Origin of the sequence: Methylobacterium guangdongense (assembly GCF_038442355.1) — a bacterium.
GTDB lineage: Bacteria > Pseudomonadota > Alphaproteobacteria > Rhizobiales > Beijerinckiaceae > Methylobacterium > Methylobacterium guangdongense.
The window spans coordinates 1-49150 of the sequence record NZ_JBBXMX010000028.1; the positions used below are offsets into that span (position 1 = coordinate 1).

Annotated in this window: 37 protein-coding genes and 1 pseudogene; 15 read left to right on the forward strand and 23 right to left on the reverse strand. The window is 70.1% G+C overall.

The annotated features are described in order from the left end of the window. Positions 1-351 precede the first annotated feature (351 nt). Entirely contained in the window at positions 352-2376 is a 2025-nt protein-coding gene (locus AAHG09_RS28390) for a M23 family metallopeptidase (RefSeq protein ID WP_342111100.1), read from the forward strand. 10 nt (positions 2377-2386) lie between these two features. On the opposite strand, the gene gluQRS is transcribed toward AAHG09_RS28390, so the two are convergent. The 3 genes from gluQRS to AAHG09_RS28405 are packed head-to-tail and all read right to left on the reverse strand — an operon-like array spanning position 2387 to position 5606. Then, on the reverse strand, positions 2387-3250 hold the full coding sequence (gene gluQRS / locus AAHG09_RS28395) for a tRNA glutamyl-Q(34) synthetase GluQRS (RefSeq protein ID WP_342111102.1): 864 nt from the start codon (positions 3248-3250) through the stop codon (positions 2387-2389). Continuing rightward, the gene (locus AAHG09_RS28400) at positions 3247-3528 is read right to left on the reverse strand and encodes a hypothetical protein (RefSeq protein WP_342111104.1); all 282 of its coding nucleotides are present in this window, start codon (positions 3526-3528) and stop codon (positions 3247-3249) included. The genes gluQRS and AAHG09_RS28400 overlap by 4 nt, the downstream gene beginning before the upstream one ends. A gap of 41 nt (positions 3529-3569) precedes the next feature. Continuing rightward, the gene (locus AAHG09_RS28405) at positions 3570-5606 is read right to left on the reverse strand and encodes an ATP-binding protein (protein ID WP_342111106.1); all 2037 of its coding nucleotides are present in this window, start codon (positions 5604-5606) and stop codon (positions 3570-3572) included. A 178-nt stretch (positions 5607-5784) separates the two neighbouring features. On the opposite strand from AAHG09_RS28405, the gene AAHG09_RS28410 reads away from it, so the two are divergent. Together AAHG09_RS28410 and AAHG09_RS28415 are read left to right on the forward strand one after the other, a co-directional pair. Then, entirely contained in the window at positions 5785-7428 is a 1644-nt protein-coding gene (locus AAHG09_RS28410; RefSeq protein WP_342111107.1) for a GMC family oxidoreductase, read from the forward strand. Positions 7429-8463: 1035 nt separating this feature from the next. Continuing rightward, the gene (locus tag AAHG09_RS28415) at positions 8464-9402 is read left to right on the forward strand and encodes a LysR family transcriptional regulator (protein ID WP_342111109.1); all 939 of its coding nucleotides are present in this window, start codon (positions 8464-8466) and stop codon (positions 9400-9402) included. Between the two features lie 158 nt (positions 9403-9560). On the opposite strand, the gene AAHG09_RS28420 is transcribed toward AAHG09_RS28415, so the two are convergent. Then, positions 9561-11051, reverse strand: a complete 1491-nt coding sequence (locus AAHG09_RS28420; RefSeq protein WP_342111111.1) for a DUF2252 domain-containing protein — start codon at positions 11049-11051, stop codon at positions 9561-9563. Between the two features lie 228 nt (positions 11052-11279). On the opposite strand from AAHG09_RS28420, the gene AAHG09_RS28425 reads away from it, so the two are divergent. From AAHG09_RS28425 to AAHG09_RS28450, 6 genes are all read left to right on the forward strand, one after another. After that, positions 11280-12932, forward strand: a complete 1653-nt coding sequence (locus AAHG09_RS28425) for an acetolactate synthase large subunit (protein ID WP_342111113.1) — start codon at positions 11280-11282, stop codon at positions 12930-12932. A 43-nt stretch (positions 12933-12975) separates the two neighbouring features. Further along, the gene (locus AAHG09_RS28430) at positions 12976-14151 is read left to right on the forward strand and encodes an iron-containing alcohol dehydrogenase (protein ID WP_342111115.1); all 1176 of its coding nucleotides are present in this window, start codon (positions 12976-12978) and stop codon (positions 14149-14151) included. Positions 14152-14403: 252 nt separating this feature from the next. Continuing rightward, positions 14404-15234, forward strand: coding sequence for a poly(R)-hydroxyalkanoic acid synthase subunit PhaE (locus AAHG09_RS28435; protein ID WP_342111117.1), 831 nt, complete (start codon positions 14404-14406; stop codon positions 15232-15234). Continuing rightward, the gene (gene phaC / locus AAHG09_RS28440) at positions 15227-16357 is read left to right on the forward strand and encodes a class III poly(R)-hydroxyalkanoic acid synthase subunit PhaC (RefSeq protein WP_342111119.1); all 1131 of its coding nucleotides are present in this window, start codon (positions 15227-15229) and stop codon (positions 16355-16357) included. Before AAHG09_RS28435 ends, phaC begins: the two co-directional genes overlap by 8 nt. Before the next feature lie 384 nt (positions 16358-16741). Next, a complete protein-coding gene (locus AAHG09_RS28445) occupies positions 16742-18754 on the forward strand; it encodes an acyl CoA:acetate/3-ketoacid CoA transferase (RefSeq protein WP_342111121.1) in 2013 nt (670 codons plus the stop codon). Next, complete coding sequence (locus AAHG09_RS28450; protein ID WP_342111123.1) at positions 18747-20219, forward strand: NAD-dependent succinate-semialdehyde dehydrogenase; 1473 nt, start codon at positions 18747-18749, stop codon at positions 20217-20219. Before AAHG09_RS28445 ends, AAHG09_RS28450 begins: the two co-directional genes overlap by 8 nt. A 100-nt stretch (positions 20220-20319) precedes the next feature. Here AAHG09_RS28450 and AAHG09_RS28455 read toward each other — a convergent pair whose 3' ends face one another. From AAHG09_RS28455 to pedF, 9 genes are all read right to left on the reverse strand, one after another. Next, on the reverse strand, positions 20320-20604 hold the full coding sequence (locus AAHG09_RS28455; RefSeq protein WP_342111125.1) for a hypothetical protein: 285 nt from the start codon (positions 20602-20604) through the stop codon (positions 20320-20322). Between the two features lie 58 nt (positions 20605-20662). Beyond that, entirely contained in the window at positions 20663-21604 is a 942-nt protein-coding gene (locus AAHG09_RS28460) for an HlyD family secretion protein (protein ID WP_342111127.1), read from the reverse strand. Beyond that, on the reverse strand, positions 21601-21810 hold the full coding sequence (locus AAHG09_RS28465) for a DUF1656 domain-containing protein (RefSeq protein WP_342111129.1): 210 nt from the start codon (positions 21808-21810) through the stop codon (positions 21601-21603). The genes AAHG09_RS28460 and AAHG09_RS28465 overlap by 4 nt, the downstream gene beginning before the upstream one ends. Beyond that, the gene (locus AAHG09_RS28470) at positions 21807-23840 is read right to left on the reverse strand and encodes an FUSC family protein (protein ID WP_342111130.1); all 2034 of its coding nucleotides are present in this window, start codon (positions 23838-23840) and stop codon (positions 21807-21809) included. The genes AAHG09_RS28465 and AAHG09_RS28470 overlap by 4 nt, the downstream gene beginning before the upstream one ends. Further along, entirely contained in the window at positions 23837-24328 is a 492-nt protein-coding gene (locus AAHG09_RS28475; protein WP_342111134.1) for a MarR family winged helix-turn-helix transcriptional regulator, read from the reverse strand. Before AAHG09_RS28475 ends, AAHG09_RS28470 begins: the two co-directional genes overlap by 4 nt. Positions 24329-24888: 560 nt before the next feature. Next, positions 24889-25548: a response regulator transcription factor gene (locus tag AAHG09_RS28480; RefSeq protein WP_342111137.1), complete on the reverse strand. Its 660-nt coding sequence runs from the start codon at positions 25546-25548 to the stop codon at positions 24889-24891. Between the two features lie 155 nt (positions 25549-25703). Then, positions 25704-27473 (reverse strand): PQQ-dependent methanol/ethanol family dehydrogenase, encoded by a 1770-nt coding sequence (locus AAHG09_RS28485; RefSeq protein ID WP_342111139.1) that lies wholly within the window; start codon positions 27471-27473, stop codon positions 25704-25706. A 437-nt stretch (positions 27474-27910) separates the two neighbouring features. Then, the gene (locus tag AAHG09_RS28490) at positions 27911-28771 is read right to left on the reverse strand and encodes a substrate-binding periplasmic protein (RefSeq protein ID WP_342111142.1); all 861 of its coding nucleotides are present in this window, start codon (positions 28769-28771) and stop codon (positions 27911-27913) included. Continuing rightward, the gene (pedF, locus tag AAHG09_RS28495; RefSeq protein ID WP_342111145.1) at positions 28761-29189 is read right to left on the reverse strand and encodes a cytochrome c-550 PedF; all 429 of its coding nucleotides are present in this window, start codon (positions 29187-29189) and stop codon (positions 28761-28763) included. The genes AAHG09_RS28490 and pedF overlap by 11 nt, the downstream gene beginning before the upstream one ends. Before the next feature lie 512 nt (positions 29190-29701). On the opposite strand from pedF, the gene AAHG09_RS28500 reads away from it, so the two are divergent. From AAHG09_RS28500 to AAHG09_RS28515, 4 genes are all read left to right on the forward strand, one after another. Then, entirely contained in the window at positions 29702-30886 is a 1185-nt protein-coding gene (locus tag AAHG09_RS28500) for an ABC transporter substrate-binding protein (RefSeq protein WP_342111148.1), read from the forward strand. Then, positions 30883-31893, forward strand: a complete 1011-nt coding sequence (locus tag AAHG09_RS28505; RefSeq protein WP_342111150.1) for a YVTN family beta-propeller repeat protein — start codon at positions 30883-30885, stop codon at positions 31891-31893. Before AAHG09_RS28500 ends, AAHG09_RS28505 begins: the two co-directional genes overlap by 4 nt. A gap of 137 nt (positions 31894-32030) precedes the next feature. After that, positions 32031-34244, forward strand: a complete 2214-nt coding sequence (locus AAHG09_RS28510; protein WP_342111152.1) for a 4Fe-4S binding protein — start codon at positions 32031-32033, stop codon at positions 34242-34244. Next, positions 34241-35236, forward strand: coding sequence for an FAD:protein FMN transferase (locus tag AAHG09_RS28515; protein ID WP_342111156.1), 996 nt, complete (start codon positions 34241-34243; stop codon positions 35234-35236). Before AAHG09_RS28510 ends, AAHG09_RS28515 begins: the two co-directional genes overlap by 4 nt. A 38-nt stretch (positions 35237-35274) precedes the next feature. Here AAHG09_RS28515 and AAHG09_RS28520 read toward each other — a convergent pair whose 3' ends face one another. After that, the gene (locus AAHG09_RS28520; RefSeq protein ID WP_342111159.1) at positions 35275-36741 is read right to left on the reverse strand and encodes a methyl-accepting chemotaxis protein; all 1467 of its coding nucleotides are present in this window, start codon (positions 36739-36741) and stop codon (positions 35275-35277) included. Further along, positions 36738-37052 carry a hypothetical protein gene (locus AAHG09_RS28525; RefSeq protein WP_342111163.1) on the reverse strand — a complete coding sequence of 105 codons (315 nt, stop codon included), beginning with the start codon at positions 37050-37052 and terminating at the stop codon, positions 36738-36740. The genes AAHG09_RS28520 and AAHG09_RS28525 overlap by 4 nt, the downstream gene beginning before the upstream one ends. A gap of 608 nt (positions 37053-37660) precedes the next feature. Between AAHG09_RS28525 and AAHG09_RS28530 the strand changes: the two genes are divergently transcribed. Next, positions 37661-38791, forward strand: a complete 1131-nt coding sequence (locus AAHG09_RS28530; RefSeq protein ID WP_342111166.1) for a serine hydrolase domain-containing protein — start codon at positions 37661-37663, stop codon at positions 38789-38791. Between the two features lie 218 nt (positions 38792-39009). Here the strand turns inward: AAHG09_RS28530 and AAHG09_RS28535 are convergent, their stop codons facing one another. The 6 genes from AAHG09_RS28535 to rpoN form a co-directional block, all read right to left on the reverse strand. Then, positions 39010-40161: a M20 family metallopeptidase gene (locus AAHG09_RS28535; protein WP_342111169.1), complete on the reverse strand. Its 1152-nt coding sequence runs from the start codon at positions 40159-40161 to the stop codon at positions 39010-39012. Positions 40162-40216: 55 nt separating this feature from the next. Further along, positions 40217-42043 (reverse strand): glutamine--fructose-6-phosphate transaminase (isomerizing), encoded by a 1827-nt coding sequence (gene glmS, locus AAHG09_RS28540; RefSeq protein ID WP_342111171.1) that lies wholly within the window; start codon positions 42041-42043, stop codon positions 40217-40219. A gap of 161 nt (positions 42044-42204) precedes the next feature. Continuing rightward, positions 42205-43125 carry a ketopantoate/pantoate/pantothenate transporter PanS gene (gene panS / locus AAHG09_RS28545; RefSeq protein ID WP_342111173.1) on the reverse strand — a complete coding sequence of 307 codons (921 nt, stop codon included), beginning with the start codon at positions 43123-43125 and terminating at the stop codon, positions 42205-42207. A 119-nt stretch (positions 43126-43244) separates the two neighbouring features. Further along, positions 43245-44306, reverse strand: a complete 1062-nt coding sequence (locus AAHG09_RS28550; RefSeq protein ID WP_342111176.1) for a DMT family transporter — start codon at positions 44304-44306, stop codon at positions 43245-43247. Positions 44307-44443: 137 nt separating this feature from the next. Further along, complete coding sequence (gene glmU / locus AAHG09_RS28555) at positions 44444-45820, reverse strand: bifunctional UDP-N-acetylglucosamine diphosphorylase/glucosamine-1-phosphate N-acetyltransferase GlmU (RefSeq protein ID WP_342111178.1); 1377 nt, start codon at positions 45818-45820, stop codon at positions 44444-44446. 73 nt (positions 45821-45893) lie between these two features. Continuing rightward, positions 45894-47465 (reverse strand): RNA polymerase factor sigma-54, encoded by a 1572-nt coding sequence (rpoN, locus tag AAHG09_RS28560; RefSeq protein WP_342111181.1) that lies wholly within the window; start codon positions 47463-47465, stop codon positions 45894-45896. Positions 47466-48072: 607 nt separating this feature from the next. Here rpoN and AAHG09_RS32005 point away from each other — a divergent pair. Then, a pseudogene (locus AAHG09_RS32005) lies at positions 48073-48240 on the forward strand (DUF6894 family protein); the annotation flags it as partial. Positions 48241-48306: 66 nt separating this feature from the next. On the opposite strand, the gene AAHG09_RS28570 reads toward AAHG09_RS32005, so the two are convergent. After that, the gene (locus AAHG09_RS28570) at positions 48307-48687 is read right to left on the reverse strand and encodes a hypothetical protein (RefSeq protein WP_342111184.1); all 381 of its coding nucleotides are present in this window, start codon (positions 48685-48687) and stop codon (positions 48307-48309) included. Between the two features lie 4 nt (positions 48688-48691). Continuing rightward, positions 48692-48922 carry a hypothetical protein gene (locus AAHG09_RS28575; protein WP_342111186.1) on the reverse strand — a complete coding sequence of 77 codons (231 nt, stop codon included), beginning with the start codon at positions 48920-48922 and terminating at the stop codon, positions 48692-48694. Positions 48923-49150: the final 228 nt, after the last annotated feature.

Here is a 49150-nt window from a genome sequence, read left to right on the forward strand (position 1 = left end):
CAGAGGCCCGCCCGGCTACTTCGCCGGCCAGTCCCGCCGCTTGTCAGAAGATGGCTCAGCGCCCGGTCCACTTCCGCGGCCGGCGCCGATGAACCGGGGTATAGATCCACCATCCCGACCCGTCAACTCCTTTTCTCGGCAGTCCGGCCGCATCCGGTTTTCCCCGGTTCGGGCCGGCGTCATCCATGGGCATCTTGCGAGTGGATCGGCGGCGCCTCAATGTCGACACGCTGCGCCGTGAGATGGTCGGGCCGGTGACGTTCACCCGCTCCGGTGCGGCGGAATCCGGCCGGGAATCCTCGGTGATCCCGCGCTGCGCTCCGTTCGCCATCGTCTTCTCAGGACCTTCGAGTGAAGCGCGAGCGACTCAAGATCGGCGATGTGGCTGCTGCCAGCTTCGGGCGCGGGCTCCAGGCGCCGCTCGACGAACTCGGCGCAACCGCGAACCAGATCGACCGGCGGGCAGTGAACCTGCGCTGGCTGTGCGCCAGCACCCTCACCGGGCTGACCGGGGCAGGCCTGATCGCGGCGGCGCTTCACGTCTCCCTTCAGGGCGATGTCTCCTTTGCCGCCATTCCCGAACGCGCCACCGTTGTTGCCCGGCCGCAGCCGAGCGAGAGCGGAGCCAATCTCGCCCGCAAGGGCGATCGGCTGGTGCGCAATCTGATGATCGCCTCGGCCAAGCAGAGTTTCCGCGCCCCGGTGACGGTGCGTCTCGGGGACCGCGAGATCATCAAGGCGAAGGCTTTCGTGCGGCTCAGCACGCCCTTGTCGATGACGACCGGCGTCTACGCGAGCGAGCCGCCGCGATTCGATCCCATGAAGTTCGTGTCCGATGAACCGCTCGAGCGCGCGCCGGATGCCGCGGCTGATGCCCCCAGCGCCGAGGTGACCGTCGTCAAGCGCGACCTTGCCGATGCCGCCGAAGCCGCTAACGCGCCTGGACTCACCGATGACGACGTGACCGCGCAGGTCGAGGAGGAGCGCCGCATCGCCGCCGAGGCGGGTCGCCGGGCTGCCATCCCGATCGCGCCGCAGATCATGCTGTCCCGGACCCTCCAGCAGGGAGCTGCCGGCGATGCGGACGGTACACCGCCAAAGGATGCGAACCCGTTCAAGTCGATCGAGGTCCTCGTCGTCCCTGAGAACGTCACCAAGGTTGCTAAAGTCGAGCTGAAGCCCAATGAGGCGCCGCTCGTGGAGGAGCGCGACCTCGCGCTCAAGCGGGGCGAGACCCTCGAGAGCACCCTCAAGGCCACAGGCTTTGCCGGCGACGACGCGATCCGCGGCATCGTGGCGGCGCTCGGCGGCAAGGCGCGCACCGCCGCCCTCAACGAGGGCCAGCCGATGCGGGTGCAGATCGCGCCCGGGCCACGCCCCGGCGATCCGCGGCAGGTGACCCGCGTGGTTCTGTACGGCGAGTCCGGGATCGAGGGGATCGCCGCGCTCAACGACCGAAGCGCTTTCGTGTCGGTCGCGCCTCCGGCCGAAGAGGCCCCCTCCCCCAAGCCGCAGCCTCAGGCCGATGCCGGGGATGATGAGGAGTCCGACTCGGGCTCGGGGCCCCGCCTGTATCAGAGCCTCTACGAGACGGCCGCCCGGCACGACCTGCCCCGCGCCACCGTCGAGGACATCGTCCGGGTGTTCAGTTACGACCTCGACTTCCAGCGGCGGATCGCCAGCGGCGACGGCCTCGACGTCTTCTACACCTACGACGACGAGGCGAACGCCGACCGTCCGGACCTCCTCTACGCGGCCCTGACCCTCGGCGGGGAAACCCGGAAGGTCTACCGCTTCCAGTCCCCCGACGACGGCACCATCGACTATCTCGACGAGCAGGGGCGCTCGCTCAAGAAGTTCCTCCTGCGCAAGCCGATCGCTGACGGCATCATGCGCTCCGGCTTCGGCTACCGGCGCCACCCGGTGCTGGGTTACGCCAAGCTCCATACCGGCGTCGATTGGTCGAACCCGATCGGGACGCCCATCATGGCGGCGGGCAACGGCGTCGTGATCCGGTCCGAGATGACCTCCGGCTACGGCAACCGGGTCGAGATCCAGCACGTCAACGGCTACGTGACGACCTACAACCACATGTCCCGTTTCGGCCGCGGCATCCGGGAGGGCGTGAAGGTCCGGCAGGGCCAGGTGATCGGCTATGTCGGCTCCACCGGCCTGTCGACCGGCGCCCATCTCCACTACGAGGTGATCATCAACGGCCATTTCGTCGATCCGATGAAGATCCGCGTCCCCCGGGGCCGCGAGCTCGACGGGCGCCTGCTCGCCGAGTTCAAGCGGCAGCGCGAGCAGATCGACGCCACCATGCAGAAGTCGAAGAGCGCCACCGCCCTCGCCCAGCGCGACGCGATCGTGCGCTGAGGCCGGACCGTCAGGCGAAGCCGAGCTGCGCGCGGATCTCGGCAGGCGTGATGCCGGCTTCCCGGAGATCGGCCAGCGCCTGCGAGCCCCGCGACTTGGCCAGTTTCTCGCCCGCGGCGTCGCGGAGCAGCGGGTGGTGCCGGTAGAGCGGCGTGGGAAGCCCGAGGAGCGCCTGCAGGAGAACGTGGAGGTCGGTGGCCGCCTCCAGGTCGCGGCCGCGGACCACGTAAGTGATCCCCTCCCCCGCGTCGTCGTGCACGACGGCGAGATGGTAGCTCGTCGGAACGTCGCGGCGGGCGATCACCGCGTCGCCCCAGCGGGCGGGGTCGGCGTTGACCCGACGCTCACCGGTCTCGTCGAAGGCGACATAGCCGTGTGAGCGCCCGGCACAGCGGAGCGCAGCCGCCATGTCGAGGCGCCACGTATGCGGCTCGCCCCGGGCAAGCTTTTCGGCGATGTGGGCGGGATCGAGGCTGCGGCAGGTGCCGGGATAGAGGGGCACGCCGTCCGGATCGCACGCGGTCTCGCCGTCCGTGTCCACCCGGGCCCGGATCTGCGCCCGCGAGCAGAAGCACGGATAGGCGAGCCCCCTGGCGATCAGGTCATCGCGGACCGCGCGATACGCCGCCATGTGCTGCGACTGGTGCCGGACGGGTTCGGGGAAGCGCAGGCCGAGCCAGCCGAGATCCGCGACGATCGCCGCGATCAGCGCGGGCTTCGAGCGCTGCGGGTCGATGTCCTCGATCCGTAATCGACAGGTTCCGCCCATCCTGGCGGCGAGGTCGGCGTTCAGCAGGGCCGAGTAGGCGTGGCCGAGATGCAGGCGGCCGTTCGGACTCGGTGCGAAGCGCAGAACCGGTGCGCCCGCGTTCACCCGTCGGCGCGGCGCAGGCAATGCGGCGCGGCGGGCTGGCAGGCGATGCCCGGCAGCGAGCAGGCCGGTCCCTCGGCGTGGCGCTGACAGACCTGGCAGCCGTCGGTCCATTCGAGGCAGGTCGGATCCTCGGCGACGGACCGAGCCGGCGCCGGGTGGCGGGCCGGCAGGAGCGCGCCCAGCAGGACCGTCGCGACGACGATGGCCGCGATGCCCCAGGCGGCGAGCGCCCCGTTCGACGAGCGCGGTTCGGACGATGCGTGCGTGGGTGCCGACATGGAAGCCTGTTGGCGTGGGAGGGGCCGGCCTGTCAACGCGGTCAGGCCGCCTGCGCCGCGCGGCGCTCCAGCAGCGCCGGAAGGAGCTTCAGGTTGAGGGGCTTCGCCAGGAACCCGTCGAACCCGGCGGCCCGGGCGGCGGCCTCATCCTCACGGCCGACATTGGCGGTCAGTGCCACCAGATGGAGCCGGCCGGTGCCGGACGATTCGGCGGCGCGGATCCGGCGGGCGGTCTCATGCCCGTCGAGGCGCGGCATGCGCACGTCGATCAGGGCGAGGTCGAACGGGCCGTTCGCGTCGAGCTGTTCCAGCGCCGCGACCCCATCGACCGCGTGGATCACCTCGGCGCCGAGGCGCTCCAGGGCGCGGGTCGCCAGCAGGGCGTTGATCGGGTTGTCCTCGGCCAGAAGGACGCGCATCCCGACGCCCGCCTGCGGTGTGGCGGCCGGCGGGGCCGCCCGGATCTCGGCCGTGACGGGTGGCGCCAGCAGGCGCTCGAACAGGGAGCGCTCGCGGACGGGCTTGATCAGGTAACCGTCGAAGCCCGCCGCGCCCGGTGCGCCGAAGCCCCGCCGGTCGAAGGGGGCGAGCAGCACGAGGCTGCACACGACCCCGCAGGCCCGGGCCGCATCGGCGAGCTGGCGCACGGCCGCATCGCCGAGCGCCCTGTCGGCGAGCATCACGTCGAAGGCCGCCCCCGAGAGGGCGTCGAGTCCGGATTCCAGCGTGTCCACGATCACCGTTGCCGCGCCGGCCCGGGACAGGCCACGGGCGAGGTAGGGCGCCTGAAACGGCGAATCCGCCACGATCAGGCAGCGCTGCCCGTCGAGCCGCGGCAGGGGATCGGAGCCCGACGGCGTGACCGCCACGACTTCCGGAAGCGGCAGCGTGACCTGGAAGGTCGTGCCCCGCCCGACGCGCGACGTCGCCTCGATCCGCCCGCCCATGCGTGTCACCAGCCGCCGCGTGATGGCGAGGCCAAGCCCCGTACCCTCATGGCTGCGGCTGGCGCTGCCGTCCCCCTGCTCGAATTCTTCGAAGAGGACCGGCAGCCGGTCCTCCGGGATGCCCGGGCCGGTATCGGCGACCGCGAGCACCACCTCGCCCGGCCCGGCCTCGGCGCGCAGGAAGGTCAGGCTGACGCCGACCCCGCCACGCTCGGTGAACTTGATGGCGTTGCCGGCCAGATTGATCAGGATCTGCCGCACCCGGTCGGCATCGCCCACGAGGCCCGCGGGAAAGCCCTCGGCCACATCCAGGGCGATCTCGATCCCCTTGTCCTGCGCCCGGGGCGCCAGCAACTCGACCACGCCCTCCGCCACCGACGGCAGGCTGAACGGTTCGGCGACGAGGTCGAGGCGCCCGGCCTCGATCCGCGAGAAATCGAGGACGCCATCGATCAGGCCGAGGAGCGCCTGTCCGCTGGTGCGCACCGCCTCCACGTAGGTGCGCTGCTCGGGGTTCAGTTCGGTGCCGAGCACGAGGTCGGCCATCCCCAGGATGCCGTTGAGCGGCGTGCGCATCTCGTGGCTCACGGTCGCCAGGAACCGGGATTTCGCGACGCTCGCCGATTCCGCCCGTTCCAGAGCGGCATCGCGGCTGCGGATCGCCTCGACCCGGGACGTCACATCGCGACCCGCGCGGAGCCAGTGCATCGCGTCGCCGTGCGCCACCGGCATCTCCACGAAGGCGAACCAGCGCACGCGGCCATCCACCGAGCGGACCTGCGCCTCCATGCGGCGCACCCCGTCCGCGCCGATCTCGACCTCGCCGCGGTCGAGGATCTCCAGGTCGATCTGCGCGCCGAGCAGGGCGATCGGTTCGCGCCCCAGGAGCTGCGCGTAATCCTCGTTGACGTAGGTGATGCGGCCCCTTGCGTCGCGCTGGACGATCACCTCGGTGGTGGCGGCCACGAGGGCCCGGTAACGGTCCTCGCTCTCGCTGATCCGCCACAGGCGGTCGTGCATCCGCTCGGCCTCGCCCTCGTCCGGCCTGGCCCGCCGCGCGCGCCAGCGATCGACCGCCAGGGCGGCGGCGACCACGATTGCCAGAACCAGCGCGATGTCCTCGACGATCATCGATGCCTCCCCGGCGGGAAGCCGGACAGCGGCAGGATCGCAGGCGAAGCTGAAGGCCGTGTTGGGAAATGCGCTTAACCGGGGGTTGCGCCATTGTGATCGAATACGCCGCCGCAGCGCGATCCGAACGTCCGCTCACGAGTTGCCTGCCAAACCATGGCCCGGACGGAGAGACTGTATGCCCGGTGAGCACTACGACGTCATCATTGTTGGATCCGGCCCCGGGGGCGGGACGATGGCGTGGCGCCTCGCCCAGACCGGCAAGCGGATCCTGCTGATCGAGCGCGGCGACTACCTCCTGCGCGAACCGCGCAACTGGGACAGCCAGGCGGTGATCGTGGACGGGTACTACCAGACCAAGGAGACGTGGTACGCCTCGGACGGCAAGAGCTTCCATCCCGGGCTGCACTACTACGTCGGCGGCAACTCGAAATTCTATGGCTCGATCCTCTTCCGCCTCCGGGAGAAGGACTTTTCCGACATTCGCCATGAGGACGGCATCGCCCCGGCCTGGCCCGTGGGCTACGACGAATTCGAGCCGTATTACCAAGCCGCCGAGGAGCTGTTCCACGTCCACGGCCTGCGCGGCGAGGATCCGACCGAGCCCTGGTCGAAGAAGCCCTATGCCCATCCGCCGGTGGCCAACGAGACGCGGATCCAGGAGCTGTTCGACAATCTGAAGCAGGCCGGCCACCACCCGTTCCATCTCCCGGTGGGCGTGCGCCTTGTCGAGAAGGACGGCCGTGCGGTCCCGACCTCGCCCTGCATCAAGTGCGAATCGTTCGACGGCTTCCCCTGCCCGACCAACGGCAAGTCCGACGCCCAGACCATGGTGGTGGACCCGGCCCTGCGGGACTGCCCGAACCTGACGCTGCTCACCCGCACCTATATCGAGCGGCTCGTCACCGATCCGGCCGGCCGCACCGTCACCGGTGTGGTCGGAAGCCGCGACGGCGCGCCGTTCGAGGCCTCGGCCGACCTCGTGGTGGTGGCCTGCGGCGCGCTCTCGTCGGCGCTGCTGCTGCTGCGCTCGGCCAACGACACGCACCCGACCGGCCTCGCCAACGGTTCCGATCAGGTCGGGCGCAATTACATGCGCCACAACAACTCGACGGTGCTGGCGATCTCGAAGACGCCGAACCCGACCCGGTTCCAGAAGACGCTCGGCGTCAACGACTTCTACTTCGGCGACCCCGATCCGAAGGACGATTGGGATTTCCCGCTCGGCCATATCCAGATGGTCGGCAAGTCGGACGGCGCCCAGATCCACGGCGAGGGCCTGCCGGGCTTCCTGCAATGGTTCCCCAACAAGCCGTTCGACTGGATTGCCAAGCATTCGGTCGATTTCTGGCTGACCTCCGAAGACATCCCGCTGGCGCAGAACCGGATCTTCTACAAGGACGGGAAGGTCCATCTCGATCTGACCGAGACGAACGTGGAGGCGCACAAGCGGCTGCGGCAGAAACTGCAGCAGATCTGCACCTTCACCGACCTTCACCCGCACCTGTTCGACCGCTCGCTGTACCTCGGCAAGGACGTGCCGATCGGCGGGACGGCCCATCAGGCGGGGACGCTCCGGTTCGGTGACGATCCGGCGACCTCGGTCCTCGACCGGAATTGCAAGGCCCATCAGCTCGACAACCTGTACGTGACCGATGCGAGCTTCTTCCCATCGATCGGCGCCGTGAACCCGACGCTCACGATCATCGCCAACGCGTTGCGGGTCGCGGACCATCTCGTGGCGCGGATGGGCGCGAAGGACGAGATCCCGGCGCCGCGCCTCTACGACTACACCGAGCCGCGTGAGCCGATGCCGGCGTAAACGGACAAGCCTCATCGTCCCCGCGCGCCTTGCGGCGCCGGGGGCATGGCCCAAGAACAACACGCGGGACGCGGGACGCCGCGGGAACCCAGGTGTCGGCCAGATACGCGCGGGATCCGGTCCCCGCGGCGCCCGCGGCATCGACCGGGCATGGTCCCCGGCCGGTGCCGTCTTTCTCGTCGCGGTGTCTTCGCGACGGTCCGGTCCTGCGACTCGCCGGCAGACGGTCTCGGACGCGGTGCAAAACACCGCCGGAACCCGCAAAGCGCTGTGGCCTTCCAGCCGTTTACCCGCCTCGTAGTGGACGGGTCCGCAGGTCACGTGGGGTCGGCCCAGAAGGGGGTCGGCGCGGGGGTCATTTCCTCCCCCCGCCGGGTTCAGCGTTGTTTCTCACGCCCCGCATCCGAGCACGCCCTGTACCGGTTCCGCCGCCCGGGGCGATGGCGGCTGAGAGCCACCGACGCGGGCACCGCCCCATCCGCAGACCCGCCCGGTCAGCTACCGGACGGGCCCCCGAAGGACGCCACCGGATCACCCCACAGGGTCACCCCGGCAACGCCGCGGACAGGTGGCGGCTAATGAGCACAAAATAGGAACATTGTCAAGGCCTGGATCGGTCGACACGCTCTCCCTCGCCCGCAAGGGCTTGGAGATTCATACTCGAGGTCCAGACACATCGGTTCAGAATGGAGCGTGGGTCCCCTCTCCCGTGCGGGAGAGGGACAGGGTGAGGGTCGGGAAGTTTCCGGAGGAAACAGACCCTATCGGCGCATTGATGGTGCGCTCTGTTCTGAAAGTTCTCGTCCCTCACCCCAACTCTCTCCCGCACGGGAGAGGGAGCTCGTCGCGCTCCCTTGCGAATGTCGGTGCCCAACCGTGATGTGGGCATCCGTTGGTCGGCAAAGCGGGAGGGAAACGCTCGGAGCAGGCACGTCCCTGCTCCGCTCAAGAACTGTCTGCCAGGATGATGCCAGAACCCCAATCCCCGCTGATGTTGCTATAGCTCGGCGGTAAGACCAACGAACCGAATCACCCGTGGCCATCGACCATATCGACCTCAGCCGGATCGACCTGAACCTGCTGGTCGCCCTCGACGCGCTCCTCGACGAGCGCAGCGTCACCCGCGCGGCCGCCCGGGTCGGCGTCGGCCAGTCGGCGATGAGTTCGAGCCTCGCCCGGCTGCGCCGCCTGTTCGACGACGAACTCCTGACCCGCGCCCCGGACGGGATGCGCCCGACGCCCCGGGCGCTCAAGATCGCCGAGCCGTTGCGCGCCACGCTCCGGCAGGTCCAGGCTCTGGTTCACCGCGAGGAGCGCTTCGATCCGGCGACGGTCGAACGCAGCTTCACGATCAGCCTGCCCGACAGCGTCGAGGTGCTGCTCGGGCCTCGCCTGATCGCGCAGCTGCGCCGGGAGGCGCCCGGCATCCGGCTGCTGCTGCGCTCCGTCGAACGCTCCCGGATCCTCGACGAGCTCGATGCCGATCAGGTGGACATCGCCATCGGGTTGTTTTCGGAGGGGCAGATCCACCACAAACAGCGTCTGCTCTACAGGGACAGCTACGTCGTGCTGTTCAACGCCGCGCTGATCGGCCTCGAGCCGCCGATCGGCCTCGACGATTACCTGCGATTCCCCCACGTGCTGACCTCCCTGCGGGAGACCGCCCACGGGGTGGTGGACGACGCGCTCGCCCTGATCGGCCGGTCGCGGACGCTGGCCGTGACCACGCCGCGCTTCCTCGTCGTGCCCTTCCTGGTCCGCGCCGCGCCGGTGATCGCCACCATGCATGCCCGGCTCGCCACCTCCTTCGCCAGCGCGCTGGCGCTGAGCGTGAGCCCGGTCCCGGTCCCGCTGGATGACGTGCCCGTGTCGATGCTCTGGCACGCCTCCTACGACCGCGATCCGGCCCATCGCTGGCTGCGCGATCTGCTGGTGCGGCTCGCCCACGAGCCGCCTCCGCCCGGCATCATCTGATCCGAAACTCAGTGCGCGATTGCACTGTGCCGCGTGATGCGACAGCGCTCCCGGCCTCACCGAGGGTGGCGCGGGTCCCCTCTCCCGTGCGGGAGAGGGGGCCTGTCGCGACTGTCAAAGCCGGGGGCGTCTACCGCGCGGCACAGCGCTCCTTGGACTCACAGGCACGGATCCTCCGCGGCCTTCAGCCGGCCGCTGGCGATCGCCTCGCGAAACAGCTCGAAATCCGCGGCGTTGCGCTCTGCATAGGCCATCGCCCAGTCGGCGATCGCGGCGCCGAGATGGTCGTTCTTGCCGCTGCCGCAATAGCCGGTGATCGCCGCCGCATCCCCGGTGCGGGCGTGCGCCCGGGCGAGCAGCGTCCCGTATGCGTACGAGAAGGTGAGGAGCGAGGCGCCCGACATCCGGGCCAGCGGGATCGCGCCCTTCAGGTTCTTCATCTGGCGCACGTAGAACGGGCGGTCCGCGATGCTGGTCCAGCCGAGCAGCGGATCGCCGACCGCCTGGAGCAGGCGCTGGCCGTAGATCACCCGCTCGCCCTCGTGGCCGGCATAGGATTCGGGCATCCCCGAGAGATACGGGGCGTGGGCCGGGCGGACCGCCTCCTTGACCTGCAGGAAGAGCGCATCCGCGTCGGAATTGCCGAGCAGCAGCGCGAGATAGGCCCGCGTCCCGACGCTGCCCACGCCGACCACCCGGTGGGCCACGTCGACCACGTGGTAGCGGTCGAGCATGAAGCGGCGCTCGCGCGGCAGCGTCTCGGCGTAGCGCTCCAGCCCGTTGACGACGCCCGCCCGCGTGGCATCGTCCACCGACGTCAGGATCGGCGCGTCCGTCTTCAGCCGCCAGCTCCCGTCGGTGCGCCGCTCGGCCACCTGCGACAGCAGGCTTCGGTTGTTCCGCCGCCGGGCCTTGTCGACCGCCCGCCGGACCATGGCCCGGGCCTCGGCGTCGAGCCGCAGGCCGGAGATGTGGGGCGTGTCGACCCGGGTGGTCTGATACCAGACTTCGAGGGAGCCCTTGGGCGCCAAGCGCCGCATCGTGTGCTGGTAGCCGAAGACCGCCTCCTTCACGACGTCGCGGCGCTCGCTCCCGGCGACGCCCGCATCCGCGGTGGCGACCGCGAGGCCGGCGGCGAGGCGCTTCAGGTCCCATTCCCACGGGCCGATCGTCACCTCGTCGAAATCGTTGAGGTCGAGGACGATGTCGCGCTGGGGCGTGCCGAACAGGCCGAAATTGTCGGTGTGGGCATCGCCGTTCATCACCACGTCGATGCCGCTGCGGGGCCCGCGCGACAGGTCCCAGGCCATGACGTGCGCCGCCCCGCGCAGGAATGCGAAGGGCGAGGTTGCCATCCGGGCGACGCGCAGCGGGATCAGGTGGGGCTGGCGCCCCTCATGGGCCGCCTCGATCAGGGTGATCGGGTCGGGCCGCTCCGGGTCCGGGACGAAGGCGCCCTGTGCTGCGTGGGAAACCGTGTGCCGGAGGGTCTTCCCGGCATGGCGGCGCTTGTCCCACGACTCGACACCCACCCGCAGGTCGATGCGCGGAAAATCCGCGATCGGTGCCAGCACCGGATCGGCGTCCGGCCGGCTCGATTCGGCGGCTGCGCCGTCCGCCGCGTCCTGCTCGATGACCGCCCGTTCCATGAATTCAAAATTCCCCGTCCCTTCGACAACCTTGACCGTGCCGCGACGTTCCGCGGTGCGGCAAGTGTTGCGGGGATAGCCAGGGATAGCATCGCGCCGCCTCTGTGACTGTTCGAGCCTGGACCGGTCTTGACCACTTCCGGTGGCGGCCCTCTAACCACCCGACGCGCCGCCAAGACTCCCTTCGCCGAGCGACGCCGATACGCCGACGCATCAGCGGGACCGCGCATGCCCAAGGGTTCAGATCTCCTCGTCGCAGCCCTCGAGAACGAGGGCGTGGACCGCATCTTCGGCATCCCCGGCGAGGAGAACCTCGACGTCGTCGAATCGCTGCGCAACTCGAAGATCGAGCTGGTGCTCACCCGCCACGAGCAGGCGGCGAGCTTCATGGCGGCCACCCACGGCCGGCTGACCGGCCGCCCCGGCGTCTGCCTCTCGACGCTCGGCCCCGGCGCGCTGAACTTCTCCACCGGCGCCGCCTACGCCCATCTCGGCGCGATGCCGATGATCATCATCACCGGCCAGAAGGGCATCCTGTCCGCGCGCCAGGCCAAGTTCCAGATCGTCGACGTGATCTCGTCGATGAAGCCGATCACCAAGATGGCCCGGCAGATCGTCTCGGCCTCCTCGATCCCCACCATCGTGCGCGACGCCTTCCGGGTCGCCACCGAGGAGCGGCCCGGCCCGGTGCTGCTGGAGCTGCCCGAGGACATCGCCGCCGAGGAAGCCGAGGCGGATCTCGTGCCCTCGCACCCGATCGACATTCCGGTCGCCCATCCGGCCGCGATCGACCGCGCCGCCGCCATGATCCTGGCGGCCAAGCGCCCGCTGGTCATGCTGGGCGCCGCCGCGAGCCGCCCGCGCGCCACCGGCGAACTCGGCGGCTTCGTGCAGCGCACCGGCATCCCGTTCTTCACCACCCAGATGGGCAAGGGCACCGTCGCGAGCGGGACCAACCTGTACATGGGCACCGCGGCCCTGTCCGAGCGCGACTACGTCCACGAGGCGATCGACAAGGCCGACCTGATCATCGCCATCGGCCACGACACGATCGAGAAGCCGCCCTTCTTCATGGGCCAGCCCGACCAGAAGGTCCTGCACATCAGCTACATGCCGGCCAACGTCGAGCAGGTCTATTATCCGGATGCCGAGGTCGTCGGCGACCTCGGGCCCACGCTGAAGCTGCTGGCCGACAAGCTCGACGGCAAGCTTCCCAACGCCGGCGCGCTGCTGCACCTGCGCGAGCACATCCTCGGCCATATCGGCGACCGGGCCGGCGAGGACCGCTTCCCGGTGACGCCGCAGCGCCTCGTGCGCGACGTGCGCCGGGTCATCCCCGAGGACGGAATCGTCTGCCTCGACAACGGGATGTACAAGATCTGGTTCGCCCGGAACTACCGCACCTACGTCGCCAATACGCTGCTCCTCGACAACGCGCTCGCCACGATGGGCGCCGGCCTGCCCTCGGCCATGATGGCGGCGATGCTCTACCCGAAGCGGCGCGTCATGGCGGTGTGCGGCGATGGCGGCTTCATGATGAACAGCCAGGAGATGGAGACCGCCGTCCGGCTCAAGCTCAACCTCGTCGTGCTGGTGCTCGACGACTCGGCCTACGGAATGATCCGCTGGAAGCAGGCGGTCGACAAGTTCGCCGATTACGGCATGACCTTCAACAACCCGGATTTCGTGCTCTACGCCAAGTCGTACGGCGCCACCGGCCACCGGGTCGAGTCGGTCAACGACCTCGTGCCGACCCTCGATAAGGCCTTCGCGGCAGGCGGCGTCCACCTCGTGGCGGTGCCGATCGACTATTCCGAGAACACCCGGGTGCTGGTCGACGAGCTGCGCGCCAAGGTGAAGGATTTCGAGCCGGCCGCGTGAGGTCGGCATCGCAATTGGGTCAGGATCAAGACAGGGCAGTGCGATGAACCCGTTCACCTTCCAGACCACGCCGAACGTGCTGTTCGAGGCCGGTGCCTCCAGGAAGCTGCCCGAGATCGTCGGGAGCTTCGGGGCCAAGCGCGTCCTGCTCGTCACCGACAAGGGCGTGCGCAGCGCCGGCCTCACCAAGGCCGCCGAGGCGGCACTGGCGGAGGCCGGCGTCACCCTCGACGTCTACGAGGACGTGGTGGCCGATCCCCCTTCCACGGTGATCGAGACGGCGGCCAAGCGCGCCCGGGAACTCGGGACCGACCTCGTTCTGTCGATCGGCGGCGGCTCGGCGCTCGATACCGCCAAGCTCGTGGCCTACCTCGCCAAGTCCGACGAGCCGCTGGATGCGATCTACGGCGTCGGCCTCGCCAAGGGCGACCGGCTGCCGCTGATCCTCGTGCCGACCACCGCCGGCACCGGCTCGGAGGTGACGCCGATCTCGATCGTCACGACGCCGACCACCGAGAAGAAGGGCGTCGTCGCCCCGAAATTGCTGCCCGACTGGGCGGTGCTCGACCCGGAGCTGACGCTGGGCCTGCCGTCCCACGTCACGGCGGCGACCGGCATCGACGCCATGGTGCACGCCATCGAGGCGTTCACCAGCAAGAACAAGAAGAACCCGATCTCCGACCAGCTCGCCAAGCAGGCGCTGGCCTTGCTCTCGGCCAACATCCGCACCGCCTGCACGGACGGGAAGAACCTCGAGGCGCGCTCCGGCATGCTGCTCGGCTCGATGCTCGCCGGGATGGCCTTCGCCAACGCGCCGGTAGCGGCGGTGCATGCCCTGGCCTACCCGGTGGGCGCGATCTTCCACGTGCCGCACGGGCTCTCGAACGCGCTCGTGCTGATGGGGGTGATGCGCTTCAACCTCTCGCACGCGGAGGCGCTCTACGCGGAACTCGCGCCGATCCTCGATCCCGCCGCCGCTGACCTGCCGCAGGCAGAGGCCGCCAAACGCTTCGTCGACAGCCTCGACGCGATCTGCCGCGACTGCAAGGTGCCGGCCTCGCTGGCCGAGGTCGGCGTCGCCCGGCAGGATCTGGAGCGGATGGCCTCCGACGCGATGAAGCAGACGCGGCTTCTCGTGAACAACCCGCGCGAGGTCACCTACGACGACGCCTTCCGGATCTACGCCGAGGCGCTCGGGGAGGCCCGGCCGGCGGCGTGAGGATCCGATCAGTCTGAACCATCCCATCCAGTCCCCCTCATCTTGAGGTGCGGCGAAGCCGCCTCGAAGGAGCCCTCCAGGGATGGCGTGGCTGGCTGGAAGTCTCCTTCGAGGCCTCCGCTGCGCTCCGGCACCTCAGGTGAGGACGAGGGTGGGAGAGTCCGGATGTGAGCGAAGGCCGATCCAGTCGGTGAGCTGACGACAGGCTTCGCGGTTGCGCGAAACCCAATACGGTCGGGAGGGAACGCCAGCATGGACCAGTTCGACGCGTTCCGGGCGATGGGCGAGTTCTGGACGCGGGCCGGCGCGGGCTTCTTCACGCAAGGCGCCGGGCAATCCGTCCCGGGCTTCGGCTGGCCGACCTTTCCGAACGCCGATCTCGCCGGCATGGCCGCCGCCCAGTCCAAGCTCACCGAGGCCTGGACCGCGGCCACCACGCTCTCGCAGACGCTGACGCGGTCATTGCAGGGCGGCCCCGACGCGCCGGACCCGACCGCCGGCGCGGTGCTGGCCCGGATCTTCGATCCGCAGGCCTGGCTCGGCGGCTCGGCCGAGTTCGACGCCGCGCTGACCCGCATGTCCGAGGGGCCGCAGCTCGCCGACCTGTGGCAGACCGAGCGGCGCTACGCGGCCCTGTTCACCGCCTGGGCGGCGCTCCGGCGGGCGCAGAGCGAGCATCAGGCCGTGATGCTCGACGCCTGGACCCGCGCCGCGGGGACCTTCGCTCAGGAGGCCAATGCCCGCGCCGAAAACGGCGAGAGCTTCGCCTCCGCCCGCGCCATGATGGGCCGGTGGATCGAGACCGCCAACGCGGTCCTGCTGGAGGTCCAGCGCTCGGAGACGTTTCTCACCTCGCAGCGGGCGGTGCTCCGGGCCTCCACCGATCTCCGGCTGGCCCAGCAGGATATCGCGGCCTTCCTGTCCGAGTTCTACGGCCAGCCGACCCGGGCGGAACTCGACGACGTGCACAAGAGCCTGACGGAGCTGCGCCGGGAGGTCCGGGCGCTGCGCCGCGAGCGCCGGCAGGCCGGTAAGGCCGCAAAAGCGGCCGGCTCACAGGTTGCGGAGGATGCCCATGGCTGATCAGGAGAGCGCGAAGGGTCCGGCCGCGCCGCTCACCCTCTCCCCCGCCGAGCTGCTGGCGGAGGTCGGCACCCTCGGCCGTCGCTTGAGCGAGGGCGCCAAGCTGTTCGCCGATGTCAGCGACGCGGATGTCGAGATCGCCACCACGCCGAAGGATCTGGTCTGGAGCCAGGACAAGGTCAGCCTCTACCGCTACCGGCCGCTCGCCGAGAGCAAGGGCCTGCCGCCGGTGCTGATCGTCTACGGGCTGATCGGCCGCTACACGATGGCCGACCTGCAGGAGGACCGCTCGCTGGTCCGCAACCTGCTGAACCTCGGCCTCGACCTCTACGTGGTCGATTGGGGCAATCCCGGCCGGGCCGACCGCTACGTCACCATCGACGACTACGTGGACGGCTACCTTGCCGAATGCGTCGCCTTCATTCAGGAGGCCGCCGGGCGCGAGAAGGTCAGCCTGCTCGGCATCTGCGAGGGCGGCGTCTTCACCACCTGCTACGCGGCGCTCTATCCCGAGACCGTCAACGCGATGGTGCTGACCATCACGCCGATCGACTTCCACGCCGATACCCAGAGCGCCCGGGCCGGACACGGCTTCATCAACGTCTGGACGCGCTCGCTCACGCCCGAGGACATCGACCGGCTGATCGAGGCGCAAGGGTCGCTGCCCGGGGCCTTCATGGGCTCGGTGTTCTCGATGATGACGCCGATGCGCACCATGACGAAGTACAACCTCGATTTGCTCGATGCCCTGGACGACAGGAAGAAGTTCTTGAATTTCCTCCGCATGGAGAAGTGGATCGCCGACCGCCCGGACCATCCGGGCGAGGCGGCCAAGCAGTGGCTGAAGGATCTCTATCAGGACAACAAGCTCGTCCAGAGCGCCTTCGAGCTCGGCGGGCGGCGGGTGGATCTGAAGGCCATCACCTGCCCGGTGCTGAACGTGTTCGCGCAGGACGATCACATCATCCCGCCCGCCACCTCGCAGGCGCTGAAGGACAGGATCGGCACCGCCGATTACAGCGAGATGGGTCTGCCCGGCGGGCATGTCGGCGTGTTCGTCGGCGGCAAGGCGCAGAAGCTGCTGGGCTCGGGCATCGCCGAGTGGCTGGGCCAGCGGGGGTAGGATGGTCTCGCGACGGTTCTCGCACAACACGACACCCCTCCCCTCCCCTTTCTGCGGGGAAAGCTGCTGGAGACGCAGATCGCGCGCGGAGCTCTGGCAGCAGAATGAAGCGTGGGTCCCCTCTCCCGTTCGGGAGAGGGACAGGGTGAGGGTTGAGAATTTTCAGAACGAGGCGCGACTTGTCGGCGCGTCAGGGATACGCACCATCCTGAAGCTTCTCGTCCCTCACCCCAACCCTCTCCCGAACGGGAGAGGGGGCATGTCGTGGTCTGTCACCAACGACAGCGGTCAATACGATTCAGGGGACGACAAAGCCCCCCGCCGTGGGAGGCGAGCGATGCGCGCAGCCGCTCCGGCCGCATCCCAGGCGCCGAGGACCACCCCATGGGCAGCCTGAAGAACAAGATCGTCAGCGCCGACGAGGCCGCCGCCATCCTGCAGGATGGCGACATGGTCGCGGTCTCGGGCTTCGTCGGCATCGGCACGCCCGACGAGCTGATCCTGGCACTCGCCCGCCGTTTCGACGCCGGCAACGGCCCGTACGGGATCGGCCTGATGTTCGCCGCCGCGCCGGGCGACGGCAAGGAGCGCGGGCTCAACCGCCTTGCGATCCCGGGCCTCGTGAAGCGCGTCGTGGGCGGCCATTGGGCGCTGGTGCCCAAGCTCGGCGCCCTGGCGGTGGAGGGCCAGATCGAGGCCTACAACCTGCCGCTGGGCGTCGTTTCGCACCTCTACCGGGAGATCGCCGCCCACACGCCGGGCCACATCACCAAGGTGGGGCTCCGCACCTTCGTCGACCCGCGCCTGGAGGGCGGCAAGCTCAACGCCGTCACGCAGGAAGACCTCGTCAGCGTGGTCGAGCTCGGCGGCGAATCCTGGCTCCACTACAAGGCGTTTCCGGTGAACGTCGCGCTGATCCGGGGCACCACGGCCGACCCCGCCGGCAACATCACCATGGAGCGCGAGGCCCTCACCCTCGACAACCTCGCCGCCGCCATGGCGGCCAAGAACTCCGGCGGCTTCGTCATCGCGCAGGTGGAACGGCTGGCCGAAGCCGGCTCGCTGAACCCGCGGGAGGTGCAGGTCCCGGGCATCCTGGTCGATTGCGTGGTGCTCAGCCAGCCGGAGAACCACCGGCAGACCTACGGCACGCCCTACAATCACGCCTTCACGGGCCGCCAGCGCGTGCCGCTGGACCGGGTGCCGCCGATGGCGCTCGACGCGCGGAAGATCGTCGCCCGGCGCTGCGCCTTCGAATTGCCGCCCGGCGGCGTGGTCAATCTCGGCATCGGCATGCCGGAGGGCGTCGCGGCGGTCGCCGCCGAGGAGCGGGTGCTCAAGTACCTGACGCTCACCGCCGAGCCGGGCGTGATCGGCGGCCTGCCGCAGGGCGGGCTCGATTTCGGCGCCGCCCTGAACCCGGCCGCGGTGCTGCACCAGAACCAGCAATTCGACTTCTACGACGGCGGCGGCCTCGATCTCGCCTGCCTCGGCCTCGCCCAGTGCGACGCGGAGGGCAACGTCAACGTCAGCCGGTTCGGCAAGCGGCTCGCGGGTGCGGGCGGCTTCATCAACATCTCGCAGAACGCCAAGAGCCTCGTCTTCGCCGGCACCTTCACGGCCGATGGCTTGAAGGTCGCGATCGAGGGCGACGGGATCCGGATCCTCGCCGAGGGGCGCTCGCAGAAGTTCATCGCGGAGGTCGAGCAGGTCACCTTCTCGGGGGCCTACGCGGCCGATCGCGGCCAGCCGGTGCTCTACGTGACCGAGCGCTGCGTCTTCCGCCGGACCCGGGCCGGCATGGAACTCGTCGAGGTCGCGCCGGGGGTCGATATCGACCGGGACATCCTCGGCCAGATGGGTTTCAAGCCGATCGTGCGCGACCCGAAGCCGATGGACCCGCGCCTGTTCCGCGAGGCCGTGATGGGGCTGGAGCCCTGGCTCCTCGGCCTCTCCATGGCGGAGCGGATCAGCTACGATCCCGAGCGCAACATCCTGTTCTCGAACCTCGAAGGCTTTCAGGTCCGGACCATCGAGGATGTCGAGCTGGTGCGCCGGGAATACGAGCGCGCCTGCCAGGAGATCGGCCGAAAGGTCCACCTGATCGCCAATTACGACGGGTTCGAGATCGACCCGACGGTGAGCGATGCCTATTTCTCGGCGATCGCTTATCTGGAAAAGCGGTATTATGAGACGGCATCGCGCTACACCACGAGCGCGTTCCTGCGATTGAAACTCGGCGCCTCGCTGGCGAGCCGCGACCTGGCTCCCCACATCTTCGAGACAAAAGCCGAGGCCCAGGCGAGGAATACGGCCCAGAGCGTGCCCCTCAAGCCGCGGACTGCGCGATCGGATTCCGACCTGCCGCAGCCGCCGAAGGAACCGTTGGATGCCTGAGACCGAGATTCCCACCCTGAAGGATCGTGCCCTGCTGGTCGAAGCCTGCCTCGTCGGCGGCGCCTGGACCAAGGCCGGCTCCGGCAGCATCGATGTCACGAATCCCGCCACCGGCGCGGTGATCGCCCGCGTGCCGAATGCCGGGGCCGAGGAGACCCGTCAGGCGATCCAGGCCGCGCATGCGGCCTATCCGGCCTGGCGCGCCAAGACCGCCAACGAGCGCGCCGTGCTGCTGCGCAAGCTCGCGGCGCTCGTCACCGAGCATCAGGAGGATCTGGCGCAGATCCTCACCGCCGAGCAGGGCAAGTCGCTGACCGAATCCCGCGGCGAGGTCGCCATGTCGGCCGCCTACGTGCTGTGGTTCGCCGAAGAGGCGCGGCGCGTCTACGGCGACGTGATCCCCTCCCCCTGGGGCGACCGGAAGATCCTCGTCACCAAGGAGCCGGTCGGCGTGGTGGCGGCGATCACGCCGTGGAACTTCCCGTCCTCGATGATCGCCCGCAAGATCGCCCCGGCGCTCGCCGCCGGCTGCCCGATCGTGATCAAGCCGGCCTCGCAGACGCCGCTCTCCGGGCTGGCCTGGGGCGTGCTGTGCGAGCGCGCCGGCTTCCCGGCCGGCACGGTCTCGATCCTCACCGGTTCGGCTCGGGCGATCGGCGGTGAAATGACCAGCAATCCGCTCGTCAAGAAGATCACGTTCACCGGCTCCACCGAGGTCGGCAAGGTGCTGCTGGAGCAGGCCTCGCACACGGTGAAGAAGGTCTCGATGGAACTCGGCGGCAACGCGCCCTTCATCGTGTTCGACGATGCCGACCTCGACAAGGCGGTGGCGGGCGCGATGCTCGCCAAGTTCCGCAATTCCGGCCAGACCTGCATCTGCACCAACCGCTTCCTGGTGCAGGACGGGATCTACGACGCCTTCGCGGAGAAGATGGCCGAAGCCGCCAACCGCCTGAAGGTCGGCAACGGCATCGAGGACGGTGTCGCCCAGGGGCCGCTGATCGACATGGCCGCCGTGGAGAAGACCGAGGCCCATATCCGCGATGCCGTCGAGAAGGGCGGCCGGGTGGTGGCGGGCGGCCACCGCCACGCGCTGGGCGGCCAGTTCTTTGAGCCGACCGTGATCACCGGCGCGACCCCCGCCATGGCGGTGGCCCGGGAGGAGACCTTCGGGCCCTTGGCGCCGCTGTTCCGGTTCCGGGACGAGGCGGAGGCGATCCGCATGGCCAACGACACCGAGTACGGGCTCGCCTGCTACTTCTACACCCGCGACCTCGGCCGCACCTTCCGGGTCGCGGAGGCGCTGGAATACGGCATGGTCGGGATCAACGAGGGAATCATCACCACCGAGGTGGCGCCCTTCGGCGGCGTCAAGGAATCCGGCCTCGGCCGCGAGGGCTCGTATCAGGGCATCGAGGATTACCTGAACACGAAGTACCTGTGCGTGGGTGGGCTTGGGGCATAGCGCCGAGCCAGCGCAGGCCCTGAACAACTTCAGACGGGCACCCCCTCCCCCCTCTGCCGGGGGAGGGAGACGCGGCGCAGTTTCGGACGTGCCGCCCGTTCTACTTCCCGCTCGGCGCCGCGCCGCTGCCGGTGGTGCCGTTGCCCGAGCCGCTGCCGGCCGGCGCGCCAGGGGTGCTGACGGGCGGACCGCCGCTGGTACCGGGCGCGAGGCCGGCCCCGGTCGAGCCGGTATGCTCCATGGCTCCGGAGCCCGTGCCGCCCACGGCACCGGACTTGTTCACGTTGCCCCGGTCGGCCCCGCCCGTATGGGGTGCCTGGGCCAGGGCGGCGCCCGATGTGGCGAGCACGAGGGATGTGGCCAGCGCGAGGATCGTCTTCGACATGGGGGCTCCTGAATCGGCGTTGCGTCGTTCCAGGCCAACCCCAGGCCGGCGGGATTGTTCAGCGGGCGAGCGCCTCGCGCCAGCCCGACCAGGATCGGCGCAGGGCATCCCAGCGGAAAGCCTCCCCGCCCGTCTCCGGTGCGATCGACACGGTGGCGGTGCGGCCGCTGACGAGGCGCGGGTCCGAGACGCCGGGATCGAGGGCGATCCGCACCGGGATGCGCTGGGCGAGGCGCACCCACGAGAAGGTCGGGTTCACGTTGGCGAGCAGGTTCGTCGCGTCGCTGCGGCCGGTCTCGGCGATGCCGCCGGCGATGCTGGCGACGTGGCCCTTGAGCACGCCGGCCTCGCCCATCAGCTGCACGGTCGCCGGGGCGCCGACGCGAATGCGCGGCAGCTTGGTCTCCTCGAAATAACCCTCGATCCGCACCGTGTCGCTGTCGATCAGCGCCATCACGCCGCGGCCGGTGGTGACGTAGGCCCCCGGGCGCAGCTCCATGTTGGCGATCCGACCGTTGACCGCGGCGCGCACCGCCGAGCGCTCCAGGTTAAGCTTGGCGAGGTCGCGGTCGGCCAGGGCCTGCTCGTAGGCCGCCTGCGCCGCCAGATCCGCGGCCTTGGCGGCCTCGACCTTCTGCTGGGAGACCGCCGCGTCGCTGAGCTTGGCATAGCGGGCGTCGTCGGCGGCTGCCTGCTCGGCGGTCGCCTTGCGGCCCGCGACCATCGCCTCCGCCTGACGCAGGCCCAGGCGGAACCGGTCCGGGTCGATGCGGAACAGCACATCGCCGGTCCGGACGACCTGATTGTCCTCCACCAGGACCTCGGTGACGAGGCCCGAGACGTCGGGCGCCACCGCCACCACGTCGGCCCGCACCCGCCCGTCCCGGGTCCAGGGCGCGTCCATGTAGTAGTCCCAGAGCGCCAGCCCGACGACCAGCGCCACCGCCACCATGCCGAGGGTGAGCAGGAGACGGCCGACGAGGGAGAGGAAGGCGGTCACGGCAGGGTCCCCTGTGCGGAGATCACGACGCCGCCGAGCAGGACGACGTAGAGGGCGAGGTCGAAGAGCGGTCGGTGCCAGACGAGGCGGTAGAAGCCGCTCGCCGCGAGCAGGCGGCGCAGAAGTAGGCTCAGCGCGAAGGCGATCGCCATCCAGAGCGCCAGCCCCGGGACGAACACGCCGTAGAGGTCGATCTCGCCCATCATGCCGCCATCTCCCGCGCGTCCGGATGAGGCGCCGCATCCCGGTTGCCGGGCGCCTCGGAAAACAGGCCGCGGCGCACGCCCGTCAGGCCGATCAGCGCGGACCGGCGCTCCGGCGTGTGAGCGGTGCGGGCTACGGCGTCGAGGGCGTCGTCCAGCGCGGCGCGGAGATCGGGACCGTCCCGGCCGCGCAGCCGGCGCGCTGCTTGCAATAGGGCTTCGTCCACGGAGGTGCGCGCCTCTCCGGCGAGGCGCCTGCGGACCCGGCGTACCTCCACGAGGTTGATGCCGACGCGCACGTCGGCCAGGAGGTCGCCCAGGGCGGCGCCCTCCCCTGCCGGGAGCGCGGCGAGACGCGGGGCGATCAGGCCGACGCGGTCGAGCATCAGGGCGGCGAGTTCGAGCCCGTGCCCGGCTCCGCGTCCCTCAGCCGCCGCCGCGAGGCTGCGGCGGTTGATCCGGACCAGGCGACGGGCACTCCACGAGGCCCCGACCGACCGGACCAGCCGGGTCACCACCGCGGCGACCCACATGCCGACCACCGAGGCGAGGACCCCGTTCGCGAAGGGCGCGAATTCGCCGCTGTAGCCGTTCTGCAGCGCCAGCAGAGTCGCGCCGTTGAGCGCCGCGCCCATGCCCATCGCGGCGGTGCGCGGCTGCGTCATCGCCAATCCGCAGAGGATCAGGGCCGGCGCGAGGGCGAGCGCCACCATCTCGAAGGAGGTGGCGAGCGGCAGGATCGCGAACAGGTAGAGGGCCGCCCCGAGGGCGCCGACGAGGGCCGAATTGGTGAAGCCGAGGATCTGCGGGGCCGGATCGTCCTGGGTCGCGAACAGGCAGCAGGCGACCGCCCCCATCATGGGCGCGGCCGATCCGTCCGGCCAGCCCGTGGCGATCCAGATCGCGCAGCAGACCAGAAGGCCGACGAACACGCCGAAGGCCGAGAACGCCGCCAATCCATAATCCCGGTGGCGGATCCGCGTGACCCGCGCCGTGTAGGAGAAGGCGAGCGGCGCCGCCGGCGCCGTCCCGGCCTGGAGATGGCCGCGCAGGACACGCAGATCTTCCCGCAGGTCGATGACGTCGCGCAGGCGCGCGGCGAGGCTCGCCAGCAGGAGGGCCGTCCAGGTCGTGTCGCGATCCAGGGGCGGATCGATCCCGGCGATCCGCTCGCGCAGGCGGTCCGCGTCGTCCGCACTGCCGTCGGACGACAGCCAGAGGGCGAGATCCGACAGGAGCGCGCGGAGCCGGGCCGGCAGCGCACCGGCCTGCTCCAGGGCCGCCACGCGGTCGGACAGGGCCGCGACGATCGGCAGGACCATCAGCATGTGCTGGCGCAGGGGGGCGAAGGCTGCGGCTGCCCGCTCGGCGCCGGTGGCCTCATTGCGCAGGGCGAGGCCGAGGCCGTCGAGGGCCAGGGCGTCCGAGGCGAGGCGCAGGCGGTGGCCGGTCCCGTCGGACCGGGGCGTGCGGGTTGGCTGGAGTGCGGCCAGCGTCCAGGTTCGGGCCTCGGTGAGCCAGCCTTCGAGGCGTGCCACGATGGCCGGGGCCGCCGATTGCGGCAGCACCAACGTCGCCACGAGGCTGGCGCAGACGATGCCCAGCCCGATCTCCTCGGCCCGCGCCACGGCGGTGTCGAAGATCGCGCCGGGATCGTCGACCGCGGGAAAGCCGATCAGCGCCGCGGTGTAGCCAGCCAGCATGGGCAGGTAGCTCGCGGGCGTGCGATCCAGCAGGGCGACGAAGAGGCAGAGCGCGACCCAGAGCGCCACCGCGAGGCTGAGCAGGACCGGCGCGCCGACCAGATTAGGCACCAGCACCACGCTCACGGCGGCGCCGAGCGCCGTGCCGCCGAGGCGGTAGACGGCCTTCGAGCGGGTCGCGCCCGAGAGAACCTGACTGGTTATGTAGACGGTGCCCAGCGCCCAGTAGGGCCGCGGCAGGTCGATCCACAAAGCCAGGTACAGGGCGAGCATCGCCGCCGCGTAGGTTTTCAGGGCGAAGGCCCAGTCACGCCATCCGGGAAGGGTCACGGCGCGGGCTCCAGGGCCTGCGCGGCCTCGGCGGCGCCGCGGTCGTGACGCTGGAGCGCCGCGAAGACCCGCAGGCTCGCTTCGAGATCCGCTTGGCTGATTCCGGCAAAGACCTCCGCCCGGAGGGCCTTGAGGGCCACCTCGACCCGCGCGACCACATCCCGGCCCTGCGGTGTCAGGGCCAGCACCTTGGCGCGGCGGTCGGACGGGTCCTCCCGGCGCACCACGAGGCCGGCCGCCGCGAGCTGGTCGAGCAGCCGGACCAGCGAAGGCCCTTCGATCCCGACCGCCTCCGCGAGGGCGTTCTGCCGCGGCTCGCCGGACAGGCGGCCGATCACCACGAGGGGCAGCGCGACGGCATCGGACAGGCCGTGCGCTTCGGCGATCGTATTGGCCGCCCGGCGCCACTGCCGCCCGGCCGTCTGGAGGGCCTGGGTGTAGGTCTGTCGCAGCCGCTCGAGGGTGTCGGCATCGTCGGTGGACGGCATTCCGCCAGGCCCCTGCCCCGTGAGCCCGGCAACGCCGCCGCGCTAATCTGATAAGATGCTGATAGATAGCATGCTATCGATTTATTGGAGCAGGGCCGGGATCGGTAGCGCTGGGCTGCACCCGGTGCATGTGTCGAGGGTTGGGCGGCGCGCTTCGTCTTCCTTGTGGGCTTCGACGTTCATCGATTGGGAACGAACACCGCGCGTCCGCTCCCCCGCAGGAGCCATTGCATTCACACATCGTGTGCGATGTCTGGCTGCAGGACGAGCCGCGGGTCCCCTCTCCCGTGCGGGAGAGGGACAGGGTGAGGGTCGAGACTTATCCAAAAGAGGCGCGACCTGTCGGCGCGTCAGTGTTGCGCTCGTTCCTGAACCTTCTCGTCCCTCACCCCAACCCTCTCCCGCACGGGAGAGGGGGCCGGTCGCGCTCTGCCGCGAGCCTCGGTGTTCGACCAAGATGTGCGCGTATCGTAGCCCTCAGAGGTTGAGGGAGATGCGGCGCCGCTTGCTGCGTGATCTTTAACGGTGATGCCCGACCCGCAAGATTGGGCGGAGCGCCGTCAGGCCGGATGCGCGTTGTGGATCTGGTCGAAATCGAGGGACGCCGTGTCGATCACGATCTGCGTCCGGCTGATCACCTCCAGCTTGCGCAGGATCTCGGAGACATGCGCCTTCACGGTCGAGTCGCCGACCTGAAGCTCGTGGGCGATCTGCTTGTTGAGCTTGCCCTGGCGGATCATCATCAGGACGCGCAGTTGCTGCGGCGTCAGTCGGGCGAGGCGCTCCGGGAGCGGCGCCTTTCTGGAGCGCGGTGCGGGCGTGCTCGCCTCGGCGAGGCCCGGCGGCAGGAACAGGGCGCCGCTCAGCACCTCGGTGATCGCCCGCGTCAGCGTCGCCTTGTCCATCGCCTTCGGCACGAAACCGGCCGCGCCGTGCTGCAGCGCCTCGCGCACGATGCGCGGATCCTCGTGGCCGGAAACGATCAGGATCGGGATGCGCGGAAAGCTCGCCCGGATCGTGATCAGCCCGTCGAAGCCGGAGGTGCCGCGCATCGACAGGTCGAGGAGCGTCAGGTCGATGTTCCGGTTGGCGGCGAGAACCGCGCAGGCCGCCTCGATCCCGTCGGCCTCGTGCAGCACCGCGTCCGGATGCGCGAGGCGGATCGTGGCCGCCAGGGCGTCCCGGAAAAGCGGGTGGTCATCGACGATCAGGAGATGCACGGACAACGCGGTCCTTCGCTGAGGATCCTCACGGGATCCCTCGAAAACTGATCGAAGCGGCCTTGGGGCGCAAGCGGGTGTTGAGGGAACCGCTCGCACGCCAGGGCCTGGGCGTGCCGGCCCGGGGGACCGGCACGCTTCCGTCGTGAGAGGCTTCAGCGCGACGCCACCGTCTTGGGCAGCTTGAACGCCCAGAAGCTGCCGCCCTGGTTGATGCCGGCGGTGGACTTGGCGACCTCGCCACCCCAGAGCGGCACCGCGCCGCCCCAGCCGGCCGCGACGCCGACCCACTGCTCGCCGTCCTGCTCCCAGGTGATCGGCGAGGAGACCACGCCGGTGCCGACCTGGAACTTCCAGACTTCCTCGCCGGTCTTGGCGTCGAAGGCCTTCAGGAAGCCCTCCGGGGTACCGGTGAAGACGAGGTTGCCCGCGGTGGTGAGCACGCCGGCCCAGAGCGGGGCCTTGTTCTTGTACTCCCACACGACCTTGCCGGAGGCCGGGTCGATCGCCTTGAGCGAGCCGATATGGTCCTCGAAGACCGGCTTGATGGTGAAGCCGGCGCCGAGATAGGCCGCGCCCTTCTTGTAGTTCACCGGCTCGTTCCAGATATCCATGCCCCACTCGTTGGAGGGCACGTAGAACAGCTTGGTGTCGGGGCTGTAGCCGATCGGCATCCAGTTCTTGCCGCCGAGGAAGCTCGGCACCGCGAAGACCGACTTGCCCTTCTTGTCGTCGCCCTGGGCCTTGCTCGGGTCGCCGGGCCGGTTCTCCTCGTTGTAGATCGGGCGGCCGTTCTCATCGATGCCCTTGGCCCAGTTGATCTTCTCCACAAACGGCGTCGCCGAGATGAACTTCCCGTTGGTCCGGTCGAGGACGTAGAAGAAGCCGTTGCGGTCGGCGGTGGCGCCGGCCTTGATAGTCTTGCCGCCCTTGTTCAGGTCGAACGGCACGAATTCGTTGACGCCGTCGAAGTCCCAGCCGTCATGCGGGGTGGTCTGGAAGCCCCAGACGATCTCGCCGTTGTCGGGGTTGAGGGCGAGGCGCGAGGAGGTCCACTTGTTGTCGCCCGGCCGCAGCCAGGAGTTCCACGGGCCCGGGTTGCCGGTGCCGAAATAGATCAGGTTGGTCTCGGGGTCGTAGGTGCCGCCGAGCCACGTGGCGCCGCCGCCGAACTTCCACATGTCGCCCGGCCAGCTCTCGTTGACTTTGCCGGTCATGGTCGAGGGCTTGCCGTTGAGCTCACCCATGTGGCCCTCGATCACGGGGCGCTTCCAAACCACCTCGCCGGTCTCGGCGTCGCGGGCCTCGATGCGGCCGATCACGCCGAACTCGCCGCCGGACACGCCGGTGATGATCTTGCCCTTCACGATGATCGGGGCGGCCGTGTAGCTGTAGCCGGCCTTGAAGTCGTCGATGTCCTTGCGCCAGACGACCTTGCCGGTCTTGGTGTTCAGGGCGACGAGCTTGGCGTCGAGCGTGCCGAAATAGACGTTGTCCTTGTAGAGGGCGGCGCCGCGGTTCACCACGTCGCAGCAGGGCAGGATGCCCTCCGGCAGGCGGGCATCGTATTCCCACTTCTTCTCACCGGTGCGGGAATCGATCGCGTACATGCGCGAATACGAGCCCGTGACGTAGATGATGCCGTCCTTGACCAGCGCCTGGCTCTCCTGGCCACGCTGCTTCTCGCCGCCGAACGAGAAGGACCACGCCGGGACGAGGCTCTTGATGTTGTCGCGGTTGAGGGTCTTCAGCGGGCTGAACCGCTGGGCCTGGGGCCCGAGCCCGTAGGTGACGACGTCGCCCGGCGTCTTGGCGTCGTTGATGATGTCCTGCTCGGTGACGCCCTGGGCCATGGCCGGCAGGGCGCCGCCCGCCACGAGGGCGGCGACGCCCACCGCGGCGAGGAACCGGGTCCGCATTCTCATGACGTGTCCTCCGTGTAGGGCCCCGGTCCGTATGGCCGGGGCATCCGGGTTTCGGCGCGGACCGCATCAGTCGCGGGGCGCCCCCTTGGGAACCGAGGCTATCCGGGTTCTCAGGAAAGTCTTATTGGCCATTGGTCGAATAGCTTGACACTTTGCTCGGCCAGAAAAACTGTATTCGATGGAGTGCACAGGACCATGGGTCCCCTTCGAGGCATGGGCCGATGGTTTGCGCAGCATCAGGGCCGGGGCAAGTTCTCGGGGAGCTTCGAATCTCCCGAACTCGCCCTCATCCTGAGGTGCCGGAGCGCAGCGTAGGCCTCGAAGGAGGGCTCCAGACATCGCTGCGGTATCTGGAGGTCTCCTTCGAGGCTGCTGCGCAGCACCTCAGGATGAGGTTGCGTGTTGGAGAAACGCTGCCGATCCCTGGTAGATGACGCTCAATATCCCTTCGGCGGCGTGTAGGTGACGCCGTAGGTCTCGCAGATGGCCTTGAGCCGGCCATCCTTGTTCAGCGCCGTCACCGCATCCGCCACCGCGTAGGCGAGGTCGCGCGAGTCGGTCTTGACCGCGCCGCCGATCTCCCAGCGCGTCTTGACCAGCCCGGACGACGGCACCGTGGCGATCGGGTTGTCGTCCTTGGGCGCCTTGGCGGCGAACAGGGCGGCCTCGATCGCCGCGCGGGTGCCGGCCAGGATCGGCGCCTCGCCCGCCAGATAGGCCTTCGCGGCCTCCTCGAAGCTCTTGTAGTGCTTCAGGTTTCCGCGGAACCGGCCGCCCTGCGCGGTCAGCAGCGTCAGGTCCGCCGCGCTGGTTCCTTCCAGCGCCACGGTCTTGTCGCCGATATCGTCGAGCTTATCGAACCCGTCGAGGTCGCCCTTGCGGTACGCGAAGGCGATCTCCTGCTCGAAATACGGGGCGGTGAAGAACACCTGATCGTTGCGCAAAGCCAGCTGCCGGTCGGTCGGCACGTGCAGCATCAGGTCGGCGAGCGGCGAGCCGGCGAGGTCCCCCTTCCACAGGTTGAGGCGCAGGTCGCCGTCGACGTTCTCGCCGGCATCGACCACGCGCAGGTCGAGCTTGACCTTGAGCGTCTCGGCGATCGCCTGGGCGAGGTCGGCGTCGATGCCCTGGGCCTTGCCGTTCACCGCGTCCGAGAACGGCGCGTTGTCGCCGTAGACCGCGACCCGCAGGGTGCCGTCGGCCACGACCTGATCGAGCGGCCGCGCCCAGGCCTCCGGTTGAAACCCGAGCGCCAGCAGCAGGCCGCAGGCGAGCGCGAGGCGGGCCCTACTCCTCATGCTTCGACTCGATGTAGCTGCGGATCGCCCACAGGCCCTCCTGGGAGATCACACCGTCGAAGGCCGGCATCTTGGTCACCCCGTTGATGACGGCGCCGTGCTTCATGCGCTCGACGAAGTATTCGTCGCCCTCCTTGCCCTGCGGCAGGTAGCGCAGATCCGGGGCGAGGCCGCCGGAGATCATCTCCAGGCCGTGGCAGCGGGCGCAGTTCTGGTTGAAGCCGGAGGCGCCGATCGAGATGGCGTGGGCGTCGCCCTTGTAGGGGTTCTCGGCGAGCCATTCGGTGCCGAGCGGCTTCAAGCCGTCGGTCTTCACCGGCTGGGGCTGCACGTCGCCGTGGCCGAGGGCACCGCTCGCCGCCAGGACGAGGCACAGGGCCATCAGTCCGCCGCCCGTCGCGGTCTTCGTAAAGCGCATCACCCGCCTCCCATGATCGTTGGATGACGGTTAGCAAGTACCGGGCGCCGGACCCATTATGCTTTGGTACGGAGTACCGGCTTATCATCCTCTGATGATTTGTGTTGCATTGCACAAACACTGGTGTTTGCACCTTGGTCCAATATCGGCCCGCTCCTCTCCGCTCCTAAGACTCTTGGTAACGAAGACGATTGGGGCCAACGGACGACGCAGGTTTGAGGCACGCGGTTGGTGACAGGGCGCGACGGGCCCCCTCTCCCGTGCGGGAGAGGGAAGGGGTGAGGGAGGAGAAGTCTCCGGATTGGGTGCGCCGTCGAGGCGCATCGAGGCACAGACCTCTCCGGACAGTTCTCGACCCTCACCCTGTCCCTCTCCCGCACGGGAGAGGGGGCCCGCGCCCCTTCGAGCTGACGAGCGAGCCTGCCAAGATCTCAAACCTGCGTAGCCCGTAGTCGAGGCGGAGGAGACGAGCGGGTATGGTGCTCCCCGGGGTGCGGCGGAGGGACGTGATCATGCGGCGCCCGCGCGCCGGCCTGCTTCCGGCTGTCCTGCTGCTCCTGGCCTCCTGCCTCCCCGCCGCGGCCGGGCCGCCCCTGACGATCCAGTATCTCGAGCGGCGGGTCGAGCGTCCGGTGCCGCTGAACAACGAGGATCCGATCCCCGACGACGAGGGCGCCAAGGGTGCCGAGCTCGGGCTGAAGGATTCGAACGCCACCGGCCGCTTCCTCGGGTTGTCGTTCGATCTGGACACCCGGATCGTCCAGCCCGGCGCGGATATCCGCGCGGCGTTCCGGGAGATCGCGGATCCGCGCTTCGTGGTCCTCAACGCCCCGGCCGAGGACGTGCTCGCGCTCGCCGACCTCCCGGAGGCGCGGGACAGCGTGCTCCTCAACATCGGCGCCCCCGACACGCGGCTGCGCGATGCGGATTGCCGCAGGAACCTGCTCCACGTCCTGCCCTCCCGCGCCATGCTGGCCGACGCGCTGGTGCAATTCCTGGCCTTCAAGCGCTGGTCGCGGATCCTGCTGGTGGCCGGTCCGGCCCCCGGGGACGCCTTCTACGCCGAGGCCCTGCGGCGCAGCGCGAAGAAATTCGGCGCCCGGATCGTGGCGGAATCGAACTACGACCCGAAGGGCGGCGATGTGCGCGACACGGCGTTGCGCGAGTTCGCCCTGCCGACCCGCGGCCCGGAGCACGATGTCGTCGCGGTCGCCGACGAGGCGGGGGAGTTCGGCGCGAGCCTGAACTACAACACCGCCGCGCCGCGGCCGCTGGTCGGCACCCAGGGCCTGTCGCCCGCCGCCTGGGGCCGGCCCGTGGAGGCGTGGGCGGCGGTGCAGCTCCAGGGCCGCTTCCGGAAGCTCGCGGGCCGGGCGATGCGGCCGATCGACTGGGCGGGCTGGATGGCGGTCCACGCGGTCGGCGAGGCGGCCGTGAAGGTGCGCAGCACCGATCCCAAGACCGTCCGCGCCGCGCTGACGGCGCCGACTTTCGAGATCGGCGGTTTCAAGGGCCGGCCCCTGAGCTTCCGCACCTGGAACGGGCAGCTGCGCCAGCCGGTGTTCCTGATCTGGCCGGGGGCCGTGACCGCGACGGCACCGATCGAGGGCTTCCTCCACCACCGCACGGAGCTCGACACCCTCGGCCTCGACGAGCCCGAGAGTGTCTGCCGTGCCTTCACGGGACGCGCAGGATGAACCGCTTCGTCCCCCTCGCCTTCGCGCTGCTGGCGGTTTCCACGCCGGCCCGATCGGAGGAAATCTTCGTCACCAACGAGCGCGACAACACCGTCTCGGTGATCGACGGCGAGAGCTTGGCGGTGCTGCGCACCTTCCCCGTCGGCCGGCGGCCCCGGGGCGTCACCTTCGCGAAGGACGGCAAGACCCTCTACGTCTGCGCCAGCGATTCCGACGCCGTGCAGGTGATCGATCCGGATACCGGACAGGTCCGGCACGACCTCCCCTCCGGCGAGGACCCGGAGCAGTTCGCCCTGGCCCCCGACGGCCGCACCCTGTTCATCGCCAACGAGGAGAACGCCACCACCACGGTGGTCGACGCGCAGACCCGTAAGGTCCTGGCGCAGATCGATGTCGGCATCGAGCCGGAGGGCATGGCGGTGAGCCCGGATGGGCGCCTCGCTGTGACGACCTCCGAGACCACCAACATGGTCCACTGGATCGACACGAAGACGCTTCAGGCCGTGGACGCGACGCCGGTCGGCCAGCGTCCGCGCTTCGCGGCCTTCTCGGCGGACGGCACGAAACTCTGGGCTTCGTCGGAGATCGGCGGTACCGTCTCGGTGATCGATGTCGCGAGCCGCACGGTGATCGAGACCATCGATTTCGCCGTGAAGGGGATCGCCGCGGACCGGATCCAGCCAGTGGGGATCCAGTTCGCGAAGGACGGGCGCCACGCCTTCGTGGCCCTGGGGCCCTCCGATCGGGTGGCGGTGGTGGATACCGCGACCTACCGGGTCGAAAGCTACATCCTGGTCGGCCGGCGGGTCTGGCAGCTCGCGCTGAACGCGGCGGGCACGCGCCTCTTCACCACCAACGGCGTCTCGGGCGACGTGACGGTGATCGACGCCGAATCGTTCAAGCCGATCCGGACCGTGAAGGTCGGCCGCTTCCCCTGGGGCGCCGCGGCCCGGCCGATGGCGGACGCCAAGGCCCCGGACGGCCGCGCCGCCGGCGCGACGCCGTGATTTTTTCCAAGTTGGCTTCCGCTGCACGACCACCCTCCCCCCTCTGCGGGGGAGGGTGGCCCCTGCATCAGCAGGGGTCGGGTCGGGACGAAGTCCCGCAAGGGGGGAACCCGGGTTCAGACAAGGCCGCGACCGGCATGAAGGCCGCCGCCCCATTCTGCACCGCCGCTCCCCTCACCCGAGCCCCTTCGGGGGCCACCCTCCCCCGCAGAGGGGGGAGGGAGAACGCGCGTCGGGTTCGCCGCCCAAGCTCAAACCTTCTTGCCTGCCTCACCTTCCTCCTCGCCCTCCTCCTCCAGATCCTCCCCGCCCAGGCGGGCCAGCTCGATCGCGCGGCCCTCGAACGATACTTCCCCCCGCCCCTCGTGGTCGGCGAGAAGGATGCCACGCTGCCGATCTGGCCGATCCTGAAGCAGCAGGCCGGGTCCTACGAGGTCTTCGCCTACGCCTTCGAGTCGGTCGATCTCGCCCCGATCCCCGGATTCGGCGGCACGCCGCCGGACCTTCTGGTGGCGCTCGCCCCGGACGGCACCTTCCGCGACGTGAAGGTGATCAGCCAGCATGAGCCGGTCTTCCTCGAAGGGCTCGGGCCGGAGCCGCTCTTCGCCTTCGTCGAGCAATATGCCGGCCTCTCGGCCCGGCAGGCGATCCGGGTCGGGCGGCCGAACGCCCGGGCGGGGGGCGCCGTGCCGCAGACGACGGTCGACGGCATTTCCATGGCCACCGCCTCGACCCGGGTGATCAACCAGTCGATCCTGGCCTCGGCGCTCGCCGTGGCGCGCGGCAAGCTCGGATTCGGGGCGACCAATCTCGGCCTGAAGGTCGAGGCGAAGCCCGATCTCTACGAGCCGCTGACCCTTGCGGATCTCATGGCCCGCGGCTGGGTCAAGCGCCTCACGGTCACGAATGAAGCCGCCGCCGCGGCCTTCAAGGGCACAGGGGTCGCGGACCAGGGCGACGGCCCGCCCGACGCCGTCCTGACCGACCTGTACGTCGCCTATCTCAACGCCCCGTCGATCGGCCGCAATCTGCTCGGGCAAACCCGGTTCGACGCGCTGATGCGCGAACTCGGCCCCGGCAACCACGCCGTGATGGTGGTGAGTGCCGGCCCGCCGGATGCCCCGGAAAACCCGCTCGGCGAACGGTTCGTGTTCGGCGCGGTCCCCGACCGGCTCGCGATCGGCCAGGGCGGGCTGATCGTGACGGCCCGCGACATGGCGGTGGAACGCCGCGATGCCGGCTTCGCGGAGGGGGTGCCGGAGGGCCCCTGGACGATCCTGCGGATCGATCAGGCCGCGGGCTTCGACCCCTCTGCGCCCTGGGTCCTGACCGAGACGATCGTGCGCGAGCGTGGTCAGATCCTGTCGGAAAAGATCCTCCGGACCTTTACGGCCGAGACCAAACTGCCGGCCGACCTGTTCACCCGGGTCAAGCCCGACGAGGGGCCGAGCTGGACCGATCCCTGGCGGGCCCGGGCCCCGGCGCTCGGGCTGATCGGGCTCATGCTGGCGGTGCTGGTGCCGATCCTGGCGCGCCAGCGCGGGCTGGTGGCCGATGCGCGCCGGTTCACGATCTTTCGGCTCGGCTTCCTGGCGCTGACCCTGGGCTTCATCGGCTGGTTCGCGCAGGCGCAGCTCTCGATCGTCACCCTGGTCGGCCTCGTGCGCGCCGCCACGACGACCCACGACCTCGCCTTCCTGCTCTACGATCCGCCCTCGCTGGTGCTCTGGGCCTTCGCGCTCGGCGCCCTCGTGGTCTGGGGGCGCGGGACCTTCTGCGGCTGGCTGTGTCCGTTCGGGGCGCTCCAGGAATTCGTGGCGCTGCTGGCACGTCCCCTGCGCATCCGGCAGGTCGCGGTCCCGCCCCGCCTCGACCGGGCGCTGCGCCAGGCGAAATATGTCGTGCTCGCCGGCATCCTCGGAGCCGCGGCCGTCGGATCGCCGCTCGCCGACAGCTTCAGCGAGATCGAGCCGTTCAAGACCGCCATCACCCTGACCTTCGTGCGCTCCTGGCCGTTCGTCGCCTACGCGGTCGGCCTGCTGGTGCTCAACCTCTTCGTCTACAAGGGGTTCTGCCGCTACCTGTGCCCGCTTGGCGCCAGCCTCGCCCTCCTCGGCCGGGTGCGGATGCTCGACTGGATCCCGCGCCGGGCCGAGTGCGGCTCGCCCTGCCAGCTCTGCAAGGTCCGCTGCCGTTACGGCGCGATCGAGCCGAGCGGCCGGATCGATTATCCCGAGTGCTTCCAATGCATGGACTGCGTGACCATCATCCACGATCCGGGGCAGTGCGTGCCGCAGGTGGTGGCGCGCAAGCGCGGGCGGCGGGTCGTGCCGCAGCGGGCAGCCGCATGAGCCCTATCGAACATCCCCGTCCCGCCCGGCGCCGCGTCCTCGTGGCCGCCGCGGGTCTCGCCGGCGCGGCCGGGCTCGGCGGCCTGGCGGCGTTCCGGGCCGCCGCCGCCTCGCGCGGTCTGATGCTGCGCACCCGCGCGGGCCTCGCCTTCGGCACGACCGTGGCGCTGACGGCTGCGGGCGCGGATGCCGCCCGGATCGAAGCCGCGCTGACGGACGGGTTCGCGGCGATGCGCGCCATCGAGGCGGCCGCCAGCCTGTTCCGCCCCGACAGCGCCCTGTCCCGCCTCAACCGCGACGGGTCCCTCGATCGCCCCGACCCGCACCTCGTCGTGCTGCTGCGCTTCGCCCTCACCCGCGCCGCGGAAACCGCGGGCGCGTTCGATCCCACGGTGCAGCCGCTCTGGCCGGTCTGGGCGGATGCGGCGGCCCGGGGCGCGCGGCCCGAGCCCGTGGCCCTCCGGGACGTCCTCGGACGGATCGGCTGGCGCCGGGTGCGCCTCGAACCGGATCGCGTCGTGCTGGAGCCCGGCACCGCACTGACCCTCAACGCGCTGATCCAGGGCTACGCCGCCGATTGCGTGATGGCCGCGTTCCGGGCGCACGGCATCGATGACGCCTTCGTGGATACCGGGGAGTTCGGGGCCGCCGGCGCGCATCCCGACGGCACGCCCTGGCGCCTCGGCCTCGCCGATCCGCGCGACCCGGCCGCCCTCACCGCCGTGATCGCCCCGTTCACGGGCTTCGCGGCGACGTCCGGCGACTACAACATGCACTTCTCGAACGACCGGGCCGACCACCACATCTTCGATCCGGCGACGGGCTATTCCCCCGGTGTCCTCTCCGCGGTGACCGTCACGGCGCCGACCGGCCTCCTCGCCGACGGCCTGTCCACCGCCTGCATGGTGCTCGGGCGGGACCGGGGCGCGCAGCTGGTCGCCGGCCATGCGGGCTGCGCGGTGCGGTTCACCGACAAGCCCCGGCCGGCCTGATCGGCCCGGCGCCCGGGCGGGGCCCGGATCGATCCGGATCAGGCCGCGCGGACCGAGGCCAGGAAGCGGCCGACCTCCTGCCCGAGCGCGTCGAATTCGACCGACAGTTCCGAGGCCGAGGCCAGGACGCCGCCCGCCGTCGTACCGGTTGCCGCGACGGCGCCCGCCACGGTCGCCACGGTGGTGCTCACCGCGCCGGTGCTGGAGGCCGCATCCGCGACGGTGCGGACGATGCGCTCGGCGGCGGCCCCCTGGTCGCGCACCGAGGCGGTGATCTGCGTCGCCAGCACGTTCATGTCGCGGATGTGGACCGTGATTCCGTTGACCGCCGCGACGGCGCGCTGCGTCGAGCTCTGGATCCGCCCGACCTGCGTGGCGATGTCCTCGGTCGCCCTGGCGGTCTGGCTGGCCAGCTCCTTGACCTCCGCCGCCACCACCGCGAATCCGCGCCCGGCCTCGCCGGCCCGGGCGGCCTCGATGGTGGCGTTGAGGGCGAGCAGATTGGTCTGGGCCGCCACCGTCGAGATCAGCGCCACCACGTCGCCGATCCGCTCCGCAGCCGCGCTGAGCTCCTGCACGAGCGGGACCGCGTCGGCCGCCTCCGCGGCGGTTTGGCTGGCGAGGTCGGCCGAGCCGCTCACCTGCCGCTCGATCTCGCCCAGCGAGGCGCCGAGCCGCGCGGTCGCCGCGGCGGCGGATTCGGCCGTGCGCGCCGCCTCCCCGGCCGAGGCGGCCACGTCCGATGATCGGCGCGCCGAATCGCTCGCGGTCTCCGACATGGCGGCGGCCGCACTGCGCAGGCTCGCCGCGGCGCTGGTGACGTGGGCCAGGATGCCGCCCACCGTCGTCTCGAAGGTCTGGGCGAGCTGCTCGGTCGCGGTCCGTCGCGCCGTCTCCAGGGCGGACCGGGCCTCCGCGGCTTCCTGCTCCAGGACGCCGGTCCGGGCTAGCTGCGCCTGGGCTTCCCGCTCCGATTGGCCGAGCGCCCGGAACGAGTTGACGGTGGTCTTGCAGACCCAGATCAGCACGGCGGCCTCCACCACCACGATGACGGCATGCAGGGCGACGCGGCCGATGTCGGTCGCCGCATCCGAAAACACCAGCGCCGGCACTGCCAGATCGAGGGCGAGGTGATGGACCGCGGTGGCCGCGGTCGCCGCCAGAATCACGCGCCAGTCGCACCAACCGACCAGCACGGCGAGGCAGGCGAAGAAGTACATGTGCAGATCGACCTGCCAGCAATGACCGGCGAAGACGATCAGGAAGATCGCCGCCATGCCGATCAGCGCGAGGCCGCTGACGATGCGCGTGGCCGCGCCGATCGGATCCCGCCACCACAGCAGCGTCGACGTCCCGGCCAGGATCGCGACGGCCGCGATCGGGCCTAAAGCCGGCAGGCCGTCGTGCAGAGCGGCGTCGGCCCCCGCGACGACGAGCCCGTGCGCCCACAGGATCGCGATGAGCGAGCGGCCGAACTTGTGCCGGAGGGCATCGAGGTGATTCATCGTTTCGTCAGTCCGGGTTCTGCGTGTGACGGGCGATTGAGGGTGTCGGCTCGGTCAGGGCGGCCGCAGCCGCCGGCCAAGCCGCCGTCGAGGACGAGGCGGGCCCCCGCCGCGTAGAGGCGGCCGACGAAGCCGGCACGGTCGGAGCGGGCGATCACGACATCCGGCCGGCCGCCGACGCTCAGGATCGACCCGCCCGCCTCGGCGACCATCCGGATGACCGCGCCGGTCTCGGACCCTGGACGGCCGACGAGGGCCACGGTCTCGGACCGGGGGATGGCCAGCAGCGCCAGCGGTGTGAGCAGCGCCACGGCACCACCGATCAGACCCAGCGCCGTTTGGGTGTGTATTCGGTCATCGATTCGCGAATTTTCTGCGTTTTCCATTGTCGTCACTTGCAGAAAAAGCTTCCCTGACCGATCCTATTGTCTATAATGCTCAATGATGTCCGCATGGATTTGGCATATTATCCGATTGCGACGTGTCTATCGATCTTCAGTTCACACATTATGAATTCGTAATTTTCTCCGCAAGCGGCATATTGCAGCCGCTTTCGTGCGCATCATAGGTATTGATAAGTCAGTTATTAGATAAAAACGTATAGATATCCATTGTAAAAACTCTAATCCGCAATATCTGAGGAAAATATTTTAGGGATAGTTCTGTACGACTGTTGCATTCTGAGTGTCCATCTTTCTCGTTCTCCGAGAAGAGGCTGGAGCCACGAAGCCTGCCCGTGCCGCAGGGCGCGCTCGATTTTGCACGTGCGATCGCCCGGCGCGGCGCGATGCATGCTTTCCTCTCCGTCCGCGCTATGGGACGCCCGACGGCAGGGGCTGCGCCGCGTCCCGTGCGGAGCAAGGCCGCGTGAGCGCCTCCGGTGGAGGATGCGCTCGCGCCTGGACAAGGGAGGTGGTGCGTGCGTGAGCGAATGGCGCGGACATGGCCGGGAGCGGCGTGGGACCAGGCCGATCCCGAAGCGGCCGGCTTCGATCCCGCCCGACTCGCGGAGGCAGTCGCCTATGCCGAGGCGCATGAGAGCGCGTGGCCGCGCAGCCTCTATTATCCGGATGGCCGCTATGTCGGGATCGTCGAGTGGAACGAGACCGGGCCGTGGAGTGCCATCGCGGGCCCTGTGCGCGAACGGGGCGGCCCGGCCGGCGTGATCCTGAAGGGCGGTCGCCGGGTCGCCGCCTGGGGCGACACGGCCCGTCCGGACATGACCTTCTCGATCGCCAAGAGCTACCTCGCGGTGCTGGCGGGCCTCGCCCACGATGACGGGCTGATCCCCGACGTCGATGCGCCGGTGCGCGACAGCGTGCCGGACCCGCTCCTCGACGGGGCGCATAACGGCGCGATCACGTGGTGCCATCTGCTGCAGCAATCGAGCGAGTGGCAGGGCGTGCTGTTCGGGAAATCCGATCAGGTCGATCACTTCCGCCAGATCGGACCGGGGGCGGACAACAGCCGCAAGGGCGAGAAGCGGGCGCTGAAGCCGCCCGGCACCCACTACGAGTACAACGACGTGCGGGTGAACCTCCTCTCCTATTGCCTGATGCGGCTGTTCGGCCGCGCCCTGCCGGAGGTGCTGCGCGAACGGATCATGGACCCGATCGGCGCCTCCCGCGACTGGGCGTGGCACGGCTACGACAATGCCTGGGTCGCAATCGAAGGACGGCGCGTCCAATCGGTGCCGGGTGGCGGCCATTGGGGCGGCGGCCTGTTCATCGGCGCCGACGATCATGCCCGCTTCGGGCTGCTGATCGCCCGCGGCGGCGCCTGCGATGGGCGGCAGCTCCTGTCGGAACGCTGGATCCGCGCCATGCTGACCCCGTCGCCGACGCTTGAGAGCTACGGCTATCTCTGGTGGCTCAATCGGGGCGCGGCCGCCAAACCGCAGCTGTCCGCGAACGCCTTCAGCGCGCTGGGCGCCGGCAACAACGTGATCTGGTGCGATCCGGACCGCGATCTGGTCGCGGTGCTGCGCTGGATCGACAAGGGCGCCGTCGACGGCTTTCTGCTGCGCCTCGCTGGGGCCGTGCGGGACTGATCCGCGGCGCTCGCGATGGTCGACCTCTGAGCCGCGGCGGTTGCTTGACCGAGATCCTGGGTTTCCAAAGGGCTTCAGCCCTTTGGCGGGTGCTCAGGGCGGAGCCCTGAGAGGTTACCAGGGCGCTGCCCTGGACCCGCGAAAGGTCTCGACCTTTCGAAACCATGACTGGGTCGGTCTGCAACGCAGAAACAACCTGTGCCCAGGCGAACAGGCTCTCACAGCGCCGCGATGGTCTGTGCCATCGCGCGTGCCCGCGGCACGAGGCTGTCCACCTCCAGATACTCCTCGGGCGAATGCGCCTTGCCGCCGACCGGGCCCACGGCGCAGAGGGTCGGGCAGCCGACGCTGGCGGTGAAGCCGGAATCGGCGCAGCCGCCGGCGAACTCGCCCTCGACCGGCCGGCCCAGCCCAGCGCTCACCTGCGCGTAGGTCTGAAACAGCGCCCGGGCGCCTTCGTCCTGCACCAGCGGCAGGAACTCGCCCTTGATGGACAGGTGCGCGGTGGTGCCCGGCACCGTCGAGGCCGACACGATCGCGGCGATCCGGTCCATGGCCTCCGCGCGGTCGGACGGGGTGACGTAACGCAGGTCGATCTCGCAGGTCGCCCGGGGCGCCACGGTGTTGACCGACTGGCCGCCCGAGACGAGCCCGACATTGACGGTAATGCCGCGTTCGAGGTCGGTGATCGCGTGGAACGCCACCGTCTTGTGGGCGAGTTCCAGGATGGCGCTGCGCCCGTCGGCATAGTTGCCGCCGGAATGGGCCGCCTTGCCCAGCACTTCCAGCTGCATGAACACGCCGCCCTTGCGACCGGTGACGACGTTGCCGGTCGGCCGCCCCGGCTCGGAGTTCAGCACCGCCCGGGCGCCCCGGGCGGTCTCCTCGATGATCGGCCGGCAGGCCGGCGAACCGATCTCCTCGTCGCTGGTGAACAGGCCGACGAGGGGCACCGGTGCCCCGCCGGCCCGGTGATAGGCGGCCAGCACGAAGGCGTTCATCACGAGGCCGGCCTTCATGTCGGCGACGCCCGGCCCGTAGGCGCGGCCATCGGCGACGTGGAACGGGCGGCGCGCCACCTCGCCCTTCGGGAAGACCGTGTCGCGGTGGCCCATCAGCACCACCGGCCTGTTGCCGCCGCCGGAACCCGCGACCTCGGCCTTCAGCGCGTCGCCGTAGCCCTCGACCGGGATCGTCGTGACCGGGATGCCCTCGCCCGCCAGGAACGCCGCGATGCGCGCGCCGACCGCATCGACGCCCGGCTTGTCGTAGGAGCCGGAATCGATGTTCACGAGCTCCTCGAGGAGCGCGATCATCGCCCCCTCCTGCCCGTCGAGCCAGCGGAGGGCGTCGGTGTCATGGGCGGTCATGGGAGCCTCGTACCGGGATCAACGGGGTCGCACGCTTGCAAGGACGGCGCCGCGCCTATTCCACCGTCACGGATTTGGCGAGGTTGCGGGGCTGGTCCACGTCTTTCCCCATGAACACCGCGGTGTGGTAGGCCAGCAGCTGGATCGGCACCGCGTAGACGATCGGCGCCACGGTGGCGTCCAGCGCCGGCATGGTGAAGGTCGCGAGCGTCTCCAGCCCGTGCTCGGCCGCGCCCTTGGCGTCGCCGATCAGCACGATCCGCCCGCCGCGGGCCGCCACCTCCTGCATATTCGACACTGTCTTCTCGAACACCGCGTCGTGCGGCGCGATCACGATCACCGGCACGCTCTCGTCGATCAGCGCGATCGGCCCGTGCTTCAGCTCGCCCGCGGCGTAGCCCTCGGCATGGATGTAGCTGATCTCCTTCAGCTTCAGCGCGCCCTCCAGCGCCATCGGGTAGCTGGTGCCGCGGCCGAGATAGAGCACGTCCCGCGCCTTCGCGACCTCGCGGGCGAGGCCCTCGATCGCGGCCTCCTGGGTCAGCGCCTCCGCCATCAGCCCCGGTGCCTTGATCAGCGCATCGACCAGGCGCTTCTCGCCCGCCGCATCGAGGGTGCCCCGCGCCCGGCCCGCCGCGATGGCGAGGCAGAGCAGCACGGTGAGCTGGCAGGAGAACGCCTTGGTGGAGGCGACGCCGATCTCCGGCCCGGCCAGGGTCGGCATCACCACGGAGGATTCCCGCGCGATGGTCGAGGTCGGCACGTTGACCACGCTCAGCGTGTGCTGGCCCTGCGATTTCGCGTAGCGCAGCGAGGCCAGCGTGTCGGCGGTCTCGCCCGATTGCGAGATGACCAGCGTCAGCCCGTCCTTCTCCAGAGGCGCCTCGCGGTAGCGGGCCTCGGAGGCGACGTCGATCTCCACCGGCAGGCGTGCCACCTGCTCGAACCAGTAGCGGGCGACGAGGCCCGCATAATAGGCCGTGCCGCAGGCGGTGATATAGACGCGGCTGAGCTTGGCGAAGTCGAAGGGCAGCGCCTCGGGCAGCATCACCCTCCCCTGCGCCATGTCGACGTAGTGGGCGAGCGTGCGGCCCACGACCTCCGGTTGCTCGTGGATCTCCTTGGCCATGAAGTGGCGATATTCGCCCTTGTCGATCCGGTAGGCCTGCGTGGCGATCTTTTGCCGGGGGCGTTCGACCACGGCGCCCGACGCATCGCGGATCTCGGCGCCGTTCCGGGTCAGGATCGCCCAGTCGCCCTCGTCGAGGTAGGTGAGCGCGTCGGTGAACGGGGCGAGCGCCAGGGCGTCCGAGCCGAGATAGGTCTCGCCCTCGCCGAAGCCGACCGCGAGGGGCGCGCCGTGCCGGGCGCCGATCAGCAGGTTCTCCTCGCCGGCGAAGATGAAGCCCAGCGCGAAGGCGCCGCGCAGCCGCGGCAGGGCGGCGGCGACCGCCTCCACCGGGCCCATCTGCCGGTCCATGTTGCGGCTGACGAGCTGGGCGACGACCTCGGTGTCGGTCTCGGTCTGGAAGACCACGCCGTCGGCCTCGAGCTCCTGCTTCAGCTCGCGAAAATTCTCGATGATGCCGTTGTGCACGACAGCGAGCCGCTTGGTGGCGTGCGGATGGGCGTTGGTCTCATTGGGGCGTCCGTGGGTGGCCCAGCGTGTGTGGCCGATGCCGATCGTGCCGGTGAGCGGCTCCTGAACGAGCTTCGCCTCCAGATTGACGAGCTTGCCCGAGGCCCGGCGCCGCTCCAGCCGCCCGTGCTCCAGGGTGGCGATGCCGGCGGAATCGTAGCCGCGGTATTCGAGCCGCCGCAGGGCCTCGATCACCTGCCCCGCCACCGCGTCGCGCCCGACGATGCCGACGATGCCGCACATGGGATGTCTCTCGCTTTGACGCCCGGATGGCCGCGCGGACGCGCCGCGCAAGGTCCGGGCCGTTCGCCCGGGCCTAAGCCAAGCGTGACTTGTACCGGATCAGGGCCGCGCAGGGCCAGCCCTGCCGAGTCGATGCGGGAGCGGTCGCGTCTGCGGTCCTGTCAGGGGCGCGCCTTGATGGCTGAGCCCCGGCCCGACCAGTAGCCGGCCAGGACCGAGCCCGACAGATTGTGCCACACCGAAAAAACCGCCCCCGGCAGGGCGGCCAGCGGCGAGAAGTAGAGCTTGCCCAGGGCCGCCGCGAGGCCGGAATTCTGCATGCCGACTTCGAGCGCCAGGGTGCGGCAGGTGCCCTCGTCGAAGCCGAGCAGGCGGCCGCTCCAGTAGCCGCCCAGCAGACCGGCGCCGTTGTGCAGCACCACCGCCAGCAGCACGAGGGGCCCGACCGCCGCGATGCTCCCCCGGCTGCCGGCCACGACGGCGCCGATGATCAGCAGGATGGCGAGCATCGACACGGCGGGCAGCGCGCGCTCAAGGCGCCCGACGAGGCGCGGCGCGAGCCGGTTGAGCGCCAGCCCGAGCGCCACCGGCGCGGCCACGATCTCCACGAGGCTGGCGAGCAGCCCCGCCACATCCACCGGCACGCTGGCATCGACGTAGAGGCGCACCAGGAGCGGCGTCGCGACGAGGCCCACCAGCGTCGACGCCGTGGCGATCGTGACCGACAGGGCGACATCGCCGCCCGCGATGTAGACCATCAGGGTCGAGCTCGTGCCGCTGGCGACGCTGCCGACCAGCACCATGCCGGTCGTGAGCTCCGTGCCCATGCCGAGGGCGTGGGCGATGGCCCAGGCGGCGGCTGGCATCACGAGGTAGTGGACCACGACGCCCGCCGCGACCGGCGCGGGCCGGGCCAGGATCCGGCGGAAATCCGCGGGCGTCAGCGTCACCCCGAGGGCGAACATGATGACTGCCAGCAGCACGGCGACATGCGGGAGCACCGGGAGGAACATGGCCGGCACAAAATAGGCCGTGGCCGCGGCCAGGACGGCGCAGACGGGGAACAGGCGGTTGAGCAGCATCGTGCGGGTTGATGTCCGGGGAGGCGGCGATGTCCCAGCTGCGCCGACATGCGTCAAGCGTCCGGCGCGCGGGGACCGAAGCCGACAGGGCCATTCCGCCCGGAGAAGCGACCGCGCGTCTACCGATGGCCGTGCTGATGGTGCAGGTCGGGGTAGTGCGGATGGGTGTGCCGCAGCGGCGCGTGCCGGTGCCAGTGCGAATGGGGCTCCACCACCGGCCCGTCGTGATGGTGCTGATGGTGTTCATCGTGGACGTGGACGTGCTCGTGCTCCAACACCCCGTGGACATGCTCGTGCTCGTGCCGTTCCGCGAGGTGCAGACACAGGCCCACCCCCATCAGCAACCCGGCCACCACCAGCTGAGCGGTCACGGGCTCGTGCAGCAGGCTGACCGCGATCACCGCGCCGATGAACGGCGCGAGGGAGAAGTAGGCTCCGGTGCGTGCCGCCCCGAGGTGGCGCAGCGCCAGCATGAACAGGACGAGGCTGACGCCGACGCCGAGGAAGCCGACCACGGCCGCCATCCCGATCGTCGCCGCGGACGGCACGGACGCGCCCAGCACCAACGCGAGGCCCACGTTCACGCTGCCCGCCACCAGCCCTTTGATCGTGGCCGTCGCCAACGGGTCGGCCGAGGACAGCTTGCGGGTCAGGTTGTTGTCGATGCCCCAGGCGAGGCAGGCGGCGGCGATCAGCGCCGCGCCGGCATCGAGGCGCACGCCTTCGCCACCCCACGACAGGACGGCCGCGCCCGCGAGGATGCTGAATGCGCCAAGCATCAGCCGCCGATCGACGTTTTCCCGGAACACCACCCACGCGATCAGCAACGTGGCGAGCCCTTCGAGATTGAGCAGGAGCGAGCCGGAGGCGGCCGAACTGCGCGTCAGCCCCAGCATCAGCAGGAGCGGGCCGGCCACCCCACCGAACAGGACCACCGCCGCCAGCCACGGCCGATCGTGACGGCGCAGGGGGGCTTCCGGGGTCGGGAGTCCGAGCGCCATCCGACCGCCCTGCACGGCGGCCAGGCCGATGCCGGCGCCGAGGTAGAGGAGCCCGGCGAGCATTTGCGGCGGCATCACGCCGAGCAGCAGCTTGGCAAAAGGCGCCGCGGCTCCGAACAGCACGGCCGAGAGAAGGGCCAGCGGAACGCCCGGCCACAGGTGGGACTGTGCGTGCTTCATCGTGCGAGCCTATCCGGCAGAGCCCTGGTCGCCGACCCGCGCCGGGCCGAGCTTCGATGGCCGAACACCACCCCGTGTCGACGATGCCGGACAGGTCAGGATCGGCTGCTCGGGACTAGGCCCCGGATCTGTCCGCCTCAACGCCCCCCGCGCAAGGCCTTCTCGGCGAGCAGGGCCGCCCGCTTGAGCTTCGCCCATCCCGGCTTCACCGCCTGCCGGCCGCGGGCGACCGCCATGGCGTCGGCCGGCACGTCGTCGGTGATCACCGAGCCCGAGGCGACGTAGGCCCCCTCCCCGACCGTCACCGGCGCCACCAGGGCGGAGTTCGAGCCGATGAAGGCCCCTGCGCCGATCGTGGTGCGGTGCTTGAGCACCCCGTCGTAATTGCAGGTGATCGTGCCGGCGCCGATATTGGCCTTCGCGCCGACCTCCGCGTCGCCGAGATAGGTCAGGTGCGCGGCCTTGGCGCCGGCGCCCATCCGGGCGTTCTTCAGCTCCACGAAGTTGCCGAGTTCCGCGCCCGTCTCCAGCACCGCGTGACCGCGCAGGCGCACGAACGGCCCGATCCGGACACCCGCCTTCAACTCTGTCTCGGTGAGATGCGCGAAGGCCCGCACGGTGCAGCCGTCGCCGATCCGCACGCCGGGGCCGAACACCACGTTGGGCTCCACGATCACGTCGCGCCCGAGCATCGTGTCGTAGCTCAGGAACACCGTCTCGGGGGCGACCAGGGTGGCCCCCCCCAGCATGGCGTTGCGCCGGAGCCGACCCTGGATCGCCGCCTCGGCGACGCCGAGCTGCACCCGGTCGTTGACGCCCTGCGCCTCGGCCTCGTCCACCGGCACGGTGGTGACCGACAGGCCGTCCGCCACGGCGAGCGCCACGGCGTCCGGCAGGTAGTACTCGCCGGCGGCATTGTCGTTGCCGATGCGGGTGAGCAGCGACAGGGCGTGCCGCCCGGAGAGGGCCATCAGCCCGGCATTGCACAGGGTCACGGCCCGCTCGGCCGCGCTCGCGTCCTTCTCCTCGCGGATCGCCAGGACACGGCTGCCCTCGGTAAGCACGCGCCCGTACCCGGTCGGCGTCGCGGTCTCGAAGGCCAGCACCGCCACCGCCGCGCCCTCCGCGAGGGGCGCGCGGAGCCTCAGAAAGGTCTCGGCGGTGACGAGCGGCGTGTCGCCGAAGGCGATCACCACGTCGTCGTCGGCATCCGCGAGCACGTCCCGGGCGGCCAGCACGGCGTGGGCGGTGCCCAGGCGCTCGGCCTGCGGGAAGACCTGCGCGCCGGGGGCGGCCTTGGCGATCTCGGCGGCGACGTCCTCGCGCCCGGGCTCGGCCACCACGGCGATCCGGCCGGCACCGGCCGCCTGCACGGCCGCCAGCACGTGGCCGAGCATGCTGCGCCCGGCGATTCTGTGGAGCACCTTCGGCAGGTCCGAGCGCATCCGCGTGCCCTTCCCGGCCGCGAGCACGATGGCGGTGAGGCTGCGCTGGGGCGTCGCGGAAGCGGTCATCGGAGGTCCGGGCGTCGAAATTCGGCGCCACCGATGGGCCGGACCGGCGCCGGGCGCAAGCCCGGCCGCGGCCTCAGCGCAAGGCCAGGGCGGTGTGGTGGGCCGAACCGTGGGCGAAATGCTCCCGGCGACGCTCGATCGAGCTCGGGATCCGCAGGGATTCCCGGTATTTGGCCACCGTCCGTCGGGCGATGTCGATGCCCTCGCCGCGCAGCTTCTGGACGAGTGCGTCGTCCGAGAGGACGTCGTTCGGGGTCTCGCCGTCGACGAGCTGCTTGATCCGGTGGCGCACGGCCTCCGAGGAATGCGCCGCCGCGCCCGCCGCCCCCGGGATCGCCGCGGTGAAGAAGTACTTCATCTCCAGTGTGCCCCGGCTGGTGCCGATCGCCTTGTTGGAGGTGACCCGCGAGACGGTCGATTCGTGCATGCCGATCGCCTCCGCCACCGTCTTCAGGTTGAGCGGGCGCAGGTGCGTCACGCCGTACATGAAGAACCCGTCCTGCTGGCGCACGATCTCGGTGGCGACCTTCAGGATCGTGCGGGCGCGCTGCTCCAGGGAGCGGGTCAGCCAGTTGGCGTTCTGCAGCGCCTCCGACAGGAAGGCCTTGTCGCCGTCGGCGGTCGCCCCGCGCACCACCCGGGCGTAGTAGCTCTGGTTCACGAGGACCCGCGGCAGGGCCTCGCTGTTCAGCTCGACCAGCCAGGATCCGTCCGGTGCCGCGCGCACGAACACGTCGGGGATCAGAACCTCCGCGGCGTGCGAGCCGAAGGCCCGGCCGGGCTTGGGATCGAGGCGGCGGATCTCGCCCAGCATGTCGACGAGATCCTCGTCGTCCACCGCGCAGAGGCGTCGCAGGGCGCCGAAATCGCGCTTGGCCACGAGGTCGAGGCGCGAAACCAGCGCCTGCATGGCCGGGTCGAACCGGTCGCGCTCGCGCAGCTGGATCGCCAGACATTCCGCGAGGTCGCGGGCGGCGATACCGGGCGGGTCGAACGTCTGCACCAGGCTCAGGATCCGCGCCACGATGGCCGGCTCGGCGCCGAGGCGCTCGGCCACGGCTTCGACCGATTCGCGCAGGTAGCCGGCCTCGTCCACCGCGTCGATCAGGAAGCCGCCGATCAGACGCTCCCTGGGATCCCGCGTGGCCAGCTCGAGCTGGCCCGCGAGGTGGTCGCGCAGGGAGGTCTCCGCCGTGAGCGTGGCCTCGAAATCCGGGGCTTCGGCGTCGAAGCTGCCGCCGGTGCTGCCGTAGGGCGGCGGTGTCAGCGAGAGCATGTCGCCGCCGCCGACCTCCCGCGCCTGGACCGGCACCTCGTCGGGGAAGACGTTGTCGAGGCGGGTGTCGAAATCAGTCTCGATCTCGCCGCGACTCGGATTAAGCTCGCCCGGAAGCCAGGATTCGGGCTCGCCCGCCTCGAAGCCGTCGGCGGACCCATCCTCCCCGTAGGTGGGTTCGGCCGTCTCATGGGTGGCGGACGGCTCGGGCTCGGCCCGTTCCAGGAGGGGGTTTCGCTCCAGCTCGGCCTCCACGTAGGCGGCGAGGTCAAGCTGCGAGAGTTGGAGGAGCTTGATCGCCTGCAGGAGCTGCGGCGTCATCACCAGGGCCTGGCCCTGACGCACTTCCAGCCGTTGCACCAAACTCATGCGAAGCCCCGATGCCTTCCTGCGTGGTTCGCCGTCGGCCGCCACGGGATGGCGGCATGAATCTTGCTTTGGTCAGTGTCTCCTCATTAGACCGATCGTGGCTGTGCGTCAAAGCGTGTCCGCGCCCGCACGCCGACATCGGGGTCCGTTCCGTGGATCGGGGGGCGGGCCGGACCCATTCCATGTTGACGCGAGCAACCTAAAGGCGCGCCTTTAACGAAGCTTTGCGCGGCGTGGGCGTCGCTGAGCCGCGTTCCCGGGATTGGTTATCCCCATCTCGATCCCACCGGCTCTGCCCGATTGCCGGCTTTCGTGTCGGCGCGCGCACGACCGGCTCGTAATCGTGGGATAATCCGATCGGTGCCCGACGCGGTCCGTGGATCGGCGTCCCGCCTCCGTCGACGTTCCGGACAGACCGCCGGTACCGGGACCGAACGCTCCGCACGGTGTATGATTTCATTCGGTTCGCTGACGGCGCTGCGTATGCCGTGGCGTGCTTTGCCGTGAGCCGCGGGATGGCCGCATCGAAACGGATCGCCCCAACCCCTTGCGGCCGACGATCGACGGCCTGGGTTCAGGCCCCGGTTCGCCCGCGCGACTGTGCGCCGTGCGCTCTTTCACCGACTTCATCGATGGGCGGGGGCTCAGGCGCGACGAGGACGGGCTCAGCTTCGCCGACGATCTGGAAGCCTGCCATGCCGCCGCCGAAGCGCTGGTCGAGGTGGTGCACGACCGGATCCGGTGCCGGTCCGACCGGCCGAAGCCCGGCGCCCCCGTCGCGCTGACCCTGGGGGGCATGGTCCGCGACGAAACCGGGCGTGTCATCTTCCGGGCGGGCCGCTCACCAGCCGCAATTCGGGACCGGCGGCTGAGCCTTCGCCAGGGCCGACTTCTCGATCTGCACCAACGCACCCCAGGCGTATTTCTGCGCGTGAGGCGTGACGTTGGTGAACAGGCAGCCGAGCTGGAAATGGGTCGCTCCCATGTCGCCGGAGAAACCCATGCAGTCGAGGAAGGTCCAGGTCTTGGGGACCGGGGTCATCGAGCGCCAGCGCGGCAGCGCCACAGGCGAACAGACCTTCACGGCGCCGCTCGATTCGTCGGCGTTGAGGGCATCTCCGGGCGCCTGCGCCGCGGCAGGCCCCAGAGCAAGGCCGAACGCGAGCGCCGCCGCGATCGCGTGAGGATGCGCGCGGGCGCAGAGAAGGGCGTATCGCATCATCAGGTCAGTGCATCGTCCGCCAGAGCGTCGCGAGGATCGCGAAGCCGATGAGGTTATAGAGGATCGCCCAGAGCCAGACACCCAGGACGGCGCGGCTGGGCTCGCGCGGCTTCTGGGGGCCGAGGCGCAGGCGGTTCCGATCCTCCGGCGTCGGCCAGATCGCGCTTTTGGGAGCCCGGAGCAGGCGCGTCAGCGCCTCGGGCAGATTCGGACCGGGCGGTCGCTCGCCGTTCATGACGGCCTCGGATGCGGCAATGGGGGGCCGCGGCTGCGGCCCGTGCCGGGCTTCTAGCGGGGGCGGGCCCGCCCCGGCAATGTGCCCGATCCGCCGGTTCTCTAGCAGGCTGCTGAAGAAGTGTCGCTGTGGCGGCGGGGGAGATGATTTTCGTCGTCGGAACGCGGTGGTTTGACCGGCGATGGCCGGGTGGGCGACGTCGCGCGCCTCCCGGGGGGCGGGTCGGTC

Coding starts and splice junctions, on each gene's coding strand:
- AAHG09_RS28505 (WP_342111150.1), top strand. CDS start 30,883: ATGAACCGCTTCGTCCCCCTCGCCTTCGCGCTGCTGGCGGTTTCCACG.
- AAHG09_RS28405 (WP_342111106.1), bottom strand. CDS start 5,606: ATGATCGTCGAGGACATCGCGCTGGTTCTGGCAATCGTGGTCGCCGCC.
- AAHG09_RS28570 (WP_342111184.1), bottom strand. CDS start 48,687: ATGATGCGATACGCCCTTCTCTGCGCCCGCGCGCATCCTCACGCGATC.
- AAHG09_RS28490 (WP_342111142.1), bottom strand. CDS start 28,771: ATGAGGAGTAGGGCCCGCCTCGCGCTCGCCTGCGGCCTGCTGCTGGCG.
- glmU (WP_342111178.1), bottom strand. CDS start 45,820: ATGACCGCTTCCGCGACGCCCCAGCGCAGCCTCACCGCCATCGTGCTC.
- AAHG09_RS28425 (WP_342111113.1), top strand. CDS start 11,280: ATGCCCAAGGGTTCAGATCTCCTCGTCGCAGCCCTCGAGAACGAGGGC.
- AAHG09_RS28455 (WP_342111125.1), bottom strand. CDS start 20,604: ATGTCGAAGACGATCCTCGCGCTGGCCACATCCCTCGTGCTCGCCACA.
- rpoN (WP_342111181.1), bottom strand. CDS start 47,465: ATGAGTTTGGTGCAACGGCTGGAAGTGCGTCAGGGCCAGGCCCTGGTG.
- AAHG09_RS28420 (WP_342111111.1), bottom strand. CDS start 11,051: ATGGAACGGGCGGTCATCGAGCAGGACGCGGCGGACGGCGCAGCCGCC.
- AAHG09_RS28430 (WP_342111115.1), top strand. CDS start 12,976: ATGAACCCGTTCACCTTCCAGACCACGCCGAACGTGCTGTTCGAGGCC.
- AAHG09_RS28550 (WP_342111176.1), bottom strand. CDS start 44,306: ATGAAGCACGCACAGTCCCACCTGTGGCCGGGCGTTCCGCTGGCCCTT.
- AAHG09_RS28465 (WP_342111129.1), bottom strand. CDS start 21,810: ATGATGGGCGAGATCGACCTCTACGGCGTGTTCGTCCCGGGGCTGGCG.
- panS (WP_342111173.1), bottom strand. CDS start 43,125: ATGCTGCTCAACCGCCTGTTCCCCGTCTGCGCCGTCCTGGCCGCGGCC.
- AAHG09_RS28515 (WP_342111156.1), top strand. CDS start 34,241: ATGAGCCCTATCGAACATCCCCGTCCCGCCCGGCGCCGCGTCCTCGTG.
- AAHG09_RS28400 (WP_342111104.1), bottom strand. CDS start 3,528: ATGTCGGCACCCACGCACGCATCGTCCGAACCGCGCTCGTCGAACGGG.
- AAHG09_RS28575 (WP_342111186.1), bottom strand. CDS start 48,922: ATGAACGGCGAGCGACCGCCCGGTCCGAATCTGCCCGAGGCGCTGACG.
- phaC (WP_342111119.1), top strand. CDS start 15,227: ATGGCTGATCAGGAGAGCGCGAAGGGTCCGGCCGCGCCGCTCACCCTC.
- AAHG09_RS28445 (WP_342111121.1), top strand. CDS start 16,742: ATGGGCAGCCTGAAGAACAAGATCGTCAGCGCCGACGAGGCCGCCGCC.
- AAHG09_RS28475 (WP_342111134.1), bottom strand. CDS start 24,328: ATGCCGTCCACCGACGATGCCGACACCCTCGAGCGGCTGCGACAGACC.
- pedF (WP_342111145.1), bottom strand. CDS start 29,189: ATGCGCTTTACGAAGACCGCGACGGGCGGCGGACTGATGGCCCTGTGC.
- AAHG09_RS28450 (WP_342111123.1), top strand. CDS start 18,747: ATGCCTGAGACCGAGATTCCCACCCTGAAGGATCGTGCCCTGCTGGTC.
- AAHG09_RS28410 (WP_342111107.1), top strand. CDS start 5,785: ATGCCCGGTGAGCACTACGACGTCATCATTGTTGGATCCGGCCCCGGG.
- AAHG09_RS28520 (WP_342111159.1), bottom strand. CDS start 36,741: ATGAATCACCTCGATGCCCTCCGGCACAAGTTCGGCCGCTCGCTCATC.
- AAHG09_RS28535 (WP_342111169.1), bottom strand. CDS start 40,161: ATGACCGCCCATGACACCGACGCCCTCCGCTGGCTCGACGGGCAGGAG.
- AAHG09_RS28510 (WP_342111152.1), top strand. CDS start 32,031: ATGAAGGCCGCCGCCCCATTCTGCACCGCCGCTCCCCTCACCCGAGCC.
- glmS (WP_342111171.1), bottom strand. CDS start 42,043: ATGTGCGGCATCGTCGGCATCGTCGGGCGCGACGCGGTGGCGGGGCAG.
- AAHG09_RS28435 (WP_342111117.1), top strand. CDS start 14,404: ATGGACCAGTTCGACGCGTTCCGGGCGATGGGCGAGTTCTGGACGCGG.
- AAHG09_RS28485 (WP_342111139.1), bottom strand. CDS start 27,473: ATGAGAATGCGGACCCGGTTCCTCGCCGCGGTGGGCGTCGCCGCCCTC.
- AAHG09_RS28500 (WP_342111148.1), top strand. CDS start 29,702: ATGCGGCGCCCGCGCGCCGGCCTGCTTCCGGCTGTCCTGCTGCTCCTG.